The sequence below is a fragment of the Massilia sp. R2A-15 genome (genome assembly GCF_030704305.1).
GTDB lineage: Bacteria > Pseudomonadota > Gammaproteobacteria > Burkholderiales > Burkholderiaceae_D > JAFCUW01.
Genome location: NZ_CP131935.1, coordinates 3,298,993 through 3,354,108, shown reverse-complemented (window position 1 = coordinate 3,354,108; position 55,116 = coordinate 3,298,993). Strand labels below are relative to the sequence as shown.

Genomic DNA, 55,116 nt, shown 5'->3' with positions numbered 1-55,116 from the left:
AAGCTCTCCGTCACCGTCACCAGCTCGTAGATGCCGGTGCGCCCGCGGTAGCCGGTCTGGCGGCACTCGGGGCAGCCAACCGCACGGTAGATGGTGGCCGGCTTCGGTATGTTCCATGCGCCGCCGATGCTGTGCCACACGTCGTCGTTGATCTCGCCATCGGGCGCCTTGCAATGCACGCACAGGGTGCGCACCAGGCGCTGCGCGAGGATGCCGATCAGCGTCGCCTCCAACAGGTAGTACGGCACGCCCAGTTCCAGCAGCCGCATCACGGCCGACGGCGCGTCGTTGGTGTGCAGCGTCGACAGCACCAGGTGGCCGGTCAGCGCCGCCTGGATCGCCATTTCGGCGGTGCCCAGGTCGCGGATCTCGCCGACCATGATGATGTCCGGGTCCTGCCGCATCAGCGCCTTGACGCCGTCGGCGAACGACAGGTCGATCCCGGGCTGTACCTGCATCTGGTTGAACGAGGCCTCGACCATCTCGATCGGGTCTTCCACCGTGCAGACGTTCACTTCGCTGGTCGCCAGCGCCTTGAGCGTGGTGTACAGCGTGGTGGTCTTGCCGGAACCGGTCGGCCCGGTTACCAGGATGATGCCGTGCGGCCGCGCGGTCAGTGCGTCCCAGCGCTGCGCGTCGTCGATCGGGAAGCCCAGCTCGGGCAGCGTCTTGACCACGACCTCCGGATCGAAGATGCGCATCACCAGCTTTTCGCCGAAGGCGGTGGGCATGGTCGACAGGCGCAGCTCGACTTCCTGGCCGCCCACCGTGCGCGTCTTGATGCGGCCGTCCTGCGGGCGCCGCTTTTCGATCACGTCCATCCGGCCCAGCAGCTTGATGCGCGCGGTCATGGCGACCATCACGATCGCCGGCACCTGGTAGACCTGGTGCAGCACGCCGTCGATGCGAAAGCGGATCGTGGCGACATCGCGCTTGGGTTCCAGGTGAATGTCCGAGGCGCGCTGCTCGAAGGCGTACTGCCAAAGCCAGTCGACGATGTTGACGATGTGCTGGTCGTTGGCGTCGAGCTGCTTGTTGGACTTGCCCAGTTCGACCAGCTGCTCGAAGTTGTTGCGCAGCGCGAGATCCTGGCCGGTGGACTTGTTGGCGCCCTTGATCGACTTGGCCAGCGCGAAGAACTGCGCGATGTATTGGGCGATGTCGAGCGGATTGGCGATCACCAGCTGGATCTTGCGGCGCGAGATCTTGGCGATCTCCGCTTCCCATTCGAGCGCGAACGGATCGGCGGTGGCCACCAGCAGCGTGGTCGCCGTCAGTTCGAGCGGCAGGATGTTGAAGCGCGCCGCGTAGCTGGCCGACATGACGTCGGCGACCTGGGTGAAGTCGACCTTGAGCGGGTCGATGCGCATGAACTTCAGGCCGACCTTCGGCGCGATCCATTCGCACAGGGCGTCGAGCGTCATCACGCGCTGCGTCTGCGCCGACACCAGCTTGCACTGCGCGACCGCGACCAGGGCAGGCATGGCGCCGCCGGCGTTCTTCAGGATGCCCTGCGCCTCGGCGAAGTGGGCCTTGACGCCGGCCTTTTCGACGATGCCGTCGGCCAGCAGCCAGGAGAACAGGGTGTGCAAATCGAGCGACGTGGGACGCGCCGCCCTGGTGCTGCTTGCTGCCGTTGCATGTGCATTCAAAGCCAGTCTCCGTCGCAAGCTAGATTATCGTGCCGCCGCGATGCCCTTGAGCCATGCCTTGGCGGGAAGTTTGGTTTCGGCCACGATCGCTTTCGCCCGTTCGGCGAGGGTGGCGTCGTCGACGTCCGGCTTGTCCCTGAAGCACAGCGCGACCACGTTGCCGTCGTGGACCTCCGGCAGGCAGATCACGTGGCCGAAGGCGAATTTCATCGCCTTGATGTTCTTCGCGAAGCTCGGGTGGTCGCCGAACAGGTTGACCGTCATGATGCCGCCCGGCGCCAGGCACGCGCAGCAGGACTGGTAGAACTCGGGCGTGTCGAGCACCGGGCCCTTGGCCGTGGCGTCGTACAGGTCGCACTGCAGCACGTCGAAGGCGCCTTCGTTGGCCGGGTCGTCGACGAAATCGAGCGCGTCCATTTGCAGCACGTTCAGGCGCGCGTCGTTGGGCGGCAGCTTGAACATCGATTCGCAGATGGCGATCACCGATTCATTCAGCTCGACCGCGGTGACCGTCGCTTCGGGGAAGGTGCGGTAGCAGAACTTGGTCAGCGCGCCGGTGCCAAGGCCCAGCTGGGCGATCGCGCGCGGCTGCTCGATGTACAGCATCCAGGCCATCATCTGCTGGGCGTATTCGAGTTCGGGCCAGTCGGGCTTGCGGATGCGCATGGCGCCTTGCACCCATTCGGTGCCGAAGTGCAGGTAGCGCACGCCGTCCTGCTCGGACAGGGTGACGGGGGCGAATTTTGCCTTGCGCGCGGGACGGCGCGAGGATTCGACTTGTTCGATGGATTTTCTTCTGATAAGCATAGGGCGACCTGATTCGATCGCCCTATTATCGTTGGAGGGGTTCCCGTAGCGCAAGCAGAACCCTCGGTATTGCGATTACTGCATCTGATCCGGCTCGACCGACACGCGCAGGCGCACGCGCTGGCCCGGGTCGCGCGACATCACGCTGGTGTAGTTGCGGCCGCGGTAATCGTAGGTGACGTCGTAGCCGACGGTGCGCGACTCGTAGGCTTCGACGGTGCGGCACTGGCGCACGGCTTGTTCCTGCGCGTAGGGCTGCGGGACCGGACGGCCGTCGTTGTCGACGCGGTCGCCGATCACGGCGCCGGCGATGGCGCCGGCGGCGGTCGCCGCGGCGCGGCCGGAGCCGCCGCCGACCTGGTTACCGACCAGCGCACCGGCGATGCCGCCGATGATCGAGCCGCCGGCGCTGCGCTGCTGCTGCGGCTGGACCTGCGCCTGCACGTACTCGGTGCGGCATTCCTGGCGCGGCTGGCGGATCTGCTCGACGCGCGGCTGCACGCGCACGACGCGGCCGTAGTCTTCGAATTCGACGGCGTGCACCAGCGGCAGGGCGGTCAGGCCCAGGACGGTCATCATCAACTTTGCTTGCATGTTCATCTGGGAGCCTCGTTAGGATTTCTGCGTTGAATTAGGTTGGCCACTTTGGCCATGTTCGTATACTACTCCGCGCCGCGCGCCAAATTGATCCACATGGCAACAATTTGTAACAGGGCGACATCGGCGCCGCATCCGGCGCGAAAACCGTGAAACCGCATCTTTTATCGTAAAACCTTCTGTTTTTTTACAAATATTTCGTCTGCGATCACATTCGGGTTGATTCAGTTACCACAAAACGTTACCCTTACAGAAAATTATCGGGCGTATTGGCGCTAAGCAACGACATCAGGAGAACGGCGTTCATCGATGAACGCGATGCCCAGCAAGAAACTGAACAGAAAAACCACCGGTAGCTACAGGTCGATTTGAGGGAAAAATGAGTTTGTTGATAACAGTGCCGCCTAACCTTGTGCAGTCCATTCGCGCGTTCCGTGTCGTGGAATTGCAGGAGGAAGCCGTTCGCCTTGGGCAGCATTTTCTGTACGCCCACTGCGCCGACGCGCTGACCAAGCAGCAGGTGTGCGCCCGGATCGGCGAGAACTTTCATTTTCCCAAGCCTTGCAGCAAGAATTTCGATGCGCTCAAGGAATGCCTGACCAACACCATCCAGGCCGCCGGCGCGCAGCCTGGCTTCATCGTGGTGCTCGAACAGTTGCCCAATACCCAGAAGTTCGACAAGGAAGCGCGCGAGACCCTGCTCGACGTCTTTCGCGACGCGGCCGATTACTGGGCCGAGAAGAAAGTCCCGTTCCGCGTCTTTTATTCGTTTGAGTAGGCGCTGGCGTCAAAAGCGGGGACTAGGCGTCCCCGTCGCTCCGCCGACCTGACCCCAGCATCCCCCCGCAATCGCATGTTGCAGTGCAACATGACGTATAATGCGCGCTATGAAAAATATCGTGATTCTGATTTCCGGCGGCGGCAGCAACATGGCGGCGATTGTGCGTGCAGCGCAATCGGAGCAGTGGCCGGCCCGGATCGCAGCGGTCATCAGCAATAAAGCCGACGCCGGCGGCCTGGCGTTTGCCGAAGCGAACGGCATCCCGACAGCCGTCGTTCCCAGCAAGGAATTCGCGTCGCGCGAAGAATTCGACGCCACGCTGCGCTCGGTCATCGACATGTACGAACCTGACCTGGTGGTGCTCGCCGGCTTCATGCGCATCCTCACCGCGCCTTTCGTCGAACATTACGCCGGCCGCATGCTGAACATTCACCCGTCGCTGCTGCCGCATTTTCCCGGTCTGCACACCCACCGCCAGGCGCTCGAAGCCGGCCACGACCGGCACGGCGCCACCGTCCACATCGTAACCGCCGAGCTGGACCATGGCCCGGTGCTGGGGCAGGCGGAAGTCGACGTCCTGCCGGGCGACACCGAAGACACGCTGGCCGCCCGTGTGCTGCAGCAGGAACATATTCTGTATCCTCGCGTCATCCGCAGCTTTATCGAACACGGCGCCCCGGCGCAGCAATAAAACACGTAGTTAACCAAGGAATATCATGAGATTGCCTCCAGCGATCCTCGGCAATACTGAAGAAGTATTGCGCGAGATCTTACGTTTTTCGGCGCCTGCCGACACCACTTTGTCGCGCTACTTCAAGGACCACCCGCGCCTTGGCCCCCGCGAGCGCGGCGCCGTCGCTGAAGGCATCTACGCGATCCTGCGCAACAAATCGTTCTTCACCGACTTCGCCGAAGCGGGCCAGCAGCCGACCATGCGCCGCCTGACCATCCTCGGCCTGGCCGAGGCAATGGGCGCCGAGTCGCTCGCCGGCCTGACCGAAGAGGAGACCGAGTTCCTCGAGCGCATCAAGCAAATCGACCGCAACCTGATGCCGGCGCAAATGCGCTCGAACCTGCCGAAGTGGCTGTTCGACAAATTCGTCGCCCAGTACGGCGAAGCCGAAACGTTGGCCCTGGCCGACGCGCTGAACAAGCCGGCGCCGCTGGACCTGCGCGTGAACACGATCAAAGCGAACCGCGACGACGTCGTCGCCAAGCTGGCCGAAGCGCCGATCCTGGCCGAGCCGATGCCGTACGCGCCGCAGGGCCTGCGCGTGATCAAGAAGCCGTCGCTGCAGAACTTGCCGCTGTTTAAGGATGGCGCGATCGAAGTGCAGGACGAGGGCAGCCAGATCCTGTCGCAAATCGTCGGCGCCAAGCGCGGTGAGATGGTGGTCGATTTCTGCGCCGGCGCCGGCGGCAAGACGCTCGCACTCGGCGCGCTGATGCGCAACACCGGCCGCCTGTACGCCTTCGATATTTCCGAGAAGCGCCTCGCCAAGCTGAAGCCGCGCATGGCGCGCAGCGGCCTGTCGAACGTGCATCCGGTGCAGATCGCCCACGAGCGCGACGCCAAGGTCAAGCGCCTGGCCGGCAAGATCGACCGCGTGCTGGTGGACGCGCCGTGCTCGGGCCTGGGCACCCTGCGCCGCAATCCCGACGTCAAGTGGCGCCAGAAGGTCGAAGCCGTCGCTGAAATGCAGGAAAAGCAGGCAGCCATCCTGGACAGCGCCGCGCGCCTGCTCAAGGGCGGCGGCCGCCTGGTGTACGCCACCTGCAGCCTGCTGGATGAAGAGAACGACTTCATCGTCGAGCAGTTCCTGGCGGCGCACCCGGAATTCGACCTGGTCCCGATGAACAAGGTGCTGGCCGAGCAGAAGATCGACCTGGAAATGGGCGACTACCTGAAACTGCTGCCGCACAAGCACCAGACCGACGGCTTCTTCGCCGCCGTGCTCGAGCGCAAGGCGCTGCCGCCGCGTCCTCCGAAGGCCAAGCCGGCCGACGACGACGCCGAAGTTCCCGCAGAAGAAGAGTAATCCCACCGACGAGCGCCCATGCACCTGCCCAAACTGCTGTCCGACCTGTTTGACGACCTTCGCGAGCCAGGCATTCTGTGGCAGGCAGGCGCCATTGTCCTGAGTGTGGCGATCGGCTGGTGGCTGGCGCGCTTCATCCGCGACCGCTACCTGCAGCGGGCCGAAGGCGCCGGCGCGGTGCGCCGCATCGGCGTCGAAAGCTTCGCGCGCGTGCTCGGGCCGCTGCTGATCCTGGGCTTGCTGGCGCTGTCGCGCCATGTGCTGGGGCTGTACCAGCACGTCAACCTGCTGAAGGTTGCGCTGCCGCTGTTTTCCTCGTTTGCCCTGATCCGCGTGGCGTTTTACCTGCTGCGGCGCGTGTTCGCGCGCCACGGGCAGCTGGGCGCCGCCTTCCAGACCTTCGAAAAAATCTTCGCGCTGCTGGTCTGGGCGGCCGTGGCGCTGTACATCACCGGGCTGTGGCCCGACATCTACCGTTACCTCGACAACAACCAGTTGCCGATCGGCCGCCACAAGGTGTCGCTGATCGATATCCTGCAGGCGTGCGCATCGGTGGTGGTGCTGCTGATGCTGGCGCTGTGGGCCGGCGCCGCGCTGGAAGAGCGCCTGATGGGCGTGCAGGGCATCCATTCCTCGCTGCGCGTGGTGATGGCGCGCCTGTCCCGCGCGGTGCTGATCGTCGTCGCGGTGCTGGTCAGCCTCTCCATGGTCGGCATCGACCTGACCGTACTGTCGGTATTCGGGGGCGCGCTGGGCGTCGGCCTCGGCCTCGGCTTGCAGAAGATCGCCAGCAACTACGTGTCGGGCTTCGTGATCCTGCTCGAGCGCAGCCTGTCGATCGGCGACATGATCACCGTCGACAAGTACAGCGGCAAGGTCAGCCACATCAACACGCGCTACACCGTGCTGCAGGGACTCGACGGCGTCGATACGGTGCTGCCGAACGAGATGCTGATCTCGTCGGTAGTGCAGAACCAGTCGCTGTCGAGCCATTCGGTGCGCGTGGCGACCACCCTAACCGTGGCCTACGGCAGCGACCTCGATGTGGTCATTCCCTTGCTCGAATCGCTGCCGGCCGGCGTGGCGCGCGTGCTCGACATCCCGAAGCCCGGCGTGTCGCTCAACAAGTTCGGCGCCGACGGCTTCGAGCTCGAACTTGGCTTTTGGATCACCGATCCGGAAAGCGGTCGCGGTGGCGTGTTATCAGACGTGAACAAGAAGATCTACGCGCTGGTGCAGGCCGGCGATATCAAGCTGGCACTGCCTGGCGCCGATCCGCGCATATTCGATGCACAGATGGCATTGGCGCGCGAAAAAATCTCTCAAACTCTCACGAATTGACCCTCGTAAAGTGTGCTGCGGCACAGGGAAGCGCGTAAAATGTGTGGTTGGCCGATCGCTTCGCAGAAGGCGGCGGCAAGACAAAACACCACATTGGAGAGGTAATGAATTTGTTCAGTAGCATGTTGCAAGCGGTGCTTGGATTTCTCGACGGCGGTATCGTCGGCCTGTCCGCGTGGCAGGTGGTTTTCTACACCCTCGCGGTAACGCACATCACGATCGCCAGCGTTACAATCTATCTGCACCGCCACCAGGCGCACCGCGCGCTGGAGCTGCACGCCATCCCAAGTCACTTCTTCCGTTTCTGGCTGTGGCTGACGACCGGCCAGGTCACCAAGGAGTGGGCTGCGATTCACCGCAAACACCATGCCAAGTGCGATACCGAAGAGGATCCGCACAGCCCCGTCACGCGCGGCATCAAGAAGGTGTTTTTCGAAGGCGCCGAACTGTATCGCGCCGAGTCCAAGAATAAAGAGACCATGGAGAAGTACGGCCATGGCACGCCGACCGACTGGATCGAGCGCAACCTCTACACCCGCTTCTCCTGGCAGGGCGTGGTGCTGCAGCTGTTCATCAACGTCGCCCTGTTCGGCGTGATCGGCGTGACCATCTGGGCCGTCCAGATGATGTGGATTCCCGTGATGGCCGCCGGCGTGATCAACGGCATCGGCCACTGGTGGGGCTATCGCAACTACGATTGCGCCGACGCCGCGACCAACATCATCCCGTTCGGCATCCTGATCGGCGGCGAAGAGCTGCACAACAACCACCATACGTTCGCGACCTCGGCCAAGCTGTCGTCCAAGTGGTACGAGTTCGACATCGGCTGGCTGTACATCCGCATCCTCGAGACGCTGGGTCTGGCCAAGGTGCGCAAGGTGGCGCCGGAGCCGAAGTTCGAGCACGGCAAGCTGGTAGCCGACTTCGACACGCTGCAGTCGGTGATCGCCAACCGTTACGACGTGATGGCCAAGTACGCCAAGTCGTTCAAGCACGCCTGGCATGAAGAAGTGCTGCACCTGCGCGCCAAGCCGGAGCTGGAGTTGCGCTTCCTGAAGTCGTCGCGCAAGCTGTTGCAGCGCGAGCCGGCCAAGCTGGAAGCGCCGCAGAAGCAGCAACTGGTGCAGCTGTTTGAGCACAGCAAGGCGCTCGAGACGATGCACCACATGCGCGTCGAACTGGGCGCGATCTGGGAGCGTTCGCACTTCACGCGCGACCAGCTGCTGCATCAGCTGCAAGACTGGTGCGCGCGCGCCGAAGCGTCGGGCATCAAGTCGCTGCAGGAGTTCTCGCTGCGCCTGCGTAGCTACGCGTAACCCCTTCGTTGCAAATAGAAAAAGGCTCCTTCGCGGAGCCTTTTTTGCATCTGAAGATATGCCTGAGCCGCGACCCAAGGTCTTGGACTGTCGTACCCGCGCAGGCGGGTACCCATACTGATCACGCCGACGAGGTGAACCATGCTCAGTATGGGTACCTGCCTCCGCAGGTACGACAGTTCAACTTTAGTGGCTCGGCTGCGCCTGCATGCCGCCGGCAACCGGTTCGATCCGCATTGCCGGAATCTTCATATAGGTGATCGCGCGCCACAGCCATTCGGCAGGACCGTAGCGGAAGCGCGCCAGCCACCAGTGGCTGAACACGATCTGCACGCCGCACAGCGCCGCAGCAAACACCAGCTGCCATGCGCGTCCCATCCCGTACCACGCCAGGCCATGGCCCATGAAGAACAGCGACATCACCAGCGACTGCGTCAGGTAGTTGGTCAGCGCCATGCGGCCGAACGGCGCAAGCACCTTCACATTCGAGAAGATCGAACGGCTGTTGAGCATCAGCACGATCATGCCGACATAGCCGAGGCAGGCCGGCAGGTTGCCCAGCATGAGCAGGCCGCGGGCCAGCATGAAACCGTCATGCTGCGCGCCCGGCACATGGCTGGTGGCGATCAGGCTGCCGGCCACGCCAATGCCGATCCCGATCGGCAGGCAGATAAACGCGAACCGGCGGAACAGGGGCAGGTGGGCGGCCGTATTTTCCATCACGCCCGAACGGATGAACCACGTGCCCAGCAAGAACATGCCGATCAGCACGCTGGCGAAACCGGACTCCATCGGCGCATGTTCGGCGAACTGTTTCGCGCGCAGCCTGACCAGCTCGGAGTAGCTGCCACTGCTCATGACCTTGATTTCGGTGGCCACTTCAGCTGCGTTCTCCTTCAGCTGCTTCTGGCGCTCCGCGTCGGCTTTCGCCTTTATCTCGGCCTTGGTCGGCACGGCCTTGGCGTCGGCTTTTTTCGGCTCGGCCTTGGCAACTGCCGGCGCGGTAGCCACTGCGGCAGCCGGCGCTTCCGGCGGAGTGAAGTAGTCCACGGCGCCGCCGATGGTCATCATCGTAAACGACAGCAGGTAGATCGCCGTGCCGGCGCGCCATGGCCGCGCTTCGATCGGATTGCGGTACTTTTGCGCGAGGAAGGCGAGGATCAGGAACAGCACCGTGGCTGCGGTGATCGGGCCGCGCGGCTCGGTCGGTACGCCGGGAGCCAGCCAGAACACGGCTGCGGCCAGCGCGCCGATCAGTGCGACGACACCCAGGATGACGGCCATCGGCGACAGGCCGGTGGCTTCTTGCCCGGAGCGCATGTAGATGGCGACGAGGCCGGAAAACGCCAGCACGCCGGCGGCCGAGCCGGCGCCAGGTCCCCAGCCGGGAAGGAAGGCCAGGCCGAAGGCGACCGCAATGGCCGCCAGCAGCCATTTCCAGTTCGCATACAGCACGACCAGCAAATACACCGCCGCGACCGCGTAGCTGAACAGGATGTCGCCGGCGAACAGGAAGATATGATGCGCGGCACCGAACGCGGCCAGCGCGGCGATGCGCCGGATGTAGGGCTTGAGGAAGCCGCGGCCGGCGCGCTCGGCCCGGGTCAGCATCACGGCGAAGCCCATGCCGAACAACAGCGAGAAGATGGTCCAGAATTTGCCGGCCACGAAGTAGGCGACAAAGTAGGAAGCCAGCCAGTCGATACCGGTCAGCCCGACCGGCATCCCGTTGCTGAGCGTTGCGTGGGCGCGATTAAAGAACTCGATGTTCATCACGCAGATCCCGAGCAGGGCGAAGCCACGCACTGCATCGAGCGCCGTGATGCGCTGGGCGGCCTGCACCGGGGCCAGTTCCGTCTTTTCAGGTGATTCCGTCAGGGTATTCATGTTTTTATAATTCCCATTAATTAAAGTTATGGCCTTACCATCTTAGTGGCCTGTCGGGCAAAAAGCCAAAAAATGCGACGAAACGCCAAATAAGCGTCACCAAACGCGGTCAACAAGGCGGTTCGCGTGGACAAGGAATGTGTTTATACTTCCGCAACCATAACTTGTCGAGAATGCCGATGAAGCGCCTGCTGCCGTCCTTGCTGTCGATCCTTCTTGCCGGCGCCGCCGTGGCGGCCCCGGAACAGACCATCAAAGTGGCCGGCCTCGACAAAGGCGCGGAAATCCTGGTCGATAAATGGGGCGTGCCGCACATCTATGCGCAAAGCCAGGACGACGCCTTTTTCGCGCAGGGTTTCAACGCGGCGCGCGCCCGGCTGTTCCAGATCGACCTATGGCGCCGCCGCGGCCTGGGCGAACTGTCGTCCGTGTTCGGCCCTTCTTATATAGAGCAGGACAAGGCGACCCGGTTGTTCCTGTACCGCGGCGACATGCGGAAGGAGTGGGCTTCGTACGGCAAGGACGCGCAGCGCATCAGCGAGCGCTTCGTCGCCGGCATCAACGCCTATGTGGACTACACGGCGCAGAACCCCGCGGCGCTGCCGTTCGAATTTCGCCAGTTGGGCTATGCGCCGGCCAAATGGAAGGCCGAGGACGTGGTCCGCATCCGCAGCCACGGCCTGACCCGCAACCTGACGCTCGAGGTGGCGCGCGCCGCAGTCGCCTGCAAGGCCGGGCTGGCGGCCGACCAGGTGCGCAGCACCTTGCAGCCGGCGTGGCAAACCGAGGTGCCCGCCGGTCTCGATCCCTGCCTGCCGGCCGGCCTGCTCGACGTGTTCAAGCTGGCCACCGACAACGTCATCTTCGGCAAGAGCCCGACCATCGCCGCGCTCGATCCCGAGCAGCGCATGGAGGGCAGCAATAACTGGGTGGTGGCGCCGTCGAAATCGGCGACCGGCCGGCCGATCATGGCGAACGATCCGCACCGCGCCTACTCGGCGCCGTCGCTGCGCTACATCGCCCACCTGAACGCGCCCGGCATGAACGTGATCGGCGCCGGCGAGCCCGCGCTGCCTGGCATCTCGATCGGCCACAACGGCACGATCGCCTTCGGCCTGACGATTTTCAGCATCGACCAGGAAGACCTGTACGTGTACGAGACGAACCCGGCCAACCCGATGCAGTACAAATACCGCGGCCAGTGGGAGAACTTCAAGGTGCTGAAGGAAAGCATCCCGGTCAAGGGCGGCATGGCGGCGACGGCCGAGATGATGTTCTCGCGGCACGGCCCGGTGATCTTCACCGAGGCGGCCAAGCATCGCGCGTTCGCGGTGCGCTCGGGCTGGCTGGAGGCGGGCATGGCGCCTTACTTCGGCAGCATCGATTACATGCAGGCGAAAAATTTCGAGCAGTTCAGGAAGGCCATGCTGAATTGGGGCGCGCCGACGGAGAACCAGGTCTATGCCGATACCAGCGGCAACATCGGCTGGGTGGCCGGCGGCCTGACGCCGATCCGGCCGAACTGGGACGGCCTGCTGCCGGTGCCGGGCGACGGGCGCTACGAGTGGAACGGCTTCCTGACGGGCGACAAGCTGCCGTCGAGCTTCAATCCGAAGAAGGGCTGGTTTGCTTCGGCCAATGAAATGAACCTGCCCGATGGCTATCCGGTGGCGCAGTACAAGCTGGGCTTCGAGTGGCCGAACAATGCGCGCCGCGCGCGCATCGGCGAAGTGCTCGATGGCAAAGCGAAAGTGTCGATCGACGACTCGATGCGCCTGCAGAACGACCTGGTGTCGATCCCGGCGCGGCGCATGCTGGCCTTGCTGGCGCCGTTGAAGACGAACGAGCCGAAGGCGCGCGCCGCGCTGGCGCTGCTGCGCGGCTGGGACGCGGTGGAATCGAGCCAGTCGCCGCAGGCCGCCCTGTTCGAAGTGTGGTGGTCGCGCCACCTGAACCAGGCGTATGTCAGCGCGGTGGCCGATCCGAAAGCGGCGCCGCTGATCAAGACCGCCGACATCACGGCAATGATGAACGCGCTCGAGCGTCCGGCGGCGCGTTTCGGCCGCCGCGCCAAGACCAGGCGCGACGAATTGCTGCTGTCCAGCCTGGGCGCCGCGTACGCCGAGCTGGAGCGGGAGGGCGGGCCGGATCCGAAGGCGTGGCAATGGGGGCGGCTGCACTACAGCTATTACGCGCACCCGATGAGTACGCTGACCGATTCCTTGCGCACCAAGCTGAACGTGGGTCCGTTCCCGGCGCAGGGCGGGGCGAACACGGTAAACCAGTCGAGCTACCGGACGAGCGATTTCCTGAAGATCAACGGGCCCTCGTTCCGAGTGGTGGTCGATGTGGGCAACTGGGACAATTCGCGCGCGATGAACACGCCGGGGCAGTCGGGCGACCCGGACAATCCGCACTACCGCGACCTGGCGGCAAGCTGGGGCAAGGGCGATTACTTCCCGCTGCTGTATTCGCGCAAGCTGATCGAGGCTGCAACCGAATCGACGATCCGGTTGCAGCCTGCGCGCTAGGTCAGCGCGTGGAGATATCCCAGACGCCGCGGCCGTAGGTGGACGCGCGCAGGAATGAGCCGTCGCGCGGCATGTACAGGTCGCTGACCTGCACCGTCGGCAGGCCGGCGCCGAACTGGGTCCAGCTGGCGCCGCCGTTGGTGGTGCGGTACACGCCCAGCCAGGTTGCGGCATACACCGTGTTGCCGCTCAGGTCGTTCGGCGCGGCGAGCAGGCGCTGGATCGGGACATTCGGCAAGCCGGTGCTGGCCGGCGCCCACGTAACGCCGCCGTCGGTGGACTTCACCACCCACACCGACTGGCCGCCCGGATTTTCCGACGCCACATACAGCACCGAATTATTGGCGTAGGCGATGTTGCTGTTGAAACCGGCGTAACCCGCGACGATGTTGCTGCGCAGCTTCCAGCTCGCGCCGCCGTCGCTGGTGATCAGGATCCTGCCGCCGGTCGACACGGCCGCCACGTGGTTCAGGTCCACGGGGCTGACCGACACGCTGTGCGAACTGCCGCGGATGTAGGTCGCCGTGGTGCTGCCCGCGAAGATAGGACGCCATGATGCGCCGGCATTGTCGGTGCGGTAGATCAGGCTGGCGGTGTTGGTGAAGTAGGTGCTGCCCACAGGATCGGCTGCCGCGCTCGGCGTGGCGATCGGCGTGACGAAATACGCGTTGCAGGCGTTGATGCCATTGTAGCTGCAGGTCGCCGGGTCGAACGCCGGATCGGTCCATTTCTTCTGGATGTTCGGATCCTTGTGCGCGGAATAGATGTAGCCGTAGACATAGCTGCCCAGCGCCGTGTTGCCGGCCGCCTGGCTCCATCCCACGCCGAAGCCGTCGCCGCCGAAGCTTTGGTTGAAGACGCCAGTGTTGCCTGAGCGGATACGGGTGCCGTTGTCCTGCAGGCCGATCAGCACGCTCTTCGGATCGGCGCCCGAGGTCGCCATCGAATAGATCAGGTGATCGACCAGGCCGACGTTTTTCTGGTCGCTCCAGCTGGCGCCTTCGTCCTTGCTGACGAACAGGCCGCCGTCGGTGCCGAACATGACGCGCTTCTTGCCGCCAGCCATCGAAATTACCGCGGTATGGTGATCGGCGTGCACGTAGCCCAGGCCGAACTGGCCGAGCCAGTTGCTCAGCAGGCGCCAGCTGCGGCCGCCGTCGGTGGTCTTGCCGGTGTTCAGCTGGCCGCCCAGGTACACCGTGTTGCGCGTGGCATCGGTGGGATCGACGACGATCATGTGGTTGTAGAATCCCTGGCCTCCCATCAGGTCCATGGTCGGATTTTCTTCATTCGGATTGACCGGCGCCTTGGTGTGCAAGCCCAGCGCGGTCCAGCTGTAGCCGCCGTCGGCCGAACGGTACAAGTCCTTCTGGTCGCACGTCGTTCTGCACGAGTTGGCGACGTAGGCGTAGACCACCGCGTCGCCAGGCGCACCGATGCCCAGGGTGATGCGGCCGGCGCCACCCGTCATGTTGGTGGCGGCGATCGGCGCCCAGCTGCTGCCGTCGGCCGACACGTACAGCGTGGCCGGATCGTAATAGCCGCCGCTGGCGACCGTCGCCAGCCAGCCGATGCTGCTGCGCGCCAGGCTCCAGACCCGCCCGCCGTTGAGCACATTGGTGTAATGGCTGCCGCCGTCGTCGGACCGGTAGATGCCGCTGTCGGTGGCCACCAGCACCATGTCCTTCGCGCCGCGCATATCGACCTTGACGTCAAGCACCATGCCCGAATTGCCGAGGAAGGTGAATGGCGACCAGCTGTTGCCGCCGTCGGTGGTCTTGAGCATTGCGCCGCCGACGAGGGGAATGCCGTCGAACGGATCGCCCGTGCCGTAGTACAGGGTCTGCGGATCGCGTCCCATCGCCGCCGCGCCGCCGCTGGTGGTGATGACCTTGTCGGTGATCGGCAGCCAGGTCGGATAGGGCGCTTCGAAGTTGCTGGTCTTCCACATCCCGCCGCTCGACGACAGCAGGTAGACCGTGTTCGGATCGGTCGGATGCGGCAGAATGGTGCGCAGGCGCCCGCTGTCGGTGACACTGAGCTGGATGTCGTTCTGCGTCTTGTTGGCGCGTGTCGGCCCGATCGATTGCCAGACCGGCACGCCGTTCGGCGCCGCGGCGCCCGGTGCGAGTTGCGGATAGGTGCTGCGCTGGCGCGACCATTCCTGCACCATGCGCTGTCCAAAATCGGAGGGCAGCGTGCCAAAGCGCGCCTTTTGCCATTCCAGCCTGCCGATTACGGTGGGATGCTGTTCCTCGCCGCCGCCGGCAGCCTGGAACATACGGAAGTCTTGGGCGCTGCGATAGCCGCTGTCGTCGGTGGCGGTTTGCGCCCCGGCCAGCGCCATCGTCCCGGCCGCGAAGCACAATGCTCCGAGCCGCATTGCTGCACGAATACAAGTCATGATGATCCTTCATATCGTCAGTGGTGGATACGCGACCAGGACTGATGAGTCCGCGCGTGCTGACAAGGATATGCCTGTTTCATTGCAAATATTATGTTTATTGCATTACAGTGAGACGATTTACAACAAACAAAAAAGCCGCGCACTTGCGTGGGCGGCTTCTTCAGGAAAGCGAGACCGGATTACTTGATCTTGGTTTCTTTGTACATGACATGCTTACGTGCCTTCGGATCGAACTTCATGATCTCCATTTTGGCAGGCATCGTGCGCTTGTTCTTGTCGGTGGTGTAGAAGTGACCCGTACCTGCGGTCGATTCCAGCTTGATTTTGTCGCGGCCAGTTTTTGCCATGATAGCTCCCTAATTAAACTTTTTCGCCACGGGCGCGCATGTCGACCAGGACGGCATCGATGCCGACTTTGTCGATGACGCGCAGACCGGCGTTGGACAAGCGCAGGGAGACCCAGCGGTTTTCCGATTCCACGTAGATACGACGGTTCTGCAAGTTAGGCAGGAAACGACGTTTCGTTTTGTTGTTAGCGTGGGAGACGTTGTTGCCAACCATCGGACCCTTGCCAGTTACTTGGCAAACACGTGCCATAGCGCACTCCTTCAGTAAACTTCCGCAATCGGGAAAAACGAGAGTATAGCGTGAAAAGCATCGCGAAATCAATCACTTGTGAAAAACAATTGTGTCTTGCGCTATTCGCGAAATTTAACAATTGAGCGGGCTAGATTTGACCATGTTCCGCAAATGAATGAACCTGCGGGCCGGCCACGACGAAATGGTCGAGGATGCGCACGTCCACCAGGGCCAGCGCCTGCACCAGCGCGCGCGTGAGCAGCAGGTCGGACTCGCTCGGCTCGGGCGTGCCGGACGGATGGTTGTGCGCCAGCATCAGGCCGGCCGCGTTGTGTTTCAGCGCCGCCTTGACCACTTCGCGCGGATAGACGCTGGTGTGGGTGAGGGTGCCGCGAAACATTTCCTCGCAGGCGATCAGGCGGTTTTTGACGTCCAAAAACAACACCACGAAGGATTCGTGGGTTTGCTGGCTCATCTTCATGCGCAGGTAGAGCTTGACCGCTTCGGGCGAGCCGAGCGCGTGGCCCGCCTGCAGCTGTTCGCCGATGGCGCGCTGGGCCAGCTCCATCACCGCCTGCAACTGGGCGAACTTGGCCGGCCCGAGCCCGTGCAGCCCGGAGAATTCGGCCAGGCTGGCGTTGAACAGGGCGTTGATCGAGCCGAAGTGCTTGAGCAGATTGTCGCCGAGCTGGACCGCGTCCATGCCCTGGACGCCGACGCGCAGGAATACCGCCAGCAGTTCGGCATTCGACAGCGAGCGGGCGCCGTCGGCGATCAGGCGCTCGCGCGGGCGCTGCTGGGCGGGCCAGTGGTTGATTCCCATCGTTCAAAGTACCTCTCGCCCCAAGACCGTCGTTCCTGCGGAGGCAGGAACCTATACTGAATATGCTCAGCATGGGCTGCTGCCTTCGCAGGAGCGACAGCTCAGATAGTTGATTAGTCAAGTATTTTGCCCGCTTGAGCCGGAACTGGCCCAGTGGCTTACAATATCGGTTTGCACGCCAGAACCAACACCATGACCCAAGCGTCTCCAGCCGTCGTCACCGACTCGGCCTACCTCACCCTGCATTATCGGCTCGCCACCGCGGACGGTACTGATATCGTCACTACCTTTGCCGGAAATCCCGCCACCCTGATGCTGGGCCAGGGCCAGCTCGCGCCCTTCCTCGAGCAGCGCCTGCTCGGCATGGCCGAAGGCGCCCACCAGACCTTTCAGCTGGCCGCCGGCGAAGGCTTCGGCGAGCGCAACCCGGACATGATCCAGGCCGTGTCGCGCGCCACTCTCGACGACAATTCCGCGCCGGGCGCCGAATACCAGGTCGGCGACCTGGTCGATTTCGCCGCGCCGGGCGGCGGCCGCTTCGCCGGCGTGCTGCGCGAATTCACCGACAGCGGCGCCATCTTCGACTTCAACCATCCGCTGGCCGGCAAGCCGTTGCTGTTTGAAGTGAAACTGATTTCCGTGTTGTGAACAGGACTCCCATGGACAGCGAAATTCTCCTAGCCCAGCCGCGCGGTTTCTGCGCCGGCGTCGACCGCGCCATCGAAATCGTCGAACGCGCCCTGCAGCAGTTCGGCGCGCCGATCTACGTGCGCCACGAAATCGTCCACAATGCTTACGTCGTCGCCGATCTGCGCGCAAAAGGCGCAATCTTCATCGAAGACCTCGATGACGTCCCGGCCGGGCACACGCTGGTGTTTTCCGCCCACGGCGTGCCGAAGTCGGTGCGCGCCGAGGCTGCCGCGCGCGGCCTGTCGATTTTCGACGCCACCTGTCCGCTGGTGACCAAGGTGCACGTCGAAGTGTCCAAGATGCGCAAGCAGGGCTGCGAGGTGGTGATGATCGGCCACGACGGCCACCCCGAGGTCGAAGGCACGATGGGCCAGGCCGAGGAGGGCATGCACCTGGTCGAAACCGTCGCCGATGTCGCCGGCCTGCAGGTCGCCAATCCGGACCAGCTGGCCTATGTGTCGCAAACCACGCTGTCGGTGGACGACACGGCCGAAGTCATCGCCGCCCTGAAAGCGCGGTTCCCGAACATCATCGAGCCGAAGAAGGGCGACATCTGCTACGCCACCACCAACCGCCAGGAAGCCGTGAAGTTCATGGCGCCGCAGGTGGAACTGGTGATCGTCGTCGGCAGCCCGAACAGCTCGAACTCGAACCGCCTGCGCGAAGTGGCCGAAAAGAAGGGTACGCCGGCCTACATGATCGACAACGCCTCGCAAATCGATCCGAAGTGGCTCGAAGGCAAGCTGCGGATCGGCGTCACGGCCGGCGCCTCTGCCCCGGAAGTGCTGGTGCAGGCCGTGATCGACCGCCTGAAGGAACTGGGCGCGAAGAGCGTGCGCACCCTGGACGGCGTCGAGGAACACGTCACCTTCCCGTTGCCGAAGGGCCTGGACGGCGCCAAGCCACAAGCCTAGGCCGTCATTCCCGCCATTGGCGGGAATGACTTCCCGCGCAGGCAGGAACCTAAGCTGACTATGTTCAGGCGAAGCATAGGCTTTTGCCTACGCAGGAGCGTCAATCAAAGGTCATAGACGCAAGTTCTATATGTACATGCAAATAAAATTCGGGGGACATGCAATTTCCCGATATTAGTTTTTTCAAAACTTCGCTATCATTGCTGCGCTCGGACGGCGCATACCATGCGCGGTCGCGGTACGACCATGTAACACCTTGCGTTGCGCTGGGTTGGCAATGATGGAGTTTGTGAACGACGGCGCAGGCCAGGAGCGGCACCTCGGGGGACACCCCGGGTGCCGTTTTTGTTAGAACTAAAAGAAAGAGACAACTATTAATGGATACTTTTATCCAACAGATCATCAACGGTCTGGTGCTGGGCAGCATGTACGCCCTGATCGCGCTGGGCTACACGATGGTGTACGGTGTGCTGAACCTGATTAACTTCGCCCACGGCGACGTGCTGATGATCGGCGCGATGGTCGGCCTGACCATCCTGAAACTCCTCGAAACCTTCGTGCCCGGCCTGCCTGGCTACGTTGACCTGTTCATCGCGATTGCCGGCGCGATTCCCGCCTGCATCCTGGTGAATATCATCATCGAACGGGTCGCCTACCGCCGCCTGCGCAACGCGCCGCGGCTCGCCCCGCTGATCACCGCGATCGGCGTGTCGATCCTGCTGCAGACCTTCGCGATGATGATCTGGGGCCGCAGCCCGCTGCCTTTCCCGCAATTGCTGGCGACCGAGCCGATCATGATTGGCGGCGCCCTGATTTCGCAGACCCAGCTGCTGCTGCTGGTGCTGGCCGCGCTGGCGATGGTCGGCCTGGTGTACCTGGTGGAAAAAACCAAGATGGGCCGGGCCATGCGCGCCGTGGCTGAAAACCCGCGCGTCGCCGGCCTGATGGGTGTCGATTCGAACATGGTGATCGTCGCCACCTTCGCCATCGGCGCCGCGCTGGCGGCCGTCGCCGGCGTGATGTGGGGCGCCAACTACGCGTCGATCGCGTTTGCGATGGGCACCCTGCCTGGCCTGAAGGCGTTCTGCGCCGCGGTGCTGGGCGGCATCGGCAACATCTACGGCGCGATGGTCGGCGGCATCCTGCTCGGCATCATCGAGAGCCTGGGCGCCGGTTACATCGGCGACCTGACCGGCGGCTTCCTCGGCAGCCACTACCAGGACATCTTCGCCTTCGTGGTGCTCATCATTGTCCTCACGATCCGGCCGTCCGGCATCATGGGCGAACGCGTGGCCGACCGCGCCTGAACGGGAGAACCAACATGGCACTGCTTAATTTCAACGTCGAGGAAAATCCGCGCAAGGCGTATGCCAGCATGGGCATCCTGCTGATCGGCCTGATCATCTTCCCGTTCTTCGCCGCCCAGTTCGGCAACTCGTGGGTCCGCATCATCGACATCGCGCTGCTGTACATCATGCTGGCGCTGGGACTGAATATCGTGGTCGGCTTCGCCGGCCTGCTCGACCTCGGCTACATCGCGTTCTTCGCGGTCGGCGCCTACCTGACCGGCCTGCTGGCCTCGCCGCAGTTCGCCCAGCTGCTCGAATCGGTGGTCAACTACAACCCGGCGCTGGGCAACGCGCTGGTGACGATGATGGGTCCGGACATCGTGCAGAACGGCATCCACCTGTCGGTGTGGATCATCGTGCCGCTGGCGGCGATGGTGGCCGGCCTGTTCGGCGCCTTGCTCGGCGCGCCGACCCTGAAGCTGCGCGGCGACTACCTGGCGATCGTCACGCTCGGTTTCGGCGAGATCATCCGCATCTTCATGAACAACCTGAACGATCCGATCAACTTCACCAACGGCCCGCAAGGCATCAACCTGATCGACCCGATCCGGATCTTCGCGGTCAACCTGGCAGGCGAGCCGGGCTCGCGCGCCAACGTGGTGCTGGGCGGCTTCTCGATGCCGTCGGTGAACGCCTACTACTTCCTGTTCCTGCTGCTGTGCATCGCGATCGTGTTCGTCACCACGCGACTGCAGCACTCGCGCCTGGGCCGCGCCTGGGTGGCGATCCGCGAAGACGAAATCGCCGCCAAGGCGATGGGCATCAACACCCGCAACATCAAGCTGCTGGCGTTCTCGATGGGCGCCTCGTTCGGCGGCGTCGCCGGCGCCATGTTCGCGTCCTTCCAGGGCTTCGTCTCGCCCGAGTCGTTCTCGCTGACCGAGTCGATCGCCGTGCTGGCAATGGTGGTGCTGGGCGGCATCGGCCACATCCCGGGCGTGATTATGGGCGGCGTGCTGCTCGCGGCGCTGCCGGAAGTGCTGCGCCACGTGGTCGAGCCGGTCCAGATGGCCGTCTTCGGCAAGGTCGTGATCGAGTCCGAAGTGCTGCGCCAGCTGCTGTACGGCCTGGCGCTGGTGCTGATCATGCTGAACCGCCCGGCCGGCCTGTGGCCGTCGCCGAAACACGAAGACCGGCCCGAAGCCGCTGAAACCAACAAGGGCGAAGCGTTCCCGGCCTGATGGCCGGACGCGAGGATTACCACATGAGCGAACAGATCATTCTCAACATCGCCGGCGTGAACAAGCGCTTCGGCGGCCTGCAGGCGCTGACCGACGTCGGCATCAAGATCACCAAGGGCCAGATCTACGGCTTGATAGGCCCGAACGGCGCCGGCAAGACCACCTTCTTCAACGTCATCACCGGCCTGTACCAGCCCGACACCGGCACCTTCGAACTGGCCGGCAAGCCGTATTCGCCGTCCGCGCCGCACGAAGTGGCCAAGGCCGGCATCGCCCGCACTTTTCAGAACATCCGCCTGTTTGGCGAGATGACGGCGCTGGAAAACGTCATGGTCGGGCGCCACGTGCGCTCGCACCAGGGCGTGTTCGGCGCCGTGTTCCGTCACAAGGCGGCGCGCGTCGAGGAGGCGCAGATCCGCGCCCGCGCGCAGGAGCTGCTGGACTTTGTCGGCATCGGCCAGTTTGCCAACCGCACCTCGAAATTCCTGTCCTACGGCGACCAGCGCCGCCTGGAAATCGCGCGCGCGCTGGCGACCGACCCGCAGCTGCTGGCGCTGGACGAGCCGGCCGCCGGCATGAACGCGACCGAAAAGCTGGCGCTGCGCGAGCTGCTGGTGAAGATCAAGGCCGAAGGCAAGACCGTGCTGCTGATCGAGCACGACGTCAAGCTGATGATGGGCCTGTGCGACCGCATCACCGTGCTCGAATACGGCAAACCGATTGCCGAAGGCTTACCAGCCGACATACAAAAGAATCCGGCTGTGATCGAAGCCTATCTCGGAGGCGCGCATAAATGAGCGACAACATCCTAAAAGTAGCGGGGCTGAAGGTCGCGTACGGCGGCATCAAGGCGGTCAAGGGCATCGACCTGGAAGTAAACAAGGGCGAGTTGGTCACGCTGATCGGCGCGAACGGCGCCGGCAAGACCACCACGCTCAAAGCGATCACCGGCACCTTGCCGCCATGCAGCGTCGAAGGCGTGGTCAGCTACATGGGCCAGCCGCTCAAGGGCGTGCACTCGCACCAGCTGGTCGAGAAGAAACTGGCGATGGTGCCGGAAGGGCGGGGCGTGTTCACCCGCATGACGATCCAGGAAAACCTGCTGATGGGCGCCTACACGCGCAACGACAAGGCCGGGATCGACGCCGACATCGAGAAATGGTTCGCGGTGTTTCCGCGCCTGAAGGAACGGGCGGCACAGTTGGCCGGCACCCTGTCGGGCGGCGAGCAGCAGATGCTGGCGATGGCGCGCGCGCTGATGAGCCACCCGGACCTGCTGCTGCTCGACGAGCCGTCGATGGGCCTGTCGCCGATCATGGTCGAGAAGATCTTCGAAGTGATCCGCGACGTCTCGAAGCAGGGCATCACGATCCTGCTGGTCGAGCAGAACGCGCGGCTGGCGCTGGAGGCGTCGCACCGCGGCTACGTGATGGATTCGGGCGCCATCATCATGACCGGCAATGCGGCCGACATGCTGCACGACCCGCGCGTGCAGGCCGCCTACCTTGGCGAATAACGGAACGGCGGGGTCTGGTCCTGCGGACCTGACCCCATTTTTGGTCGCCGCCGCCAATGAAAAATGCCCCGACGAGTCGGGGCATTTTTTGTTGGGGGCTGACCCGCGGGACTAAGCGTCCCAGTCAGACCCCGGTGTTGCTCTTACTTCTTCATGCCGGCGGCAGCAGCGGCAGCAGCCTTCGGCGCCACTTTGGCGGCAGCCTGGGTGAACTGGCTGACAGCGGCGCTCATGTTCGACTCGATCGCCTCGACCGCTTGCTTGGTGGTCTTGGTGAACTGCTCGTAGCCGGCGTTGGCGTTGCCCAGGGTGGCCTTGAATGCGGCAACAACGTTCTCCGAACCGGCCGGGGCGTTCTTGCTCACTTCGTCAACCAGCGAGATGACCTTGCGGTTGGTCTCGGCGATCTGGGTTTCGGCGGCCTTGGTGAACTCGGCTTGGGTGCCGGCGGCGATCGAGGCCAGCTGGCGGCTGTACGAAATGGCTTTCTCGGCAGTCGGCTGGGCTTGCGCTGCGGACAGCGAGAAGAATTCTTGTGGATCCTTGGCCGACAGCAGCTGGCGCGTCGCGATCGACGACTCTTCCAGCGATGCCTTGGCGGCGGTGATGTTCAGGTCCACCAGCTTTTCCATGCCTTCGAAGGCTTTGGCGGTCAGCGACGAGAAGATCGCGAACTGCGCTTCGAAGTTGGCTTTGGTGGCGTTCGAAAACTGCTCAGGGATTGCAAACATGTGATTCTCCAGGGTGTGTTGAATGGCGTTAGCGAATGTTGCTGTGATCGGTGAAGCAGGTGAACCGGTAAGCTCTGGCGGGACAGTGTATTGTGCGCCGCAACAAATCCTATTTTACTGAGTTTTAACTCCGCGTCAAGCATTTTTGGTGCGATGCACAAATTAAAATTTTATTATCGTTTGGCAATAGTTAAATCTCCTATGCGACAGGCATAAACGTGCAATGAATTGCGGCAATTTGCGAGGGGAAACGCCATTTTCGTGCGCATGCTATGCTGACAGCATCGCGCTTTCCTGCCTGCCGGTCCGGCGCATCGGCTGTAACCCATGTCTCGAATGCGCAACTGATTCATGCCCGACACTTCCCTCCATGCTGCGGCGCGCCAGGGTGCGCCCTGGCTGTCCCCGATTCCCATCTTCTTTGTTTTGCTGTGGAGCAGCGGTTTCATCGTCGCCAAGTTCGGCCTGCCGTACGCGCCGCCGCTGACCTTCCTGATCCTGCGCTGCGCCTCGGTGCTGCTGGTCCTGGTTCCCTGCGTGCTGGTCTGGAAGGCGCCGTGGCCGGAGCGGGCAGCGCTCGGCCACATCGCCGTGGCCGGCTTGCTGCTGCAGGCCGGCTACCTGTCGGGCGTCTGGTGCGCGATCAAGCTGGGCATGCCGGCCGGCCTGTCGGCGCTGATCGTCGGCATGCAGCCCATCCTGACGGCCGCCGCGGCGCCCCTGATCGGCGAGAAAGTGCGCGCGCGCCAGTGGCTCGGCTTCCTGTTCGGCTTCACCGGCGTAGCGCTGGTGGTCGCTGCTAAAATATCGCTGATCGGCCTGTCGGCGGCGGCCATCGTGCTGTGCCTGCTGGCGCTGCTGTCGATCACGGTCGGCACCATGTACCAGAAGCGGTTCTGCCCGCGCTTCGATTTGCGCACCGGCACGGTGATCCAGTTCGGCGCGACCGTGCTGGCGCTGCTGCCGGCGGCGATCTGGCTCGAAGGCTTCGATTTGCAGTTCAGTTCGGTGGCATGGACGCCGCGCTTCATCGGCGCCTTGCTGTGGTCGGTGTTCGCGCTGTCGATCGGCGCGATCTTCCTGCTGTTCAAGCTGCTGCGCCGCAGCGACGCCACCCAGGTCACCAGCCTGCTGTACCTGACGCCGCCGACCACCGCCATCATGGCCTGGATCATGTTCGGCGAGGCGTTCAGCCTGCTGGGCATGGTGGGCATGGTGGTGGCTGTGCTGGGCGTGGTCTTTGTCGTCAAAAAATAGCTTTTGGAAGGCAGGAGGGCTGGCGCCGCGGACCAAAGGCTGGGGTCAGGTCCGCCGGAGCGACGGGGACGCCGAGTCCCCGGGTTGGTCGGCGCCGCGTGAACTTGTCCTAGGGGCCTACACAGCGCCAGCTTTTAACTTACAAAAATAGGGGAGCCGATGATTTCGACCGAACAACAACAAATGGTGGACGACGCAATCGCCTCGCGCCGCTCGATCCGCGCGTTTCTGCCCACGCCGGTCGCGCGCGAAGACATCGAAGCGATCCTCGGCGTCAGCGCACGGGCGCCGTCCGGCACCAACATCCAGCCTTGGCGAGTCACGGTGCTGACCGGCGCGGCGAAGGAGCGCCTGTCCGACGCCATCCTCAAGGTGTACCACGACAAGGAAGCGGCCAGCGCGCACACCGAGGAATACGCCTACTACCCGCGCCAGTGGGTGTCGCCGTTCATCGAGCGGCGCCGCAAGGTCGGCTGGGACTTGTACGCGCTGCTGGGCCTCACGCGCGAGGACAAGGCCGGCATGGCGGCCCAGCACGGCCGCAATTACCGCTTCTTCGACGCGCCAGTCGGCCTGATCTTCACCATCGACCGCGTGCTCGAACAGGGCTCCTGGTTGGACTACGGCATGTTCCTACAAAACATCATGGTCGCCGCGCGGGGACGCGGGCTCGATACCTGCCCGCAGGCGGCCTTCACGCAGTTTCACCGCATCATTTCCGAGCAGCTGGGGCTGCCTGAGAACGAGACGGTCGTGTGCGGCATGGCGCTCGGTTACGCCGACCCGGAAAAAATTGAAAATTCCTTGATCACGGAGCGCGTTCCTGTTGGCGAATTTGTACGGTTTCTCGACTAAAGGCGTACACTGTATAGACGCGCTGCCCCCTCATCGTGGCGTTGCGCCAATGCATAAGTAATTGCTTTGAAGGTTAAATTCGCTTGCCATCGACGAGTGATTTGCTACACTGCAACGAGATAATCTTCAGTTCGCCTCAAAGGATTTACAGATGTTTAAGCTCGCGCTGGGCGCCCTCGTTTCGCTGCTGTTTGTCCTGTCGCCCGTTTCCGAGGCCCAAGCGGCCGGGCGCTCCCACGCGTCGGCGAAGAAGCACGTGATCAAGAAAGCGCGCAAGGACGCCACCGAAGTGACGATCCGCACGCGCACGGTGCGCCACGTGTCGGTGGTGCGCGGCAGGCGGGTCGTGACCTTCCGCCCGGTGCGCAGCGCCAATGTGATCCTGGCGCCGGCAGCGCGCAGCGCAGGCGACGTCGCCGGCCTGAACCTGACGCGCGATCCGCTTGCGCTGGCGTCGAACGTGGCGCTGGTGCTCGACCAGACCAGTTCGGAAGTGCTGTTCGAGAAGAACGCCAACGTCGCCTTGCCGATCGCTTCGATCACCAAGCTGATGACCGGCCTGATCGTGGTCCAGGCCCAGCAGGACATGAACGAAATGCTGTCGATTACCGAAGAGGACATCGACCACGAAAAGCACACCCATTCGCGCCTGGCCGTCGGCTCGCGCATGACGCGCGGCGACCTGCTGCACATCGCGCTGATGAGCTCGGAGAACCGCGCCGCATCCGCCCTGGGACGCAATTATCCGGGCGGCATCAGCGCTTTCGTGGCGGCGATGAACGCGAAAGCGAAACAGCTTGGCATGAACGATACCCATTATGTCGATTCAAGCGGATTGTCCAGTCGTAACGTGGCCAGCGCCCGCGACCTCGCCAAGCTGGCGATCGTGGCGCACCAGGAACCTCTACTGCGTGAATACTCGACCGACACCAACGCCGAAGTCGACGCCGGCGGCCGGATCATGCACTACTCCAACACCAATCGTCTCGTGGCCAATCCCGACTGGGATATCGGCCTGCAGAAAACCGGCTTCATCAACGAAGCAGGGCGCTGCCTGGTGATGCAGGCCATGATCCAGGGACGCGCCGTGATCATGGTGTTCCTCGATTCCAAGGGCAAGCTGTCGCGCACCGCGGACGCGGGACGCATGCGCAAATGGCTCGAAGCGCTCAAGCCGCCAGGGATCGGCTGACTTGTTGTCAGACCGGACCGTTTTAAATAAGTTCAGATAGATTTTGCTGTCGTTCCTGCGCAGGCAGGAACCCATGCCGCCTATGCGCAGCTTCAGCATAGGTTCCTGCCTGCGCAGGAACGACGCGCTTACGGCGCGGGTGAATAGCCCAAGGTCGCCGAAATGCTGTTGGCCGTCTGCACCAGATCGTCCAGCCACTCTTCCTGCAAGCGGTCGGCCGGCGCCGAAATCGACAGGCCAGCGATCAGCTTGCCGGAGTCGTCGTGGATGCCGGCCGCCATGCAGCGCACCCCCAGCTCCAGTTCTTCGTTGTCGCGCGCATAGCCGCGCGCGCGCACCAGGCTCAGTTCGCGTTCGAGCCTGGCCAGGTCGGTGATCGAATTCTTGTTGTGCCCGGCCAGCCCGGTGCGGGTGGCGTAGGAGCGGATCGCCTTCGGATCGTCCACGGACAGGAACAGCTTGCCGGTGGACGTCAGGTGCAGCGGACCGCGCCCGCCAATCGCGCGCACCACCTGCATCCCCGAACGCTCGGAGAAGGCGCGGTCGATGTAGACGATCTCGTCGCCCTGGCGCACCGACAGGTTGATGGTCTGCTGGGTCTTCTTGTGCAGTGCACGCATGAAATCGAGCGCAGCCTCGCGCACCGACAGCCGGCTCTTGACCACATTGCCCAATTCCAGCAGCCGCATGCCGAGCCGGTAGGTGCCGGGTTCCACGCGGTCGACGAAGCGGGTGATCACCATGTCGTTCAAAATCCGGTGCGCCGTCGAAGGGTGGAGGCCGGATACTTTCGACAATTCCTTCAGGCTGACCGGGTCGCTGTAAGTCGCCAGCGCGTCGAGCAGGGCGACCATGCGCTCAATGACTTGAATCGAGGTCTTCGCGGTTTCGGTCGGTTCAATTTTCATGATGTGGTTGGTGCAGTGCGGTATCGGGTGAATACTTTATACCATAATGTGAAAATGCTTGGCAATCTTCCTACGCCTTGTCGCCGGATTGCGTGCGCCGGCGCATAATGGCGCATCGTCACTATTTCATCGCCTCCCATGACCCAACCAGTCAGCCAGTTCAAAAGCAAAAGCGGCCTCAAGCGTATCTTCTCGGCGTTCAGTTATTCCGTGGACGGTTTCAAGGCCGCGTGGCGCTATGAGGCGGCGTTCCGGCAGGAACTGGTGGTGGTGTTCATCGGCACCATCGCGGCGCTCAGCCTGCGCATCTCCGCCTTCGAAAAACTGATGTTGGTCGCGCTGATGGTGTTCGTGCTGATCGTCGAGCTGATCAATTCAGCGATCGAGTCCGTGGTCGACCGCATCTCGCTCGACCCGCATCCGCTGTCGAAAAACGCCAAGGACATGGGCAGCACCGCGGTGGCGCTGGCGATCCTGATCGCGGTGGCGGCGTGGGTGGTCGTGCTGTTCAACCGCTTCTACTGACATATTCGGCGCGCGCATAAGCTAGCGCCAAACGATTCCTTCTGTTTTGCCCGAGCGCGCCGTAACCTCGCAGTCGAGGAGGCCCTATGGCGCAGCATCTTTATCCCGAATTTCAAGTCATTCTTGTCCCCGGACTGCACGACAGCGGGCCGGGACACTGGCAGACGCTGTGGCAGGACCGCCACCCGGAGTTCGATCGCGTGCATCAAGACGACTGGGAAACACCGGACCTGCGGGCATGGGCGGCGCGGGTGGACCAGGTGCGCGCCCGCGATCCGCGTCCCGCGCTGTTCATCGCGCACAGCTTCGGCTGCCTGGCGTCGATCTACAGCATTGCCCGCCATCCTGCCAACGTCGCCGGCGCCCTGCTGGTGGCTCCGGCCGACCCGGAAAAGTTCGGCTTGGCGCTGCTGTTGCCGCGGCAGCCGCTGGCGTGCGCCACCGTGCTGGTGAGCAGCCGCAACGATCCCTGGATGCGCGCAGAGGACGCCGCGCGCTGGGCCGGCCGCTGGGGCAGCCTGCTGATCGATGCCGGCGCGCGCGGCCACATCAACGCCGAGTCGCGCCTGGGATACTGGCAATTTGGACGGGAGGCATTGCAATTATTGTACGAGCGGGCGCACAATCATCATCCGGCACTGGCCTGATTTATTCACCTCTGGAGACCACCATGACTTTACGCTTGGGCGACACCGCACCCGATTTCGAGCAGGATTCTTCGACTGGCAAGATCAAATTCCACGAGTGGGCAGGGGACTCGTGGGTTGTGCTGTTTTCCCATCCGGCCGACTACACGCCGGTCTGCACCACCGAGTTGGGCCTGACGGCCAAGCTGAAGCCGGAGTTCGACAAGCGCAACGTCAAGGCGCTGGCGCTGTCGGTCGATCCGGTGGAGTCGCACAAGGGCTGGATCGGCGACATCGAGCAGACGCAAAAGACCGTGGTCAATTTTCCGATCATCGCCGACGCCGATCGCAAGGTGTCGATGCTGTACGACATGATCCATCCGGAGGCGTCCGCCACGGCGACCGTGCGTTCGCTGTTCGTCATCGATCCACAGAAAAAGGTGCGGCTGATGATCACCTATCCGATGAGCTGCGGGCGCAACTTCGAGGAAGTGCTGCGCGTGGTGGACGCGCTGCAGGTCGCCGACAAGTACACGGTGGCCACGCCGGGCAACTGGAAGCAGGGCGACGACGTGATCATCCCGATGTCGGTGCAGGATCCGGAAGTGATCAAGCAGAAGTATCCGGGCGGCTTCAAGGCCGAGCGGCCCTACCTGCGCATGACGCCGCAGCCCGGCAAGTAGCCGCGGCGGGGACTGGTCCTGCGGACCTGTCCCCATCTTCCGAATCAAAGTGGGAACAGGTCCGCAGGACCAGACCCCTGCCGCTGCTTATCCCGCACGCATAAGCAAATAAGATCTCCGTCGTTTGGCATATCGCTCAGTTAGCTTACCCTTTCAGCTAAATGAGGGCTCCTGTATGTTAATGACGTATGTAATCTCCGGCTTCGCGGTCGGCTTGCTGGTCGGCATGACGGGAGTGGGCGGAGGCTCGCTGATGACGCCGCTGCTGACCCTGCTGTTCGGCGTGCCGCCCTCGGTGGCCGTCGGCACCGACCTGGCGTTCGCTTCCTTCACCAAATCGGCCGGCACCTTCACCCATCGCCTGCGCGGCACGGTGCGCTGGGACATCGTGCGGCGCCTGTGCGCCGGCGCGCTGCCCGCGGCCATCGCCGCCACCCTGGCGCTGAAACACTACGGCGCCCTCGGCCAGCAAATCGGCCAGGTGATCCGCTACTCCATCGCCGGCTCGGTGCTGCTGACCGTCACCGCGCTGCTGTTCAAGTCCAACATGCTCGCGTGGATTAACGCCAGGCCGGGCCGCCAGCTGCACGGCCGCGCGCTGGTGGCCGCCACGATTGGCGCCGGCGCCTTGCTCGGCACGCTCGTCACCATCTCCTCGATCGGCGCCGGCGCCATCGGTGCGACCTTGCTGGTGATGCTGTATCCGCGCATGAGCTCGGCCGAAGTGGCCGGCACCGACATCGCCTACGCCGTGCCGCTGACCGCGATCGCCGCCTTCGGCCACTGGTGGCTGGGCTCGATCGACTGGACCCTGCTCGGCACGCTGCTGCTCGGCTCGCTGCCGGGCATCACGCTGGGCTCCTGGGCGGCGCGCGCCATCCCGGAGCGCTTCTTGCGCGGCGTCCTCGCCGCGACCCTGACTGCGGTGGCCGCCAAGCTGATCTATTGATCGCCTAATAGCAGATTGATCTATGCAAATGAGAAATGCTTCGTTTGCGTTATGAGTTTCAGGTGCGATTATCGAGTTCTGATAGAAGAATCCGTAATAAGAGGACCGCATGCCCGCAATCTCCCTTCCCGCGCCGCGCGCCGCACCGTTCCGGGTCATGCCCGGCTTCGGGCTATCGCTCGGCTTCACCGTGTTCTACCTGTGCCTGATCGTCCTGATCCCGCTGTCGGCGGTGTTCGTCAAGACCTTCACCATGACCTGGGAAGCGTTCTGGCACGCCGTCACGTCCGAGCGCGTGGTCGCCTCGTACAAGCTCAGTTTCGGCGCCTCGCTGATCGCCGCCGCGATCAACGTGGTGTTCGGCGGCGTGGTCGCCTGGGTGCTGGTGCGCTATAAATTCCCCGGCAAGCGCTTCGTCGATGCGCTGGTGGACCTGCCGTTCGCGCTGCCCACCGCGGTCGCCGGCATCACCCTGACCGCGCTGTATTCGCAGAACGGCTGGATCGGCCGCTACCTCGAGCCGCTCGGCCTGAAGGTCGCATTCACCCCGGTCGGCGTGGTCGTCGCGCTCACCTTCATCGGCCTGCCGTTCGTGGTGCGCACGGTGCAGCCAGTGCTGGAAGAGGCCGAGCGCGAACTGGAAGAAGCGGCCGCCAGCCTGGGCGCGAGCTCGCTGCAGATCTTCCTGCGCGTGGTTTTCCCGACCATCATGCCGGCGCTGCTGACCGGCTTCGCGCTGGCCTTCGCGCGCGCCACCGGCGAATACGGCTCGGTCATCTTCATCGCCGGGAACATGCCGATGGTGTCCGAGATCACGCCGCTGTTCATCATCACCAAGCTGGAACAGTACGACTACGCCGGCGCCACTGCGATCGCGGTGGTGATGCTGCTCGCGTCCTTCCTGATGCTGCTGGCGATTAACCTGCTGCAGGCATGGTCGCGCAACCGGGCGGGCAAAAAATGAGCGCAGTTCTCGATACTCCGATTCCCGCCACGGCGCCGCGCCGCGGCGAGCTGCCTTCCACGTCCAATGTGTTCGAGCCGCCCTGGGTGCGCATCGCGCTGCTGACGGTGGCGCTGGGCTTCCTGACCCTGTTCCTGTTCGTGCCGCTGGTGGCGGTGTTCGCCGAGGCCTTCAAGAAGGGCTGGCAGGCCTACCTGGCCGCGATCACCGATCCGGATGCGGTGTCGGCCATCAAGCTGACGCTGATCGCCGCCATCGTGGCGGTGCCGCTGAACCTCGTGTTCGGCGTCGCCGCCTCGTGGGCCATCGCCAAGTTCGAATTCCGCGGCAAGAGCATCCTGCTCACGCTGATCGACCTGCCGTTCTCGGTGTCGCCGGTGATCTCCGGCCTGATCTACGTGCTGCTGTTCGGCGCCCAGGGCTGGTTCGGGCCGTGGCTGCAGGCGCACGACATCAAGATCCTGTTTGCGGTGCCGGGCATCGTGCTGGCGACCGTGTTCATCACCTTCCCGTTCGTCGCGCGCGAGCTGATCCCGCTGATGCAGTCGCAGGGCACCGAGGAAGAAGAGGCCGCGCTGGTGCTGGGCGCCTCGGGCTGGAGCACCTTCCGCCGCGTGACGCTGCCGAACATCAAATGGGGCCTGCTGTACGGCGTGATCCTGTGTAACGCCCGCGCGATGGGCGAGTTCGGCGCGGTGTCGGTGGTGTCGGGCCACATCCGCGGCGAGACCAACACCATGCCGCTGCAGGTCGAGATCCTCTACAACGAATATAACTTCGCGGCCGCCTTCGCAATCGCCTCGCTGCTCGCCTTGCTGGCGCTGGTGACCCTGGCGCTCAAGTCCATCATCGAATGGCGGCTGCATCAACAACACTCCGTCGAAGCCGACGCGCGCATTCTGGAGCACACAGCATGACCATCGAAGTCCAACATATCCGCAAGCAGTTCGGCCAGTTCACCGCGCTCGACGACGTGTCGCTGCAATTCCCCGCCGGCGAACTGACCGCGCTGCTGGGGCCATCGGGCTGCGGCAAGACCACGCTGCTGCGCATCATCGCCGGCCTCGAGCATCCGGATTCGGGCAAGGTGCTGCTGGACGGGCAGGATGCGTCGGCCCGCCACGTGCGCGAGCGCCAGGTCGGCTTCGTGTTCCAGCATTACGCGCTCTTCAAGCACATGACCGTGTTCGAGAACGTCGCTTTCGGCTTGCGCGTGCGGCCGCGCAAGGATCGCCCGTCCGAGCAGGCGATCCGCGACAAGGTACGCCAGCTGCTCGAACTGGTGCAACTGGACTGGCTGGCCGACCGCTATCCGCCGCAGCTGTCGGGCGGTCAGCGGCAGCGCATCGCGCTGGCGCGCGCGCTGGCGGTCGAGCCGCGCGTGCTGCTGCTCGACGAGCCGTTCGGCGCGCTCGACGCCAAGGTGCGCAAGGAGCTGCGGCGCTGGCTGCGGCGCCTGCACGACGACCTGCACGTGACCAGCATCTTCGTCACCCACGACCAGGAAGAGGCGCTCGAAGTGGCCGACCAAGTGGTCCTGATGAACAAGGGACGGGTCGAGCAGCTCGGCACGCCGGACTCGGTGTACAACCACCCGGCGTCGCCGTTCGTGTACGGCTTCCTCGGCAACGTCAACCTGTTCCACGGGCGCGTGCACGAAGGCGTGCTGGCCAGCGGCGACGCCAGTTTCGATGTGCCGGACCATGCGGCTGTACAGAACGGCAATGGCATTGCCTACGTGCGGCCGCACGACCTCGAGATCGACCGCTATGCGCCTGGCGCCGAAGGCATCGTCGTCAAGCTGCGCCGCTTCCACGCGATCGGGCCGCTGGCCCAGCTCGACCTGGAGCGCTCCGACAACGCGGAGCTGATCGAGGCGACGATTCCGAACGACCGCTTCCGCGAACTGGCGCTGAAGGACGGCGAAACGCTGGTGGTGCGGCCGCGCCGCATGCAGGTGTTTGTCGACCAGGGGGCGGCGATATGAACTTCCAGCAGCTGCGTTCGATCCGGGAAGCGGCGCGCCGCAACTACAACCTGACCGAGGTGGCGAACGCGCTGTTCACGTCGCAGCCAGGCGTGAGCCGGCAGATACGTGAGCTGGAAGATGAACTCGGCGTCGTGATCTTCGAGCGCAACGGCAAGCGCCTGACCGGGCTGACCGATCCCGGCAAGGGCATCCTGAAGATCGTCGACCGGCTTCTGGTGGAAGCGGAGAATCTGCAGCACGCGAGCGCCGAGTATGCGGGGCAGAAGAGCGGCACCTTGACCATCGCGGCGACGCACACGCAGGCGCGCTACGCGCTGCCGAAGGTGGTGCAGTCGTTTCGCGCGGATTTTCCTGAGGTGCGCATAGCGCTCCAGCAAAGCGCGCCGGATCACATCGCCGAATGGATCCTGTCGGGCAAGGCCGATTTCGGCATCGCGACCGAGGGCCTGTCGCAGTTTCCCGACCTGGTGTCGTTCCCGTGCTATCGCTGGAGCCACCTGATCGTCGTACCGGAAGGGCATCCGCTGCTGGCGCATTCGCCGATCCGGCTCGATGACCTGGGGCGATTCCCGCTGATTACCTACGACGTCGGGTTCACCGGCCGCGGGCATATCGATGCGGCGTTTGTCGATGCGGGCGTGAAGCCCGACATCGTGCTGACGGCGATGGATTCGGACGTCATCAAGCAGTACGTGTCGCTGGGGCTGGGAGTGGGGCTGGTGGCGTCGATGGCGTTCGATCATGGGCGCGACAAGGGGCTGCGCGCGATCGGGGCGTCGCACCTGTTCGCGCCCAATGTGACGCGCTTGGCGGTGCGACGCGGCGCTTACCTGCGCTCCTACGCTTATCACTTCATCGAGCAGTTTGCGCCCGAATTGACGCGGGCGGAGATCGACCGTGCCATGAACGCGGCTGTGGACAGCAGCGTCTAGGCAGGGGTCTGGTCCTGCGGACCTGACCCTATCTTGAACCGTTCGCGATCCCTCGCGCGGCTGCGACCAAAACGGGGTCAGGTCCGCAGGACCAGACCCCAACTTCATCACTGTCCCGGATTCGGGATGCGCGCGTGGATTGCGTCGATCGCTTCGATCACGTGCGCGGGCAATGTGATGTCGGCCGCGTCGATGTTTTCCTTCAGCTGCTCCAGCGTGGTCGCGCCGATGATGGTCGAGGCCACGAACCAGCGCGAGTAGCACCACGCCAGCGCCATCTGCGCCGGCGTCATGCCGTTCGCACGCGCCAGTTCCGCATACTCCTTCACCGCCGCCAGCACCGTCGGCCGCAGGTAGCGCGGGCTCCAGGTCGGCGGGAAAATCGTCAGCCTGCCGTGCGCCTTGGGATTGTCGATGTACTTGCCGCTCAACTGGCCGAACGCCAGCGGGCTGTAGGCCAGCAGGCCCACATTCTCTCGATAGCAGGTTTCGTCCAGCAGGCTGGTCTCGAAACCGCGCGCCGTCAGGTTGTACAGGTTCTGGATTGTCGCGATGCGCGGCAGGCCCTTCGCTTCGGCCTGGCGCGTGAACTCGCATACGCCCCACGAACTCTCGTTGGACACGCCGATGTGACCGATCTTGCCGGCGTCGACCAGCTTGCCCAGCGCCGCCAGCGTGTCTTCGATCGCTACGCTGCTGCGCTCATTTTTTGGATCGAACTGGGTGGCGCCAAAGATCGGCACGTTGCGGCTTGGCCAGTGCAGCTGGTACAGGTCGATATGGTCGGTCTGCAGGCGCCGCAGGCTCGTTTCGACGGCGGCCTGCAGGTTCGCCGCATCGAAGTTCTGGCCACCGCCGCGAACCCAGTGCAGCGCCGGATTCGGCCCGGCCGCCTTGGTCGCCAGCACCACGTCGCCGCGCTTGCCGGTCTTCTTCAGCCACGAGCCGATGAAGCGCTCGGTCGATCCTTGCGTCTCGGCGCGCGGCATCACCGGATACATCTCGGCGGTGTCGATGAAGTTGACGCCGCGCTCGAGCGCGTAATCGAGCTGACTGTGGGCGTCGGCTTCGGTATTCTGTTCGCCGAAGGTCATCGTGCCGAGGCAGACGTTCGACACGCGCAGTGGGCTCGTTCCCAGCAGGATAGTTTTCATCATGCTCCTTTCAGCGCTCGCGCGCAGTCGCGCACCAGCGCGGGGCCGGCGTAAATCAGGCCGCTGTACAGCTGCACCAGCGAGGCGCCGGCGTCGAATTTGGCCTTCGCGTCGGCGCCGCTCATGATGCCGCCCACGCCGATGATCGGCAGCTCGTCTCCCAGCTCGGACTTGAGCTTGCGGATGACGATGTTCGACAGCTCGAATACCGGCGCGCCGGACAGGCCGCCCGCTTCGGCGCCATGCTCCATGCCCTCGACCGCAGTGCGCGACAGCGTGGTGTTGGTGGCAATGACGCCGTCGATCTTGTGGCGCAGCAGGGCGCCGGCGATGTTCTGGGCCTGCTCGGTGTCGATGTCCGGCGCGATTTTCAGCGTGATCGGCACGTAGCGCTTGTACTGGTCGGCCAGGCGCGATTGCGCTTCCTTCAGCTGCGACAGCAGCGCATCGAGTTCGGACGCTCCCTGCAGCTGGCGCAGGTTCTTGGTGTTCGGCGACGAGATGTTCACCGTGACGTAGCTCGCGTACGGATACACCTTCTGCAGGCAGTGCAGGTAGTCCTCGGCGGCGCGCTCGATCGGCGTGTCGGCGTTCTTGCCGATGTTCAGGCCCAGCACGCCTTCCTTGTTCTGATAGAACTTCGACGCCTGCACGTTGGCCACAAAAGCGTCGACGCCGCCGTTGTTGAATCCCATGCGGTTGATGATGGCCTTCGCCTGCGGCAGGCGGAACATGCGCGGCTTCGGATTGCCCGCCTGCGCGCGCGGCGTGACGGTGCCCACTTCCATCGAGCCGAATCCCAGCGCTGCGAGGCCGTCGATGTAGGCGCCGTCCTTGTCCAGTCCCGCGGCCAGGCCGACCGGGTTGGGAAAGGTGATGCCCATGACGGTGCGTGGATCGGCTTCCGGCTTCGCGAACGCGCGCGTGAGGCCGAACGCGGCGGCGCGGTTCAGCGCCGGCAGGGTCAGGTTGTGGGCCGCCTCGGGATCGAGCGAGAACAGCAGGGGGCGGGTGAGGGCGTACAGCAGTTTATCGGACATGGCGGGCAGGGGTTGTGCAGACCGCTCATTTTACCTACTTGTCGAGCAGCTCCCAAGCGCCGTTGATGCGCGCCTCGAGCGGCCGGAAGTTGATCTTGTAGGCCATCTTCTGGCTTTGTTCGATCCAGTAGCCCAGATACACGTAGGGCAGGCCGAGTTCGTCGGCCTGGGCGATCTGCCACAGGACGTTGTAGGTGCCGAACGATGCGCCGTGCACGTCGGGATCGAAGAAGGTGTACACCGACGACAGGCCGTCGGAGAGGACGTCGATGATCGACACCATGCGCAAGGTGCCGTCCGGCTCGCGGAACTCGACCAGGCGGGTGTTGACGCGGCTCTGCAGCAGGAACTGCGCATACTGGTCGCGGCTGTCCTGGTCCATGCCGCCGCCGACGTGGCGCGTGCTCTGGTAGCGCAGGTAGAGCGCGTAGTGCTCGTCCGAGAAGCCGAGGTTGGCGACGATCGCCGCCAGAGAAGCGTGGCGTTTGGCGGCGCGGCGCTGGCCGCGGCTCGGCGTGAATTCGGCGGCGCGCACCCGCACCGGGATGCAGGCGTGGCAGCCATCGCAATACGGGCGGTAGGTGAAGATGCCGCTGCGCCGGAACCCGCTCTTGACTAGTTCGGAATAGACGTCGGCGTTGATCAGGTGGGACGGCGTGGCCACCTGGGAGCGCGCCTGGCGCGCATCGAGATAGCTGCACGGGTAGGGCGCCGTAGTGTAGAACTGCAGCGTCGAGAAGGGCAGGTCGTTCAAGTGCGTCATGCGGAGCTCGCGAAGTGACGGTTGCGCTACGATTGGTTCTATTCTAACGAAAGTTTGGACTTGTCACCGCGCCGCTTCCAACGGTGGCGCCGGAACCCAGCCGGTAATTTCCGGCTCGTGGATGGCGCGCCGGACGTGCTCGAGGAAGGCGGCGCGCGGAATCGGCGCCGCGCCGAGCGAGGCCAGGTGCCCGGTCTCCTGCTGGCAGTCGATCATCGTCACCCCGTTGCGGCGCAAAAACGCGACCAGGTAGGCCAGCGCGACCTTCGAGCCGTCGGTCACGCGGGCGAACATCGATTCGCCGTAGAACATGTGGCCGATGCAGACCCCGTAGGCGCCGCCCACCAGTTCGCCATCGAGCCACAGTTCCGTCGAATGCGCGTGGCCCATCGCGTGCAGGCCGGTGTAGCCGGCGATGATGTCTTTCGAGATCCAGGTGCCCGGGCCGTCGCGGCGCGGGGCGGCGCAGGCGCGCATCACTTCTTCGAAGGCGCTGTCGAAGCGCACTTGCCAGCGGCCGCCCTCGGCCATGCTACGCTCGACGCGGCGCAAGGTCTTGCGCAGGCTGTCGCTGATGCGGAAGGCGTCCGTGCGCAGCACCATGCGCGGATCGGTGCTCCACCAGAGGATCGGCTGGCCTTCAGAAAACCACGGGAAGATGCCGTGCTGGTAGGCCAGCAGCAGGCGCTGCGGCGACAGGTCGGCGCCCGCGGCCAGCAAGCCGGGCGCATCGATCGTCAGCGCGTTCGAGACGTCGGGAAACGGCGTATTCGATTCGAGCCAGGGGATCATGGCTCAGTCGGGCGCGCCTGACGAGCGCATCGGGCGCACGATGTCGTGGCTGTGAAAGCCGTAGCTGCCGCCTTCGCGCACTTTCTTGCGATCGGCGAAGAACAGCTCGAGCGTGGTGCGGATGGTGGGGAAGGCGAGGTCATCCCACGGGATGTCGCGCTCGCTGAACATCTGCACTTCGAGGCTTTCGATGCCGGGCGCGAAGTCGAGGTCGCGCAGGCGCGCCAAGTAGAACAGATGCACCTGATGAACATGGGCGACATTGAGCAAGGTGTACAGCGGGCCCAGCTCGATGTTGGCGCCGGCCTCTTCCTCGGTTTCACGGATGGCGGCCTCGGCGGTCGTCTCGTTGTTTTCCATGAAGCCGGCCGGCAAGGTCCAGTAACCGTAGCGCGGCTCGATCGCGCGCTTGCACAGCAGCACCTGCACTTCGCCGTCCTGCTCCCACACCGGCAGGGAGCCGATCACCAGCTTGGGATTTTGATAGTGGATCGCGTCGCACTGGGCACAGACGTAGCGGGGCCGGTTGTCGCCCTCGGGGATAGCCAGTGCCACCGGATGGGCGCACTCGGAACAAAATTTCATAGGTAGCCGGAAGAATGGTATTTCGCTTACTTTACACCGATTGGGGCGGGCGCGCCGCAATGGGAAGACGGTAAAAGGGCCGCAGCGCCGTAGATTGGATGCTGCAATCGCACATCCGGGGTGGATTAATATTGCCTAAATCCACGCGAACCCCTATAATGATTGCACAGACGCGGGGTGGAGCAGTCTGGCAGCTCGTCGGGCTCATAACCCGAAGGTCACAGGTTCAAATCCTGTCCCCGCAACCAGAATTCAGCAAGAAGCCGTCAGTTCGAAAGAGCTGACGGCTTTTTTGTATTCTTCGGATTGATGCAGCGCGACCGCTTGCGCGGTGAATGCACCTGCCTTAGCGGACCAACGTATAATGTTCGTTCACACGCTGCCCATGTCCCCGACGATATGAAAAAGCAAAACCTCGCTGCGGAGCCTTCCGCCGCGACACAAACCTCTCCAAAGAGTCCGCCAACCATCTTACGGGGGGCGCCTGTCCCTCCGCTGCGGCTTCCAGAGGGATTTGATCCTTACTATCACCTCAAGATCGTGGCCGCCGGCAAGGTTCGGCCAGCATCCCACGAAGATTTTCAGCGACTGATCGCCGAACTGAAGTCGTTGAAAAAAATTGGTTCAGTTTGACTTCGAATCCGACGCTCGATTTCGTTCCCAGTCTGATCGATCTGGGGAGCGACGCGGCTGTCGAAATTGTGGATTGTCTCGACGACATAGCACAGCGCGCTCTTACCTGGGATAAATTTGAACGTATTCATGGTTGGGAACCATTGAATCTGGTGGGTGAACAAACCTATCCGGGCGCTGTGGACTTGCATCGATTTTACGTTGACGCTCTATCTGGCAATCGCTACCAAATCATCGGCTACACATTTCAATATGTTGTGGTGATTTGTGCGATTGCGCTGCGAAACTAAGCTGCTGTCACTTATCTTGAAGGCTGGCCCAGAGATGGGCCGCAGCCATCGTTCGGTGGGGCTTGTAGCGTTCCAGCAGCGCTTCGGTGCGCGGCATGTCCGGCTTGGCGTCTTCGCCCAGCAGGTGCTGGAAGGCGGCACGGATCGCGACGTCGCCGTGCAGCGAGCAGTCGGCGTAGCCGTAGCCGCGCAGCAGCGCGTAGTTCACCGTCCAGGGACCGATGCCCTTCACCGCCAACAGGGCGGCGCTGGCGCTTCCGATGTCATCGCCGCGGTCGAGCCGCAACTCGCCCTCGGCTACCAATCGCGCAAGGCGCAGCAGGGTTTCCGCTTTCGCGCCGGAGAATTTTCGCGAGGTGAGGTCGGACAGCTCGAGCGCAGCCACCTGCTTCGCTTCGGGATAGCACCACACGCCGCTGCTGTGCCGCACGCCCGCCTGCTGGATGAAGGTGCGGCGCAGCGCGATGGCGAAGGTCAGGTTGATCTGCTGGCCGATGACGGCCCAGGTCAGCGCTTCGAAGATCGTGGCCGACTGCACGACGCGCAGATGCGGCCGGCGCCGCGCCACGTCGCCCAGCAAATCGTCCTCGCCCGCCAGCGCGAGGAAGGGCGCAGGATCGATGCGCAGGCCAAGGATGTTGAGCAGCGCTTCCTGCACCATCTGCTGCGCCTTCGGCGAAAGCGCGCCATCCGCATGCACGTCGCACAGGGCTTCGAACGGCGTTAGCGCCACGTCGAACAGCACCGGCACGCCATCGAGCAGCACGCCCTTGAGGATCCGGTCTTCGGTGACCTGCTCGGCCACGCTTTCCGCATCGCGGCTGTGGAAGGCGAGGACGTCGGCGCTCTGGTAGCCGGCGGGGAGCAGGATCGTTACCTGCATCATCGTGCCGCGACTGCGGTCCGCGCGCCGAAGCGCGGCACGAAGCCAGTCACCAGCGCGGTGCCGGTGATGACGATGGCGGCGCCCGCCGCCGTGTACCAGCCCACGGTCTCGCCGAGGAACAGCACGCCCCACAGGATGCCGAACAGGGGATTGAGGAAGGTGACCGTCAGCGCGGAGGTCGGCCCGACATCCTCGATCAGCTTGAAGTAGATGATGTAGGCGATCCCGCTGCACATCACGCCGAGCGCCAGCGCCGCGCCCATGATGCCAAGCGTCGGTTCGGCCGGCGCGGGGAAGAACGGCAGCGCGGGAATCACGAGCAAGGTCGCTGCCCACATGCTGCCGTGCGCGTTGGCGAACGGCTCGATCGAGCGGGCCTTGCGCGCGTAGGCGCTGGCGATGCTGTAGCTGAAGGCGCCTCCCAGCGCGGCGACCACGGCCAGCGCGGCGCCTGGCTTCGAGGTGGCGTGATCGAAGCCGACCAGCAGCGCGACCCCAAGGGTGCCGAGAACGAGGCCCAGCGCGGTACGCGCGGTGATCTTCTGGCTCGCCCAGACGGCGCCGATCAGCGCGCCCCACATCGGCGCGGTCGCGTTCAGCACCGACAGCACCGAGGCGGTCAGCGTGCGCGCGGCGAATGCGAACAACAGGAAGGGCAGCGCGGAGTTGAAGAAACCGAGCATCAGGTAGTGCTTCCAGTTGGCGCGCAGGTCGAGACGCTTTTTCAGGAAGAAGCCGACGATGGCGAGGAACAGCGCCGCGAAGGCGACGCGGTATTCGATCAGCACCGCGGGGCCGAGCACCGGGGCGCTGATGCGCATGAAGAGGAAGGAACTGCCCCAGATCGCCGCGAGCAGGACGAGGCGAAGGAGGTTTGCTGTGTTCATGAATGGATCCGGTGAGAGAAAAGTGTAGTGTGGGTCGCGCCCGGTGGCGGGCGAAATCCGTTTCTTGCGATTGAATCGGCTAGTCGCGCATGCAGGCGTTGACACCAGGCGGGGTGAGGGCGGCGGCGTGGCTCAGCTGCTGCGCGGCCGGCACGCCATTTTTCACGGCGGTCATCTCGGCGAGGATCGAGATGGCGATTTCGGCCGGGGTCTTGCTGCCGATGTAAAGGCCCACCGGACCATGCAGGCGCGCGAGCTGTTCGTCGCTCAGGTCGAATTCCCTGAGCCGCTCGCGGCGCCTGGCGTTGTTCAGGCGCGAGCCGATCGCGCCGACATAAAAAGCGTCGGACTTGAGCGCTTCCATCAGCGCCAGGTCGTCCAGTTTGGGATCGTGGGTCAGGGCCAGCACGGCGCTGCGCCGGTCAAGGCGCGCTTCGAGCACCAGGTCGTCGGGCATCATGTGCACCAGCGCCACGCCCGGAACATTCCAGCCGCTGCGATATTCTTCGCGCGGGTCGCACACGGTCACGTCATAGTCCATGGCCGTCGCCACCTGGGCGACGAAGCGCGACAGCTGTCCGGCGCCGATGATGAACAGGCGCCAGCGCGGGCCGTGGATGGTGCACAGGACGTCGCCATCCATATGCTGGACTGAGCCCGCCGGCGCGCTTGCCAGGGTGACCGCGCCGGTACGCAGGTCGAGCCGCCGTGCGACCAGCTCATGCCGGTCGAGCCGTTCCAGCAGCTCCACAATGGCGCTGCCGGACGACAGCGGTTCGATCGCCAGTTCGATGGTGCCGCCGCACGGCAGGCCGAAGCGGTGCGCTTCGTCGGCGCTGATGCCGTAGCTGACGATTTCGGGGATGGTGCGCTCGATGCCGTGCAGGCGAACCCGCTCGATCAAATCGTCCTCGATGCAGCCGCCGGAGACCGATCCGACGACCTGGCCATCCGCACGGATCGCGAGCATGGCGCCGACCGGACGCGGACTCGATCCCCAGGTCTTGACGACGGTGACCAGCTGGCAGCGCTGGCCGGCGGCGAGCCAGTCCGCGCAGGTCTTTAGTACTTCAAGGTCGATGCTGTCCATGGGATCGAATATACTGGGCGCCTGAAAATTGGCGCGGTAAAAAAAACATGACCCATGATACAAAAAAAGACGTCGGCTCGCCGAAGTTCGGCCGTTTGCTTATTGTGCTGGTGGCGGTGGTGGCGTTTTGCGGACTGCTGACTTACGTGATGGGGACGTTTTTTCCGGACTTCCCGAATTTTTAGCGGCAGGCGCCGCTTCCGCCGCCGCCACGACGGCGTCCGGCACCAGCGGCTTTTTGGCCTTCTGCCTGGCGCTCACTTCGGCCATGGCCTTGTCGATCGCGGCGGTGCGCGTTGCCGTCGCCGGATGGTTGGCCACATACCCGTTCAGTACCGACGCCGGGTAGGTCGACGCCAGCCGCTTCCAGAATGCCGTGGCGCCATCGAGGCTGTAGCCGGCGCGCGCCAGCAAGTACACCGCGAGCCGGTCGGCCGCGGCGTCCACGTCGGCCGGCATCGCCTTGATGCCGCCGCTGCCGATTAGCATGGACTGGTCGGGATTGACCGTGACGAGATTGTCGATGATGCCGCCCACGGTGCCGGCGTAGCGCTGCGAGGTATGGTGGCCAAGCATATTGTGCGCCATGCCGGTCGCCAGCAGGTAGGCCAGCTCGTCGTCGCCGCGCACGAAGTTGATCATGCCGCGCGTGATCATCACGCGCGAGCCGTCCGCATACGAATTGATGTTGTCGGAGTTACCCAGTTCGATCCCGAAGCCGCAGGCGCGGGTGACGGGAATGGTCAGCTGCTTGTTGGCGCCATCGCGCTCGACGCCCATCGGCAGCGACGGATGCGCCGCGATCAGCGGGCCGAACACGGCGCCCGCCATCGTCGATGCATTCGGCCCGCTCGGCAGCGCCTTGCCGCCGGCCGACACCAGGCGATCGCCCCGGCGCAGGCCGGCCTGCGAAGCGCCGCTGCCGGCGAGCACGCCGGTTACCTGAAGCCTTTCGCCCATGCCGAAGGCGATGTGCGCGGCTTCGTTGTACTCGCCTGGGTAGGAGTAGCGGTTCTTGGCGGTGAAGCCCAGCAGGTTGCGCGCCTGCGTCTTGCACAGTTCCGCGTTGTTGATCAACAGCGGCGCGGCGACGCGGTACAGGCGGTCCTGCAGCGTCGCCATTTTGGTGAGCTGGTCGGCTTCCGCCGCCATGCGAGGAGTGAGCACCGGTGCTTCTGGTTCGGCCGCCCGCGACGGCTCTGGCGGGACGGGGCCTTGCTGGAGAGGGCTGCGGGTGGCGCAGCCAGACATCAACAACGCCAGCGTCACAGCCGGCCACAGAGCATCGATGCGCTTCATTTGAGTTCCTCGTTTATTATTGTTTGCCGGTGCTGCCGAAGCCGCCAGCACCGCGTTCACTTTCCTTGTCCGAGTCGAATTCGTCGACGACGTTAAAGCCAACCTGCACAACCGGCACGACGATCAACTGCGCCAGCCGTTCCATCGGGTTCAGCGTGAATGCCTGCTGCCCGCGGTTCCAGGTCGAGACCATCAACTGGCCCTGGTAATCGGAGTCGATCAAGCCTACCAGATTACCCAAAACGATGCCGTTCTTGTGGCCCATGCCGCTGCGCGGAAGGATCATCGCGCAGTAGCCGGGGTTGGCGACGTGGATCGCGATCCCGGTCGGGATCAGCACCGTGGCGCCAGGTTCGATGGTGATTGCCTCTTCAATGCAGGCGCGCAGGTCGAGGCCCGCGCTGCCTTGCGTGGCGTAGGCCGGCAGCATGTCCTTCATGCGCGGGTCGAGAATTTTTACGTCGATGGTCTTCATTGGTCCTTGTGGTTCAGGTGAGCAGGGAACGCTGCTCGATGCGCTTGGCGATTTCGGAAATCAGCTGGCGCGCAAGCGTGAGCTTGTCGGCGCGCGGCAGCACGGTGTGGCCGTCCTCGTCGAACAAAATCACGGTGTTCTCATCCTGCCCGAAAGTTTGTGGGCCGATATTGCCCACCAACAGAGGAATGCCCTTTTTTTCGCGCTTGATGGCGCCGAATTCGACCAGATTCTCCGATTCGGCGGCAAAACCGACGCAGTAGGGCCAGCCCGACACCGAGGTGGTGGCGGCAACCGAGGCGAGGATGTCGGCGTTCTGGGCGAATTCGAGCTGCGGCACGCCGCCGTCCTGCTTTTTCATTTTCTGGTCGCTGGCGTTGGTGACGCGCCAGTCGGCCACCGCCGCCACGCCGATGAACACGTGCTGGCCGCCGATCGCCGCCATGACCGCATCGTGCATCTGCTGCGCGCTCTGGACGTTCTCGCGGCGCACGCCGTGCGGGGTGGGCAGGGTGGTCGGGCCGGACACCAGCACCACGTCGGCGCCGGCTTCGCGCGCGGCGCGCGCCACGGCGTAGCCCATCTTGCCCGAAGAGAGGTTGGTGATGCCGCGCACCGGGTCGATCGCTTCAAAAGTGGGGCCGGCCGTGATCAGGACGCGCTTGCCCGCCAGGACCTTGGGCTGGAACGAGGCCACCAGTTCTTCCAGCAGCTCGTCTGGTTCGAGCATGCGTCCGAAGCCAGTTTCGCCGCAGGCCTGGTCGCCGGCGGCCGGGCCGAACACGCACAGGCCGTCGGCGCGCAGTTGCGCCACGTTGCGCCTGGTGGCCGGGTTGTCCCACATTTCCACGTTCATGGCAGGCGCGATGTGCAGCGGCACATGGCGCGGACGCGCCACGCACAGCGTCGAGAGCAGGTCGTCGCAGGCGCCGTGGGCCAGCTTGCGAATGAAGTCCGCGGAGCAGGGCGCAATCAGGATCGCGTCGGCGCCGCGGGTCAGGTCGATGTGCGCCATATTGTTGGCGATGCGCGGATCCCACTGGTCGGTGTGCACCGGATTGCCCGACAGCGCCTGCATGGTGACGGCGCCGATGAAATGGGTGGCCGCCTCGGTCATCACGACCTGCACGGACGCTCCTTCCTTGACCAGCGAGCGGCACAGGTCCGCCGCCTTGTAGCACGCGACCCCGCCGGACAGGCCGAGGACGATCTTCTTGCCCTTCAAATCCATCGTCATGCTGGAGCTCCTGGTAATCAGTTCTTGTTCACACGCCGCAGTTCGTCGTAGATGAACAGGATCGCGCCGAGCGTGATGGCGCTATCGGCCACGTTAAAGGCCGGGAAGTGGCCGAAGCCAGCCAGGTGGAAGTCGAGGAAGTCGATCACGTGGCCATACACCAGCCGGTCGATGACGTTGCCGATGGCGCCGCCCATGATCAGCGCGAGCGCCCAGCAGAACATGCGCTGGCCAGCATGCTTGCGCAGCAGGTAGATGATGAAGCCGACTGCGGCCACGCCGATGGCGGTGAAGAAGTAGCGCTGCCAGCCGCCCTGGTTGGACAGGAAGCTGAAGGCGGCGCCGCGGTTATACGCCAGCACCAGGTTGAAGAAGGAGGTGATGACCTTTTCTTCGCCCAGGGTGAACAACTTGGTGATGGCGATCTTCGACAGCTGGTCGCACAGGATGACGATGGCCGCGATGCCCAGCCATGGAGCCAGGCCGGCGCGGTTTTTCGAAGCGGAGGAGAACGTCGTTGTTTTTTTGGTTGCCATGGATGGTGAGGTCAGGTTGATATCAGGCGAAGACGCGCTTCTCGCCGGCGCCGAACAGGTTGCTCACGCAGCGGCTGCACAGGCCTGCGTGTTCGGCGTGGGTGCCCACGTCGGCGCGGTAGTGCCAGCAGCGCTCGCACTTCGGCGCAGTCGACGCGGCCACCTCGATCGCCTCGTCGGCTTCGGCGGCCACTTGCTCGACCTTCGCCTGCGAGGTGATGAACACGAAGCGCAGGTCGTCGTCCAGGCTGGCGAGCAGCTTGTACTTCTCCGGCGCAGCCTTGACCGTCAGTTCGGCCTGCAGCGACGAGCCGATGGCGCCCGAACCGCGCAGCTCTTCGAGCTCCTTGGTGACGTCGGCGCGCACGGCGCGCAGTGCGGCGTATTTGTCGAGCAGGGCGGCGGCGTTCGGTACTTCCGGCAGGTCCCAGTAGGTCTGCGTGAAGATGGTTTCGTCGCTGGCGCTGTATGCCTCGGCGCCGGCGAATACCGCCCACGCTTCCTCGGCGGTGAACGACAGAGTCGGCGCCATCACGCGCAGCAGGCTTTGGGCGATGTGCCACAGTGCGGTCTGGGCCGAGCGGCGCGCGTGCGAATCGACCGCGGTGGTGTACAGGCGGTCCTTCAGGATGTCGAGGTAGAAGCCGCCCAGGTCTTCCGAGCAGTAGTTCTGCAGGCGCGCGATCACCGGGTGGAATTCATAGCGCTCGTAGTGGGCCAGGATGTCGGCCTGCAGCGCGGCCATGCCGGCGATGGCGTACTGGTCGATCTCGAGCAGTTCGGCAACCGGCACGGCGTTCGCCTTCGGATCGAAGTCCGAGGTGTTCGCCAGCAGGAAGCGCAAGGTGTTGCGGATGCGGCGGTACGATTCGGTCACGCGCTTGAGAATCTCGTCGGAGATCGACAGCTCGCCCGTGTAGTCGGTCGAGGCGACCCACAGGCGCAGGATGTCGGCGCCGAGCGTATCGGAGATCTTCTGCGGCGCCAGCGTGTTGCCGAGCGACTTGGACATCTTCTTGCCCTCGGCGTCGACGGTGAAGCCGTGGGTGAGCAGCGCCTTGTACGGCGGGCGGCCATTCAACATCGAGGACGTCAGCAGCGAGGAGTGGAACCAGCCGCGGTGCTGGTCCGAGCCTTCCAGGTACAGGTCGGCCGGGAATGCGGACTGCTCTTTGTGCGAGCCGCGCAGCACGGTCTGGTGGGTCGAGCCGGAGTCGAACCAGACGTCCAGCGTGTCCTTGTTCTTGACGTACATGTCGGCGTCTTCGCCGAGCAGGTCCTTCGGCTCCAGCGTCTGCCATGCGTCGATGCCGTGCTGCTCGAACAGCTTGGCGACCTGCTCGACCAGTTCCGGCGTGCGCGGGTGCAGCTGGCCGGTTTCCTTGTGCAGGAAGAAGGCCATCGGCACGCCCCATTGGCGCTGGCGCGACAGGGTCCAGTCCGGACGGTTGGCGATCATGCCGTGCAGGCGCGCCTGGCCCCAGTCCGGGAAGAATTTCGTCTCTTCGATGCCCTTGAGCGCAGTCTCGCGCAGGGTCGGGCCGCCGTCCTTCGGCGTGGTGTCCATGCCGGCGAACCACTGCGAGGTGGCGCGATAGACGATCGGGGTCTTGTGGCGCCAGCAGTGCATGTAGCTGTGGTCGAACATCTTCAGCTCGAACAGGGCGCCGGCGCCGCGCAGCGCGTCGCAGATCGGCTTGGACGCTTCCCAGATCGTCATGCCGCCGAACAGCGGCAGGGTCGAGGCGAAACGGCCGTCGCCCATCACGGGAGTGAGGATCTCGTCGTCCTTCATGCCGTGCGCCTTGCACGAAATGAAGTCGTCCAGGCCGTAGGCCGGCGCCGAGTGCACCACGCCGGTGCCGCTTTCGGTGGTGACGTAGTCGGCCAAGTACATCGGCGAGAGGCGGTCGTAGAAGGCGTCGGCCTGGTACAGCGGGTGATGGAAGCCGATACCTTCCAGCGCGGCGCCCAGGCAGGTGGCGACGACCTCGCCTTCGAGCTTGTAGCGCTGCAGGCAGGACTCGACCAGGTCAGCGGCCAGGATCAGCAGCAGCGGCTTGCCGTCGCGCGCGGTCTCGACCAGCGCGTAGGTGATTTCGGGATTGACGTTGAGCGCCTGGTTCGACGGGATGGTCCACGGGGTGGTGGTCCAGATCACGATGAAGCCGTCGCCGGCCGGCAGGGCAGGCAGGCCGAAAGCGGCGGCCAGCTTTTCAGGCTGGGCGAACGGGAAGCCGACGTCGATCGCCGGGTCGCGCTTGTCCTGGTATTCGACTTCCGCCTCGGCCAGCGCGGAGCCGCAATCGAAGCACCAGTTCACCGGCTTCAGGCCGCGGTAGACGTAGCCTTTTTCGAGCAGGGTGCCGAGGGCGCGCAGTTCGTCGGCCTCGTTCCCGTACGCCATGGTCATGTACGGGTTGTCCCATTCGCCCAGCACACCCAGGCGAATGAAGCCGGCGCGCTGGCGGTCGACCTGCTCGAGCGCGTAGGCGCGTGCCTTGGTCAGCACGTCGGCGGTCGGCAGGTTCTTGCCGAACTGTTTTTCGATCTGGATCTCGATCGGCATGCCGTGGCAGTCCCAGCCCGGCACGTAGGGCGCGTCGAAGCCGGCCATGGTGCGCGACTTGACGACCATGTCCTTCAAGATCTTGTTGACCGCGTGGCCGAGGTGGATGTCGCCGTTGGCGTACGGCGGGCCGTCGTGCAGGATGAATTTCGGGCGGCCGGCGGCGGCCTTGCGCACGCGCTCGTAGATCTTCTTGTCCTGCCACTGTTTGACCCAGCCCGGCTCGCGCTTGGCGAGGTCGCCGCGCATCGGGAACGGGGTGTCGGTCATGTTGACCGGGTATTTGGACTCGGGCTTCTTGGCTGCCTTCGGGTTTGCTGGTTTGCTGGTATCGGACATATTCTTCTTCAAAGGTGATGGTCTGCGGGGACGTTGGCCGCGAGGGCCGGTGGCGTGGCCCGCTTCAAATTCGGTCGGTGGCGGTCAGGGCGCCGGCGCGGCGGGCAAAGTAGCCGCGGGCATGGCGCGCGTCGTTGTCGATGGCCGCCGTCAGGATGGCCAGGTCCTCGTACTTTTCCTCGTTGCGGATCTTTTCGAGGAACTCGACCCGCACCAGTTTGCCGTAGCAGGACTGGTCGAAGTCGAACAGGTGCACTTCGAGCAGCACGCGGCCAGAGTCGTCGACGGTGGGCCGAATGCCGATGCTGGCCACGGCCGGCAGCGGTTGGGCGGCCAGGCCGTGCACGCGCACGACGAAAATCCCGGACAGGGCGGGGCGGTGCGCGACGCGCAGGTTCAGGGTCGGGAAGCCCAGGGTGCGGCCGAGCTTCTGGCCGTGGATCACGTGGCCGGAGATGGCGTAGGAGTGGCCGAGCAGGTGGCGCGATTGCTCGAAGTCGCCGCCTGCCAGCGCGGTGCGCACGGCCGACGAGGAGATGCGCTCGGCGCCATGCATCACGGTGGGCAGCGTCTCGACGTGGAAGCCGTGGCGCTCGCCGGCCTGCCTGAGCATGGCGACCGTGCCGGCGCGCTTGGCGCCGTAGCAGAAATCGTCGCCCACCATCAGCCATTTGACGTGCAGGCCCTCGACCAGCACGCGGCTGGTGAATTCCTCCGGCGGCATCGACGCGAAGTGAGCGTTGAAATGCTCGACGATTACGCGGTCGATGCCGGCGCTGGCGAGCGATTCGAGCTTGTCGCGCAGGTTGGCGATGCGCTGCGGGGCGCGCGACAGGTCGCCGGCGCGCGCGGCGAAAAACTCGCGCGGATGCGGCTCGAACGTCATCACGGCCGCTTCGAGGCCCAGCTGCGAGGCGCTGGCGCGCACGCGCGCCAACAATGCCTGGTGGCCGCGGTGGACACCGTCAAAGTTGCCGATCGTGAGCGCGCAGGGCGCACGCGCCCTGTCGTTGGGAAGTCCCCGGAATACCTTCATAGCTGCCTGGTGCGGAAAACTGTGTGAAATACAGGATTATACGGTCAAGTTGCCGCTTTCACACCCGGACCATGCCGGGCGGCGGCGCCATAAGAAAAAAGCGCCGCCCGCGGGAGCAGGCAGCGCTTTTCGAGAGGCAGGGCTCAGGGCGATCAGTTCATCGGGTGATTGATGGCCATGATCCAGTAGCGCGCCAGGTCGGCGGTGCCGTCCTTGCCGCTCACCGTTTTCAGCGTCGAAATCGCCTTTTCCTTCTTTCCCGCGACCGCATAGGCTTCGCCCAGGTGCAGCTTGGCGTCTTCCGGATTGCGCAGGCCGCCGGCCTTGATCGCGTCGTTCATCATCGCCAGGCCCTTGTCGGCCTGGCCGGCTTGCACCATGCCGTAGCCCATCGCGACCAGGCCGTCGTTGTCCTTGGCCTTGACCAGGGCTGCCTCTTCGGTCGCCTGGGTCTTGTTGTTCTCGGCCAGGGTCTTGTCGGCCAGGTCCTTCAGGCGCTGGTGGCGCGGCGCTTCGGCGCCCACACCCAGCACGCCTGCCTTGTAGCCCTTGTCGATGACTTTCAGCGCTTCAGCCGGCGCCTTGGCCTGCAGCACCAGCTGGGCCATCTCGACGAATTCGCTTGGCTTCTTCAGCAGGCCGTTGGCCAGCTTCAGGCGGTAGACGTCCACCGTCAGGCGGTTCGAGTAGCCCGGCTTGGTGACCACGCGGTTGAGCAGGTCGGTCCAGTACGAGGTCTTCGGGTAGGACGCGGCCAGCTTTTCGATGGTGTTGACGTAGCCTTCCTTGTCGTTCTTCTTGAGCTGGATGTTAGCCAGCAGGCCCAGCTGGTCTTCGCTCAGGCGGCCGTTCTTTTCGATGGTGCGCAGTTCGCTCTCGGCCTGGGACAGGTTGCCCGAGTTGTAATAGTTCTGGATCAGCAGCGCGCGCAGGTTGGCGCTGTCGTGGTCCTTCAGCTGGCGGTTGATGGCCGCGTTGGCCTTGCTAAAATCCTTGGCGCGCATGTACAGGCCGACCAGGCCTTCGGAGAATTTTTCCTTTTCCCCGGCCGACAGGCGGCCCGATGCGATCAGCGTCTCGAACGACTTGGCGGCGGCTTCGTAGTCGCCGGCCGACGAGGCTGCCGCGGCGCGCACGCGCTCGATCAGGTAGCTTTCGTTGGCAGTCTTGTTGCTGACGTTGTCGGCTTCGCGCAGCTTGGCCAGCGCTTCCTTGTGCTTGCCCTGTTTCATCAGGTTCTGTGCAGCTTGCAGCGGAGTGCCGATTTCTGGACGCATGGTTTCAGCGGCGTACGCGGAAGACAGACCGAGGACGGGAGCGGCTGCAGTGAAGCCGAGGGCGGCCATCACGAGGCCGAGGTGCGCGAGACGGAATTTTGGCATTGTGTGGAATTCTTTCTTCAAAATGAGAAACGGCAGGGGATGCCTGCCGTGTTCGTCTTACGAATTACGATTACTGGAACTGCTCGTTGCCGACCATGCCGATCTTGGTCACGCCAAGACGCTGGGCCGACGCCATCACGCCAGCAACATACTTGTACGACACCAGCTTGTTCGGACGCAGGTGCACTTCCGGCTGATCGGCCTGGGCTGCCACATTGGCCAGCTTGGCTTCCAGCGCTGCACGGTCCGGCACCTGGACGTTGTCCCACAAAATGGTACCGTCGAAGTCGACGTCGATGGTGACGACGACCGGCTCGGTGGTCGGTGGCGGTGGATTGCCAACCGGCATGTTCAGATTGACCGAATGGTTTTGCTTCGGAATCGTGATAATCAACATGATAATCAAGACCAACATCACGTCGATCAAGGGTGTCATGTTCATTTCCATCATTGGTTCCGGATCAGCGTTTTTGCTGCCGGAGCCTGAACCGACGTTCATACTCATGGTGTTTCCTTTTCAAATGTCGGGATCCCCGCGCCGGACCGTGCTGCTGGGCCGGCGGCGGGGAGGGGATTAGCCCTTGTCAGGCGGTTCGGTAATGAAACCGACCTTCTGAACCCCAGCACGCTGTGCCGTGTAAATCACCTTGCCGATGTACTCGTACTTGGTTTCTTGATCGCCACGTACATGCACTTCCGGCTGCGGCAGCTTCACCGACTCTTTTTTCAGGAACTCGAACAGTTCGTCCGTGTTCGCAAGCTTCTTCTGGTTCCAGTACATATCGCCGTCTTTGTTGACCACGATATTGACGTCTTCCGGCTTGGTCTTGGCAACCTGGTTGGTCTCGATTGGCAGCTGAATCTTCTGCAACTTCAACACGACCGGGCTGGTAATCAGGAAGATGATCAGCAGAACCAACATGATGTCGACTAGCGGCGTCGTGTTGATTTCTGACATGACTGCATCTTCGTCTCCGCTATCGGAGCCGACGCTCATCGACATGATTTATCCAATCTTCTTGGCGCCAGCAGCACCTGCCAGACGGCCAGCTTCGCTGGTCGACATTGCGCCCGAGATCAGGACCGAGTGCACGTCGGCCGAGAACGAACGGACATCTTCCATTGCCGACTTGTTGCGGCGAACCAGCCAGTTGTAACCCAGAACGGCTGGAACGGCGACGAACAGGCCGAAGGCGGTCATGATCAGTGCTTCACCGACTGGACCTGCAACCTTGTCGATCGATGCGTTACCGGTCATACCGATGTTGGTCAGCGCGCCGTAGATACCCCACACGGTACCGAACAGGCCGATGAACGGTGCGGTCGAACCGACGGTTGCCAGGAACGACAGGCCATCTTGCAGACGCGACTGGACTTTTTCAACAGCGCGCTGGATCGACATCGTCACCCAGGTCGACAGGTCGATCTGCTCGAGCAGGGCGCCGTCGTGGTGCTGGGTAGCCTTGGTGCCGGTTTCAGCGATGAAGCGGAATGGCGAGCCTTCTTTCAGCGATGCCGAACCGGCAGCGATCGAGGAAGCTTTCCAGAACTTGGCCGAGGTTTCTTTCGACTGCTTGAAGATCTTCATCTGGTCGAGCAGCTTGGTGATGATGATGTACCACGAACCCATCGACATCAGCGACAGGATGATCAGGGTAGCGCGCGGAACGAAACCACCGGCCCAGACGGCGGTGATGCCGAACGGGTTCTCGACTTCTTCCTTGGTGCCGGCTGGAGCGGCTGCTGGCGCGGCAGCGGCGTCAGCCGCTGGTGCTGCGGCAGCGTCGGCTGCTGGTGCGCTTGCCGCTGGGGCGGCTGCGGCTGCGGACGCGGACGCGGATGCAGGGGCGTCAGCGAATGCAGGTGCGGAAACCAGGGCTGCGGCCGCGGTTACCGAGAACAGGACAGCCGCCAGGACAGCGGACAAACGGGTATTCTTAAACATGCTTCCTCCAAATATATAAAATAATCAGTTCGCTGAACGTAATGACAACGAAAAGTCACAGGTTGGGACCTTGAGTCCCGGGTTATTCCAGCGTCCAGACGTACTGCATTTGCATCCACGCTTTTTCCGGCTTGCCGTCGGTGGTGCCCGGCTTGAAGCGGCACTTGCTGATACCGACCACTGCCGCCTTGTCCAGCTCACGGAAACCACTGGATTTCAAGATTTTCGAATCGGCCACGCGGCCATCTTCGGCGATCAGGAATTGCAGCGTCACGGTACCGGTTTCCTCATTGCGCAGGGAGGCTTTAGGCCACTCTGGTTTTGCGCAAGTGTTGAAGTCGGCGACCGCTGCCACCTTGACCGGGTTCGCGTTGCCCGTTGGCGCTGCCGGAGCAGGCGCTTGCGGACGGGCCAGTTCGTTCGATGCCGGCTTGGCCGACGTCGATTGCGAGATCGGGCTTTGCGGCGGAGGGGGCTGCTGCACGTTCACTTCGACTGGCGGGATGAACGGTGGCGGCGGCGCCTTCATTTCCGGCGGCGGAGGCGGTGGCGGAATTTCCTTCGGTGGAGGAGGCGCCTTCTCCTCGATGATCTTGGTCTCCACTGCTTCAGCCATCTTCGTGACCATGCGCTTGCCGAGACCGGTGATGATCCCATAGGCAACGAGGACGTGCAACAGGATCACGATGGTGATCCCGGTTACATTTTTCCCGGGCTGCTTTTCATGCGAAAAATTCATGCCTGCTTTCTCCAATACCAACTCTTTTGTTCCTACTTAAACCCACAAAACACGACAAAAGCCAGGGCCGCATTCGGGACATCGGCGAATTATACCTACGAATTCTTTTTTGCACATACATTTTTAGTGCCTTCAACGTCGGCGATTTCACTGTGAAAATGATGTTTTCACGACCATATTTCACATGCCGCGTGTCAGGATTAATTGCTATAAATGCATATCAAAAAATAACGACCGTATGCGGTGCGCGGTCCGGTGCCAAAGTGACGGCGCACGGACGGACGCTTCTCTAAACAATTGCCGTGGCAATTTACCAATAGGCAAATTCCATTCGGCGGGGCATGGTGATTATGCTAACTATAGACAGTTTCGCTGAACAGGGGCGTTCGCTTGAAACTGCTAGTCGCCGGTAGCTCGCCCTGCCAGTATATAGCAATAGGTGATGGGAGGCGATCGCTTTGGTATATGGTAGCAGAGGCGCGCCGCGCGGGGCGCGCGCCTAATTGCGGTTGCGTTTCTCGCGGCGGCATTCCAGGCTGCTGACCACGTTGCCCTGCGGGTCGACGGTCTCGAGGTGGACGTCGAAACCCCACAGGCGCGCCACGTGGCGCAGCACTTCCTGGGCCTGCTGGTTCAGCGGGCGGCGCTGGAATTGGGTGTGGCGCAGCGTCAGGGCGCGGTCGTCGCGCGTATTGACTTGCCAGACCTGGATGTTGGGCTCGCGGTTGCCGAGGTTGTACTGCTCGGCCAATTGCTGGCGCACGTAGCGGTAGCCCCGTTCGTCGTGGATCGCGGAGATCTGCAGCTTGTCCCTGCGGTCGTCGTCGAGCACGGCGAAGAAGTGGAAATCGCGGATCAGCTTGGGCGAGAGGTATTGGGCGATGAAGCTCTCGTCCTTGAAATTGCGCATCGCAAAGTCGAGCGTCTTACGCCAGTCGCTGCCGGCGAACGAGGGGAACCACTCGCGGTCCTCGTCGGTCGGGTCTTCGCAGATGCGGCGGATGTCGCTCATCATCGCAAAGCCCAGCGCGTAGGGATTGATGCCGTTGTAATAGGGGCTGGTGGCCGATGGCTGGAACACCACGTTGGTGTGGCTTTGCAGGAACTCCATCATGAAGCCGTCGCCGACGATGCCCTCCTTATATAGTTCGTGCAAAATCGTGTAATGCCAGAACGTGGCCCAGCCTTCGTTCATCACCTGGGTCTGGCGCTGCGGGTAGAAGTACTGGGAGATCTTGCGCGTAATGCGAACCATTTCGCGCTGCCAGGGTTCGAGCAGGGGCGCGTACTTCTCGATGAAGTACAGCAGGTTTTCCTCCGGCTCGGGCGGAAAGCGCGGCGGCGGCGCGTCGCCGGGCAGCTCCTCGTCGCGCCGCGGCACGGTGCGCCACAGGGCGTTGACCTGCGACTGGGCGTA

Annotated in this window: 55 protein-coding genes and 1 tRNA gene (2 of these 56 cut by a window edge); 26 read left to right on the top strand and 30 right to left on the bottom strand. The window is 63.7% G+C overall.

Annotated elements, in window-relative coordinates; genetic code table 11:
* From Q4S45_RS15385 to Q4S45_RS15375, 3 genes are all read right to left on the bottom strand, one after another.
* Positions 1-1,484, bottom strand: partial view of a GspE/PulE family protein gene (locus tag Q4S45_RS15385; protein WP_305512117.1) — the 5' portion only. 157 nt of this gene lie to the left of the window's left edge; the window shows 1,484 of its 1,641 coding nt (coding positions 1-1,484); it begins with the start codon at positions 1,482-1,484; its stop codon lies off the left edge, out of view.
* 192 nt (positions 1,485-1,676) lie between these two features.
* Entirely contained in the window at positions 1,677-2,459 is a 783-nt protein-coding gene (locus tag Q4S45_RS15380) for a methyltransferase domain-containing protein (RefSeq protein WP_305505689.1), read from the bottom strand.
* 75 nt (positions 2,460-2,534) lie between these two features.
* Positions 2,535-3,059, bottom strand: a complete 525-nt coding sequence (locus tag Q4S45_RS15375; RefSeq protein WP_305505687.1) for a glycine zipper 2TM domain-containing protein — start codon at positions 3,057-3,059, stop codon at positions 2,535-2,537.
* A gap of 376 nt (positions 3,060-3,435) precedes the next feature.
* Between Q4S45_RS15375 and Q4S45_RS15370 the strand changes: the two genes are divergently transcribed.
* The 5 genes from Q4S45_RS15370 (at position 3,436) to Q4S45_RS15350 (ending at position 8,533) form a co-directional block, all read left to right on the top strand.
* Positions 3,436-3,834, top strand: a complete 399-nt coding sequence (locus tag Q4S45_RS15370) for a barstar family protein (protein WP_305505685.1) — start codon at positions 3,436-3,438, stop codon at positions 3,832-3,834.
* 109 nt (positions 3,835-3,943) lie between these two features.
* Positions 3,944-4,528 carry a phosphoribosylglycinamide formyltransferase gene (gene purN / locus Q4S45_RS15365; protein WP_305505683.1) on the top strand — a complete coding sequence of 195 codons (585 nt, stop codon included), beginning with the start codon at positions 3,944-3,946 and terminating at the stop codon, positions 4,526-4,528.
* Between the two features lie 25 nt (positions 4,529-4,553).
* Entirely contained in the window at positions 4,554-5,876 is a 1,323-nt protein-coding gene (locus tag Q4S45_RS15360) for an RsmB/NOP family class I SAM-dependent RNA methyltransferase (protein ID WP_305505681.1), read from the top strand.
* 18 nt (positions 5,877-5,894) lie between these two features.
* Positions 5,895-7,217, top strand: coding sequence for a mechanosensitive ion channel family protein (locus Q4S45_RS15355; protein WP_305505679.1), 1,323 nt, complete (start codon positions 5,895-5,897; stop codon positions 7,215-7,217).
* 122 nt (positions 7,218-7,339) lie between these two features.
* Positions 7,340-8,533, top strand: a complete 1,194-nt coding sequence (locus tag Q4S45_RS15350) for a fatty acid desaturase (RefSeq protein WP_305512116.1) — start codon at positions 7,340-7,342, stop codon at positions 8,531-8,533.
* A 186-nt stretch (positions 8,534-8,719) separates the two neighbouring features.
* Here Q4S45_RS15350 and Q4S45_RS15345 read toward each other — a convergent pair whose 3' ends face one another.
* Complete coding sequence (locus Q4S45_RS15345; RefSeq protein WP_305505677.1) at positions 8,720-10,420, bottom strand: DUF418 domain-containing protein; 1,701 nt, start codon at positions 10,418-10,420, stop codon at positions 8,720-8,722.
* A gap of 173 nt (positions 10,421-10,593) precedes the next feature.
* Here Q4S45_RS15345 and Q4S45_RS15340 point away from each other — a divergent pair, with 173 nt between their 5' ends.
* Complete coding sequence (locus tag Q4S45_RS15340) at positions 10,594-12,951, top strand: penicillin acylase family protein (protein WP_305505675.1); 2,358 nt, start codon at positions 10,594-10,596, stop codon at positions 12,949-12,951.
* Between the two features lies 1 nt (position 12,952).
* Here Q4S45_RS15340 and Q4S45_RS15335 read toward each other — a convergent pair whose 3' ends face one another.
* From Q4S45_RS15335 to radC, 4 genes are all read right to left on the bottom strand, one after another.
* Positions 12,953-15,355: a hypothetical protein gene (locus Q4S45_RS15335; RefSeq protein ID WP_305505673.1), complete on the bottom strand. Its 2,403-nt coding sequence runs from the start codon at positions 15,353-15,355 to the stop codon at positions 12,953-12,955.
* A 182-nt stretch (positions 15,356-15,537) separates the two neighbouring features.
* Complete coding sequence (gene rpmG, locus Q4S45_RS15330; protein WP_197422130.1) at positions 15,538-15,708, bottom strand: 50S ribosomal protein L33; 171 nt, start codon at positions 15,706-15,708, stop codon at positions 15,538-15,540.
* A gap of 10 nt (positions 15,709-15,718) precedes the next feature.
* Positions 15,719-15,955 carry a 50S ribosomal protein L28 gene (rpmB, locus tag Q4S45_RS15325; protein ID WP_305505671.1) on the bottom strand — a complete coding sequence of 79 codons (237 nt, stop codon included), beginning with the start codon at positions 15,953-15,955 and terminating at the stop codon, positions 15,719-15,721.
* Positions 15,956-16,085: 130 nt separating this feature from the next.
* Positions 16,086-16,760: a DNA repair protein RadC gene (gene radC / locus Q4S45_RS15320; RefSeq protein ID WP_305505669.1), complete on the bottom strand. Its 675-nt coding sequence runs from the start codon at positions 16,758-16,760 to the stop codon at positions 16,086-16,088.
* Positions 16,761-16,952: 192 nt separating this feature from the next.
* On the opposite strand from radC, the gene Q4S45_RS15315 reads away from it, so the two are divergent.
* The 6 genes from Q4S45_RS15315 to Q4S45_RS15290 all read left to right on the top strand — a co-directional run bounded on the left by Q4S45_RS15315 (position 16,953) and on the right by Q4S45_RS15290 (position 22,410).
* On the top strand, positions 16,953-17,408 hold the full coding sequence (locus tag Q4S45_RS15315) for a peptidylprolyl isomerase (RefSeq protein ID WP_305505667.1): 456 nt from the start codon (positions 16,953-16,955) through the stop codon (positions 17,406-17,408).
* Positions 17,409-17,419: 11 nt separating this feature from the next.
* On the top strand, positions 17,420-18,364 hold the full coding sequence (gene ispH / locus Q4S45_RS15310; RefSeq protein WP_305505665.1) for a 4-hydroxy-3-methylbut-2-enyl diphosphate reductase: 945 nt from the start codon (positions 17,420-17,422) through the stop codon (positions 18,362-18,364).
* A gap of 377 nt (positions 18,365-18,741) precedes the next feature.
* Positions 18,742-19,671, top strand: a complete 930-nt coding sequence (locus Q4S45_RS15305; protein WP_305505663.1) for a branched-chain amino acid ABC transporter permease — start codon at positions 18,742-18,744, stop codon at positions 19,669-19,671.
* 14 nt (positions 19,672-19,685) lie between these two features.
* Positions 19,686-20,894 (top strand): ABC transporter ATP-binding protein, encoded by a 1,209-nt coding sequence (locus tag Q4S45_RS15300; protein ID WP_305505661.1) that lies wholly within the window; start codon positions 19,686-19,688, stop codon positions 20,892-20,894.
* A gap of 23 nt (positions 20,895-20,917) precedes the next feature.
* A complete protein-coding gene (locus Q4S45_RS15295) occupies positions 20,918-21,691 on the top strand; it encodes an ABC transporter ATP-binding protein (RefSeq protein WP_305505659.1) in 774 nt (257 codons plus the stop codon).
* Positions 21,688-22,410, top strand: coding sequence for an ABC transporter ATP-binding protein (locus tag Q4S45_RS15290; RefSeq protein WP_305505657.1), 723 nt, complete (start codon positions 21,688-21,690; stop codon positions 22,408-22,410). Before Q4S45_RS15295 ends, Q4S45_RS15290 begins: the two co-directional genes overlap by 4 nt.
* Before the next feature lie 143 nt (positions 22,411-22,553).
* Here Q4S45_RS15290 and Q4S45_RS15285 read toward each other — a convergent pair whose 3' ends face one another.
* A complete protein-coding gene (locus tag Q4S45_RS15285; protein WP_305505655.1) occupies positions 22,554-23,141 on the bottom strand; it encodes a phasin family protein in 588 nt (195 codons plus the stop codon).
* Positions 23,142-23,492: 351 nt separating this feature from the next.
* On the opposite strand from Q4S45_RS15285, the gene Q4S45_RS15280 reads away from it, so the two are divergent.
* The 3 genes from Q4S45_RS15280 (at position 23,493) to pbpG (ending at position 26,445) form a co-directional block, all read left to right on the top strand.
* Positions 23,493-24,398 carry a DMT family transporter gene (locus Q4S45_RS15280; RefSeq protein WP_305505653.1) on the top strand — a complete coding sequence of 302 codons (906 nt, stop codon included), beginning with the start codon at positions 23,493-23,495 and terminating at the stop codon, positions 24,396-24,398.
* Between the two features lie 159 nt (positions 24,399-24,557).
* Entirely contained in the window at positions 24,558-25,253 is a 696-nt protein-coding gene (locus Q4S45_RS15275; RefSeq protein ID WP_305505651.1) for a nitroreductase, read from the top strand.
* Positions 25,254-25,404: 151 nt separating this feature from the next.
* Positions 25,405-26,445: a D-alanyl-D-alanine endopeptidase gene (pbpG, locus tag Q4S45_RS15270; protein ID WP_305505649.1), complete on the top strand. Its 1,041-nt coding sequence runs from the start codon at positions 25,405-25,407 to the stop codon at positions 26,443-26,445.
* Positions 26,446-26,573: 128 nt separating this feature from the next.
* Here pbpG and Q4S45_RS15265 read toward each other — a convergent pair whose 3' ends face one another.
* The gene (locus tag Q4S45_RS15265; protein ID WP_305505647.1) at positions 26,574-27,353 is read right to left on the bottom strand and encodes an IclR family transcriptional regulator; all 780 of its coding nucleotides are present in this window, start codon (positions 27,351-27,353) and stop codon (positions 26,574-26,576) included.
* 138 nt (positions 27,354-27,491) lie between these two features.
* On the opposite strand from Q4S45_RS15265, the gene Q4S45_RS15260 reads away from it, so the two are divergent.
* The 8 genes from Q4S45_RS15260 (at position 27,492) to Q4S45_RS15225 (ending at position 34,022) form a co-directional block, all read left to right on the top strand.
* Positions 27,492-27,878, top strand: coding sequence for a diacylglycerol kinase (locus tag Q4S45_RS15260; protein WP_305505645.1), 387 nt, complete (start codon positions 27,492-27,494; stop codon positions 27,876-27,878).
* Positions 27,879-27,964: 86 nt separating this feature from the next.
* Complete coding sequence (locus Q4S45_RS15255) at positions 27,965-28,525, top strand: alpha/beta hydrolase (protein WP_305505643.1); 561 nt, start codon at positions 27,965-27,967, stop codon at positions 28,523-28,525.
* A gap of 23 nt (positions 28,526-28,548) precedes the next feature.
* Positions 28,549-29,187 carry a peroxiredoxin gene (locus tag Q4S45_RS15250; protein ID WP_305505641.1) on the top strand — a complete coding sequence of 213 codons (639 nt, stop codon included), beginning with the start codon at positions 28,549-28,551 and terminating at the stop codon, positions 29,185-29,187.
* A 175-nt stretch (positions 29,188-29,362) separates the two neighbouring features.
* Complete coding sequence (locus Q4S45_RS15245; protein ID WP_305505639.1) at positions 29,363-30,136, top strand: sulfite exporter TauE/SafE family protein; 774 nt, start codon at positions 29,363-29,365, stop codon at positions 30,134-30,136.
* 109 nt (positions 30,137-30,245) lie between these two features.
* Positions 30,246-31,100, top strand: a complete 855-nt coding sequence (gene cysT / locus Q4S45_RS15240; protein WP_305505638.1) for a sulfate ABC transporter permease subunit CysT — start codon at positions 30,246-30,248, stop codon at positions 31,098-31,100.
* A complete protein-coding gene (gene cysW / locus Q4S45_RS15235; RefSeq protein ID WP_305505636.1) occupies positions 31,097-32,017 on the top strand; it encodes a sulfate ABC transporter permease subunit CysW in 921 nt (306 codons plus the stop codon). The genes cysT and cysW overlap by 4 nt, the downstream gene beginning before the upstream one ends.
* Positions 32,014-33,087, top strand: coding sequence for a sulfate/molybdate ABC transporter ATP-binding protein (locus Q4S45_RS15230; protein ID WP_305505634.1), 1,074 nt, complete (start codon positions 32,014-32,016; stop codon positions 33,085-33,087). Before cysW ends, Q4S45_RS15230 begins: the two co-directional genes overlap by 4 nt.
* Positions 33,084-34,022 (top strand): CysB family HTH-type transcriptional regulator, encoded by a 939-nt coding sequence (locus tag Q4S45_RS15225; RefSeq protein WP_305505632.1) that lies wholly within the window; start codon positions 33,084-33,086, stop codon positions 34,020-34,022. Before Q4S45_RS15230 ends, Q4S45_RS15225 begins: the two co-directional genes overlap by 4 nt.
* A 107-nt stretch (positions 34,023-34,129) precedes the next feature.
* Here Q4S45_RS15225 and Q4S45_RS15220 read toward each other — a convergent pair whose 3' ends face one another.
* The 5 genes from Q4S45_RS15220 to Q4S45_RS15200 all read right to left on the bottom strand — a co-directional run bounded on the left by Q4S45_RS15220 (position 34,130) and on the right by Q4S45_RS15200 (position 38,356).
* Positions 34,130-35,176: an aldo/keto reductase gene (locus Q4S45_RS15220; protein ID WP_305512115.1), complete on the bottom strand. Its 1,047-nt coding sequence runs from the start codon at positions 35,174-35,176 to the stop codon at positions 34,130-34,132.
* The gene (locus Q4S45_RS15215; RefSeq protein ID WP_305505630.1) at positions 35,176-36,216 is read right to left on the bottom strand and encodes a quinone-dependent dihydroorotate dehydrogenase; all 1,041 of its coding nucleotides are present in this window, start codon (positions 36,214-36,216) and stop codon (positions 35,176-35,178) included. Before Q4S45_RS15215 ends, Q4S45_RS15220 begins: the two co-directional genes overlap by 1 nt.
* A gap of 34 nt (positions 36,217-36,250) precedes the next feature.
* Positions 36,251-36,979 carry an arginyltransferase gene (locus tag Q4S45_RS15210; protein ID WP_305505628.1) on the bottom strand — a complete coding sequence of 243 codons (729 nt, stop codon included), beginning with the start codon at positions 36,977-36,979 and terminating at the stop codon, positions 36,251-36,253.
* 63 nt (positions 36,980-37,042) lie between these two features.
* Positions 37,043-37,771, bottom strand: a complete 729-nt coding sequence (aat, locus tag Q4S45_RS15205) for a leucyl/phenylalanyl-tRNA--protein transferase (protein ID WP_305505625.1) — start codon at positions 37,769-37,771, stop codon at positions 37,043-37,045.
* Between the two features lie 3 nt (positions 37,772-37,774).
* Positions 37,775-38,356, bottom strand: a complete 582-nt coding sequence (locus Q4S45_RS15200) for an NUDIX hydrolase (protein WP_305505623.1) — start codon at positions 38,354-38,356, stop codon at positions 37,775-37,777.
* 171 nt (positions 38,357-38,527) lie between these two features.
* On the opposite strand from Q4S45_RS15200, the gene Q4S45_RS15195 reads away from it, so the two are divergent.
* From Q4S45_RS15195 to Q4S45_RS15185, 3 genes are all read left to right on the top strand, one after another.
* Positions 38,528-38,604 (top strand) — tRNA-Met (locus Q4S45_RS15195).
* A gap of 151 nt (positions 38,605-38,755) precedes the next feature.
* Positions 38,756-38,989, top strand: a complete 234-nt coding sequence (locus tag Q4S45_RS15190; protein ID WP_305505621.1) for a hypothetical protein — start codon at positions 38,756-38,758, stop codon at positions 38,987-38,989.
* The gene (locus Q4S45_RS15185; protein WP_305505619.1) at positions 38,986-39,279 is read left to right on the top strand and encodes a hypothetical protein; all 294 of its coding nucleotides are present in this window, start codon (positions 38,986-38,988) and stop codon (positions 39,277-39,279) included. The genes Q4S45_RS15190 and Q4S45_RS15185 overlap by 4 nt, the downstream gene beginning before the upstream one ends.
* A 7-nt stretch (positions 39,280-39,286) precedes the next feature.
* On the opposite strand, the gene Q4S45_RS15180 is transcribed toward Q4S45_RS15185, so the two are convergent.
* From Q4S45_RS15180 to Q4S45_RS15110, 15 genes are all read right to left on the bottom strand, one after another.
* Positions 39,287-40,165, bottom strand: coding sequence for a DNA-3-methyladenine glycosylase 2 (locus Q4S45_RS15180; protein WP_374046042.1), 879 nt, complete (start codon positions 40,163-40,165; stop codon positions 39,287-39,289).
* A complete protein-coding gene (locus Q4S45_RS15175) occupies positions 40,162-41,052 on the bottom strand; it encodes a DMT family transporter (RefSeq protein WP_305505617.1) in 891 nt (296 codons plus the stop codon). Before Q4S45_RS15175 ends, Q4S45_RS15180 begins: the two co-directional genes overlap by 4 nt.
* 79 nt (positions 41,053-41,131) lie before the next feature.
* A complete protein-coding gene (locus Q4S45_RS15170) occupies positions 41,132-42,142 on the bottom strand; it encodes an XdhC family protein (RefSeq protein ID WP_305505615.1) in 1,011 nt (336 codons plus the stop codon).
* Positions 42,143-42,241: 99 nt separating this feature from the next.
* Positions 42,242-43,441, bottom strand: coding sequence for a M48 family metallopeptidase (locus tag Q4S45_RS15165; protein WP_305505613.1), 1,200 nt, complete (start codon positions 43,439-43,441; stop codon positions 42,242-42,244).
* Between the two features lie 16 nt (positions 43,442-43,457).
* Positions 43,458-43,916 carry a dUTP diphosphatase gene (gene dut, locus Q4S45_RS15160; RefSeq protein ID WP_305505611.1) on the bottom strand — a complete coding sequence of 153 codons (459 nt, stop codon included), beginning with the start codon at positions 43,914-43,916 and terminating at the stop codon, positions 43,458-43,460.
* 13 nt (positions 43,917-43,929) lie between these two features.
* Positions 43,930-45,147, bottom strand: coding sequence for a bifunctional phosphopantothenoylcysteine decarboxylase/phosphopantothenate--cysteine ligase CoaBC (coaBC, locus tag Q4S45_RS15155; protein ID WP_305512113.1), 1,218 nt, complete (start codon positions 45,145-45,147; stop codon positions 43,930-43,932).
* A gap of 23 nt (positions 45,148-45,170) precedes the next feature.
* Entirely contained in the window at positions 45,171-45,689 is a 519-nt protein-coding gene (lspA, locus tag Q4S45_RS15150; protein WP_305505609.1) for a signal peptidase II, read from the bottom strand.
* A gap of 22 nt (positions 45,690-45,711) precedes the next feature.
* Complete coding sequence (gene ileS, locus Q4S45_RS15145) at positions 45,712-48,597, bottom strand: isoleucine--tRNA ligase (protein ID WP_305505607.1); 2,886 nt, start codon at positions 48,595-48,597, stop codon at positions 45,712-45,714.
* Positions 48,598-48,661: 64 nt separating this feature from the next.
* On the bottom strand, positions 48,662-49,633 hold the full coding sequence (locus Q4S45_RS15140; RefSeq protein WP_305505605.1) for a bifunctional riboflavin kinase/FAD synthetase: 972 nt from the start codon (positions 49,631-49,633) through the stop codon (positions 48,662-48,664).
* A 152-nt stretch (positions 49,634-49,785) separates the two neighbouring features.
* Positions 49,786-51,015: a tetratricopeptide repeat protein gene (locus tag Q4S45_RS15135; protein ID WP_305505603.1), complete on the bottom strand. Its 1,230-nt coding sequence runs from the start codon at positions 51,013-51,015 to the stop codon at positions 49,786-49,788.
* Positions 51,016-51,085: 70 nt separating this feature from the next.
* Positions 51,086-51,520, bottom strand: a complete 435-nt coding sequence (locus Q4S45_RS15130) for a biopolymer transporter ExbD (protein WP_305505602.1) — start codon at positions 51,518-51,520, stop codon at positions 51,086-51,088.
* A gap of 69 nt (positions 51,521-51,589) precedes the next feature.
* Entirely contained in the window at positions 51,590-52,018 is a 429-nt protein-coding gene (locus tag Q4S45_RS15125) for a biopolymer transporter ExbD (protein WP_305505600.1), read from the bottom strand.
* Between the two features lie 3 nt (positions 52,019-52,021).
* Positions 52,022-52,960: a MotA/TolQ/ExbB proton channel family protein gene (locus Q4S45_RS15120; RefSeq protein ID WP_305505598.1), complete on the bottom strand. Its 939-nt coding sequence runs from the start codon at positions 52,958-52,960 to the stop codon at positions 52,022-52,024.
* Between the two features lie 82 nt (positions 52,961-53,042).
* On the bottom strand, positions 53,043-53,699 hold the full coding sequence (locus Q4S45_RS15115) for an energy transducer TonB (RefSeq protein WP_305505596.1): 657 nt from the start codon (positions 53,697-53,699) through the stop codon (positions 53,043-53,045).
* A 499-nt stretch (positions 53,700-54,198) separates the two neighbouring features.
* On the bottom strand, positions 54,199-55,116 hold the 3' portion of the coding sequence (locus tag Q4S45_RS15110) for a SpoVR family protein (RefSeq protein ID WP_305505594.1). The gene runs 612 nt beyond the window's last position; only the last 918 of its 1,530 coding nucleotides appear in the window; the start codon falls outside the window, past its right edge; it ends in the stop codon at positions 54,199-54,201.

What these genes read in the sequence shown, in the direction of transcription:
- Q4S45_RS15380 (WP_305505689.1), bottom strand. Translation starts at nt 2,459, where the DNA reads ATGCTTATCAGAAGAAAATCCATCGAACAAGTCGAATCCTCGCGCCGT.
- Q4S45_RS15375 (WP_305505687.1), bottom strand. Translation starts at nt 3,059, where the DNA reads ATGAACATGCAAGCAAAGTTGATGATGACCGTCCTGGGCCTGACCGCC.
- Q4S45_RS15370 (WP_305505685.1), top strand. Translation starts at nt 3,436, where the DNA reads ATGAGTTTGTTGATAACAGTGCCGCCTAACCTTGTGCAGTCCATTCGC.
- purN (WP_305505683.1), top strand. Translation starts at nt 3,944, where the DNA reads ATGAAAAATATCGTGATTCTGATTTCCGGCGGCGGCAGCAACATGGCG.
- Q4S45_RS15360 (WP_305505681.1), top strand. Translation starts at nt 4,554, where the DNA reads ATGAGATTGCCTCCAGCGATCCTCGGCAATACTGAAGAAGTATTGCGC.
- Q4S45_RS15355 (WP_305505679.1), top strand. Translation starts at nt 5,895, where the DNA reads ATGCACCTGCCCAAACTGCTGTCCGACCTGTTTGACGACCTTCGCGAG.
- Q4S45_RS15350 (WP_305512116.1), top strand. Translation starts at nt 7,340, where the DNA reads ATGTTGCAAGCGGTGCTTGGATTTCTCGACGGCGGTATCGTCGGCCTG.
- Q4S45_RS15345 (WP_305505677.1), bottom strand. Translation starts at nt 10,420, where the DNA reads ATGAATACCCTGACGGAATCACCTGAAAAGACGGAACTGGCCCCGGTG.
- Q4S45_RS15340 (WP_305505675.1), top strand. Translation starts at nt 10,594, where the DNA reads ATGCCGATGAAGCGCCTGCTGCCGTCCTTGCTGTCGATCCTTCTTGCC.
- Q4S45_RS15335 (WP_305505673.1), bottom strand. Translation starts at nt 15,355, where the DNA reads ATGACTTGTATTCGTGCAGCAATGCGGCTCGGAGCATTGTGCTTCGCG.
- rpmB (WP_305505671.1), bottom strand. Translation starts at nt 15,955, where the DNA reads ATGGCACGTGTTTGCCAAGTAACTGGCAAGGGTCCGATGGTTGGCAAC.
- radC (WP_305505669.1), bottom strand. Translation starts at nt 16,760, where the DNA reads ATGGGAATCAACCACTGGCCCGCCCAGCAGCGCCCGCGCGAGCGCCTG.
- Q4S45_RS15315 (WP_305505667.1), top strand. Translation starts at nt 16,953, where the DNA reads ATGACCCAAGCGTCTCCAGCCGTCGTCACCGACTCGGCCTACCTCACC.
- ispH (WP_305505665.1), top strand. Translation starts at nt 17,420, where the DNA reads ATGGACAGCGAAATTCTCCTAGCCCAGCCGCGCGGTTTCTGCGCCGGC.
- Q4S45_RS15305 (WP_305505663.1), top strand. Translation starts at nt 18,742, where the DNA reads ATGGATACTTTTATCCAACAGATCATCAACGGTCTGGTGCTGGGCAGC.
- Q4S45_RS15300 (WP_305505661.1), top strand. Translation starts at nt 19,686, where the DNA reads ATGGCACTGCTTAATTTCAACGTCGAGGAAAATCCGCGCAAGGCGTAT.
- Q4S45_RS15295 (WP_305505659.1), top strand. Translation starts at nt 20,918, where the DNA reads ATGAGCGAACAGATCATTCTCAACATCGCCGGCGTGAACAAGCGCTTC.
- Q4S45_RS15290 (WP_305505657.1), top strand. Translation starts at nt 21,688, where the DNA reads ATGAGCGACAACATCCTAAAAGTAGCGGGGCTGAAGGTCGCGTACGGC.
- Q4S45_RS15285 (WP_305505655.1), bottom strand. Translation starts at nt 23,141, where the DNA reads ATGTTTGCAATCCCTGAGCAGTTTTCGAACGCCACCAAAGCCAACTTC.
- Q4S45_RS15280 (WP_305505653.1), top strand. Translation starts at nt 23,493, where the DNA reads ATGCCCGACACTTCCCTCCATGCTGCGGCGCGCCAGGGTGCGCCCTGG.
- Q4S45_RS15275 (WP_305505651.1), top strand. Translation starts at nt 24,558, where the DNA reads ATGATTTCGACCGAACAACAACAAATGGTGGACGACGCAATCGCCTCG.
- pbpG (WP_305505649.1), top strand. Translation starts at nt 25,405, where the DNA reads ATGTTTAAGCTCGCGCTGGGCGCCCTCGTTTCGCTGCTGTTTGTCCTG.
- Q4S45_RS15265 (WP_305505647.1), bottom strand. Translation starts at nt 27,353, where the DNA reads ATGAAAATTGAACCGACCGAAACCGCGAAGACCTCGATTCAAGTCATT.
- Q4S45_RS15260 (WP_305505645.1), top strand. Translation starts at nt 27,492, where the DNA reads ATGACCCAACCAGTCAGCCAGTTCAAAAGCAAAAGCGGCCTCAAGCGT.
- Q4S45_RS15255 (WP_305505643.1), top strand. Translation starts at nt 27,965, where the DNA reads ATGGCGCAGCATCTTTATCCCGAATTTCAAGTCATTCTTGTCCCCGGA.
- Q4S45_RS15250 (WP_305505641.1), top strand. Translation starts at nt 28,549, where the DNA reads ATGACTTTACGCTTGGGCGACACCGCACCCGATTTCGAGCAGGATTCT.
- Q4S45_RS15245 (WP_305505639.1), top strand. Translation starts at nt 29,363, where the DNA reads ATGTTAATGACGTATGTAATCTCCGGCTTCGCGGTCGGCTTGCTGGTC.
- cysT (WP_305505638.1), top strand. Translation starts at nt 30,246, where the DNA reads ATGCCCGCAATCTCCCTTCCCGCGCCGCGCGCCGCACCGTTCCGGGTC.
- cysW (WP_305505636.1), top strand. Translation starts at nt 31,097, where the DNA reads ATGAGCGCAGTTCTCGATACTCCGATTCCCGCCACGGCGCCGCGCCGC.
- Q4S45_RS15230 (WP_305505634.1), top strand. Translation starts at nt 32,014, where the DNA reads ATGACCATCGAAGTCCAACATATCCGCAAGCAGTTCGGCCAGTTCACC.
- Q4S45_RS15225 (WP_305505632.1), top strand. Translation starts at nt 33,084, where the DNA reads ATGAACTTCCAGCAGCTGCGTTCGATCCGGGAAGCGGCGCGCCGCAAC.
- Q4S45_RS15220 (WP_305512115.1), bottom strand. Translation starts at nt 35,176, where the DNA reads ATGAAAACTATCCTGCTGGGAACGAGCCCACTGCGCGTGTCGAACGTC.
- Q4S45_RS15215 (WP_305505630.1), bottom strand. Translation starts at nt 36,216, where the DNA reads ATGTCCGATAAACTGCTGTACGCCCTCACCCGCCCCCTGCTGTTCTCG.
- Q4S45_RS15210 (WP_305505628.1), bottom strand. Translation starts at nt 36,979, where the DNA reads ATGACGCACTTGAACGACCTGCCCTTCTCGACGCTGCAGTTCTACACT.
- aat (WP_305505625.1), bottom strand. Translation starts at nt 37,771, where the DNA reads ATGATCCCCTGGCTCGAATCGAATACGCCGTTTCCCGACGTCTCGAAC.
- Q4S45_RS15200 (WP_305505623.1), bottom strand. Translation starts at nt 38,356, where the DNA reads ATGAAATTTTGTTCCGAGTGCGCCCATCCGGTGGCACTGGCTATCCCC.
- Q4S45_RS15190 (WP_305505621.1), top strand. Translation starts at nt 38,756, where the DNA reads ATGAAAAAGCAAAACCTCGCTGCGGAGCCTTCCGCCGCGACACAAACC.
- Q4S45_RS15180 (WP_374046042.1), bottom strand. Translation starts at nt 40,165, where the DNA reads ATGATGCAGGTAACGATCCTGCTCCCCGCCGGCTACCAGAGCGCCGAC.
- Q4S45_RS15175 (WP_305505617.1), bottom strand. Translation starts at nt 41,052, where the DNA reads ATGAACACAGCAAACCTCCTTCGCCTCGTCCTGCTCGCGGCGATCTGG.
- Q4S45_RS15170 (WP_305505615.1), bottom strand. Translation starts at nt 42,142, where the DNA reads ATGGACAGCATCGACCTTGAAGTACTAAAGACCTGCGCGGACTGGCTC.
- Q4S45_RS15165 (WP_305505613.1), bottom strand. Translation starts at nt 43,441, where the DNA reads ATGAAGCGCATCGATGCTCTGTGGCCGGCTGTGACGCTGGCGTTGTTG.
- dut (WP_305505611.1), bottom strand. Translation starts at nt 43,916, where the DNA reads ATGAAGACCATCGACGTAAAAATTCTCGACCCGCGCATGAAGGACATG.
- coaBC (WP_305512113.1), bottom strand. Translation starts at nt 45,147, where the DNA reads ATGGATTTGAAGGGCAAGAAGATCGTCCTCGGCCTGTCCGGCGGGGTC.
- lspA (WP_305505609.1), bottom strand. Translation starts at nt 45,689, where the DNA reads ATGGCAACCAAAAAAACAACGACGTTCTCCTCCGCTTCGAAAAACCGC.
- ileS (WP_305505607.1), bottom strand. Translation starts at nt 48,597, where the DNA reads ATGTCCGATACCAGCAAACCAGCAAACCCGAAGGCAGCCAAGAAGCCC.
- Q4S45_RS15140 (WP_305505605.1), bottom strand. Translation starts at nt 49,633, where the DNA reads ATGAAGGTATTCCGGGGACTTCCCAACGACAGGGCGCGTGCGCCCTGC.
- Q4S45_RS15135 (WP_305505603.1), bottom strand. Translation starts at nt 51,015, where the DNA reads ATGCCAAAATTCCGTCTCGCGCACCTCGGCCTCGTGATGGCCGCCCTC.
- Q4S45_RS15130 (WP_305505602.1), bottom strand. Translation starts at nt 51,520, where the DNA reads ATGAGTATGAACGTCGGTTCAGGCTCCGGCAGCAAAAACGCTGATCCG.
- Q4S45_RS15125 (WP_305505600.1), bottom strand. Translation starts at nt 52,018, where the DNA reads ATGTCGATGAGCGTCGGCTCCGATAGCGGAGACGAAGATGCAGTCATG.
- Q4S45_RS15120 (WP_305505598.1), bottom strand. Translation starts at nt 52,960, where the DNA reads ATGTTTAAGAATACCCGTTTGTCCGCTGTCCTGGCGGCTGTCCTGTTC.
- Q4S45_RS15115 (WP_305505596.1), bottom strand. Translation starts at nt 53,699, where the DNA reads ATGAATTTTTCGCATGAAAAGCAGCCCGGGAAAAATGTAACCGGGATC.